Source organism: Methylomicrobium album BG8, assembly GCF_000214275.2.
Classification (GTDB): domain Bacteria; phylum Pseudomonadota; class Gammaproteobacteria; order Methylococcales; family Methylomonadaceae; genus Methylomicrobium; species Methylomicrobium agile.
This window is the reverse complement of sequence record NZ_CM001475.1, coordinates 2,884,888-2,940,419: the sequence shown is the minus strand read 5'-3', so window position 1 is coordinate 2,940,419 and position 55,532 is coordinate 2,884,888. Positions and strand designations below refer to the sequence as shown.

Genomic DNA, 55,532 nt, shown 5'->3' with positions numbered 1-55,532 from the left:
CTGCGCGCCGGCCGGCAACCGTTACCGTCTCACTTGCCCCGCATCGAACACCGGCACGAACCGGAATCCTGCACTTGCGGGCACTGCGGCCGGGAGTTGGTCAAGATCGGCGAAGATGTGACCGAGCAACTGGATGTCGAGCCGGCCAAGTTCTTCGTCCATCGCCATATCCGTCCGCAGTACGCCTGCCGGAGCTGCGAGACCGTCACGGCGGCGCCGATTCCGCCGGCGGTGATCGATGGCGGTCTGGCCGCGGTTGGCTTGTTGAGCTGGGTGATGATCAGCAAATTCCAGGATCATTTGCCGCTCTACCGCTTGGAACAAATCGCCGCCCGCGACGGCGTGACCTTATCCCGTTCCACCCTGGCCGACTGGGTCGGACGTCTCGGCGTCGCCTTGCAGCCTTTGTCCGACCGTTTGGCCTGGCAGCTGTTGCAACGCGATAGTTTACATGCGGATGAGACGCCGGTCCCCCAGCTGGATCCCGGCAACGGCAAAACGAAAAAGGCCTATTTGTGGGCCTACCGCAGCAACGACCTGCAGCCGGGCCCCAAGATCCTCGTCTTCGACTATCAAGCCGGCCGCAGCGGCCGGCATGCCGGGCAGTTTCTAGGCGATTGGCAAGGCCACCTCGTGGTCGACGACTATGCCGGCTATAAAGCCCTGTTTGCGGCGGCCCGTGCGCATCCCGAGGATCAACGCCTGATCGAACCGTGCATCGAACTGGCGTGTTGGGCGCATGCGCGCCGGAAGTTCTTCGACCTGTTACAGGCCAGTCAGAGCCCGATCGCCCAAGAAGCCTTGAACCGGATCGCGGTGCTCTATGCGATCGAAGCCGAAGGTCGTGACCTAACGCCCGCTGAGCGTCAAGCCTTGCGCGCCCAGAAAAGCCTGCCGGCACTGGCCGATCTACACGACTGGCTGCAACGCACCCGCATTCAAACCGCGCCCAACAGCGCCACGGCCAAAGCGATTGATTACAGCTTGAAACGTTGGATCGCTCTCAGCCGTTATGCCGAAACCGGTGATCTGCCGATTGATAACAACCCGATTGAAAACAGTATCCGACCGATCGCTTTGGGTAAAAAGAACTGGCTCTTTGCAGGATCAGAACGTGCCGGAAAACGAGCGGCCGTGATCCAAACGCTGCTCGGCACTGCCAAGCTCAACGGCCTCGATCCTTCGGCCTGGCTAAAAGATACCCTCGAAAAACTGCCTACCTGGCCTAACAGTCGTATCGACGAATTACTGCCTCTCCGCTCAATAGACTAAACCAGAGTGCCGACAGACTGGCTATGTGGTACGGCTGCTCGCTTACGTACGAAGATGACGAAGGTCAGAACTATCGCACCCCCGCTGAAGAGTTCCTTGTACACGCTCATAAGTGCCTAACGTAAAGGTAAGGGGCGCGCCGCTGAAGGAAGCTAAACGAAGCCATTGAACCCGATAAAAAGGAAGCCTTCAAAACCGCCAACGGACGGCGCGTCCCTTTGACCGTTGTGTTAGGCAATTACTATCTCCAAATTGTCAATCAAATGTAAGCGTCTAGCCGTCCCATCTGTTCAAGCAATACCGGACAGTTCATCCTTATTATTTTTGGTGAGGATGAATCATGGCATTATCGAAACGATGGCTCGATCATATCGAAGCCTGGCAAAGCAGTGGTTTAAAGCAGTCTGTTTATTGCCGGCAACACAGCCTTAACAGTCGTACCTTTGCCGCACGGCTATCGGATTACCGCAAGGGTCGAGGCGCCTCACCCTTGGCCTTAATCCCGGTCCGCGTTGAAAACGCCGCCCCCTCCATCGAGCGTCTGGTGTTGCAGTGTCGCCAAGGCCATCGCCTGGAATTGCCGGCTTCAACACCGGCGAGTTGGGTAGCGGAACTGTTACGATGCCTGGCTTGATCGCGAGTCCGGCGCAGATCTGGGTGGCGGTGGCGCCGGTTGACATGCGGCGCGGCCTGGATGGCTTAACCGCGATCGTCCAGCACAGCCTGGGGCATTCGCCGGGTGCCGGGTCGGCCTTCATCTTCCGCAACCGGGCCGGCAACCGCTTGCGTCTGTTGCTGTGGGACGGCAATGGCGTGTGGCTGTGCCAGCGCCGTTTGCATCGCGGCAGTTTTGTTTGGCCCAAGGCCTCTGATCCGGTCTTTGCGCTCAGTCCGGCCCAGTGGCAGTGGTTGGCCGCCGGTGTCGATTGGCAACGTCTCTCGGCAGAGCCATCAGCAGCATGGCGGGTGTAAAGTGCGGCTTTAAAAGCTGCTGCAACCCAGCAAAATCAAGGCATTCAGGGGGTTTCTGCGGTATAATGACAGCCATGAACCCCCTCGCCAAACTCGATCAGTTGCACTTGGAACCTTCGGCTAAAACCGAAGTGGCGGCGCTGCTTCAAGCGCTGATTGAACAGGCTGAGCGGGATGCCAAAGCCATTCAGAGCAAAGACATTAAAATCGCCGCGCTGACGCACGAGTTGGCCTATTACAAACGCATTCGTTTCAGCCCCAAGAGCGAAGCCTTGGCCCCCTTGCAGCGGGATGTGTTCGAGGAAACCTGGAACACGGATATTTCGGCGATTGAAGCCGAAGTTGAGCAACTGCAAGATGCCAGCCTTTGTGCAACGGTGGTTCGCCCCAAACGCCTGCGCGCCGGCCGGCAACCGTTACCGTCTCACTTGCCCCGCATCGAACACCGGCACGAACCGGAATCCTGCACTTGCGGGCACTGCGGCCGGGAGTTGGTCAAGATCGGCGAAGATGTGACCGAGCAACTGGATGTCGAGCCGGCCAAGTTCTTCGTCCATCGCCATATCCGTCCGCAGTACGCCTGCCGGAGCTGCGAGACCGTCACGGCGGCGCCGATTCCGCCGGCGGTGATCGATGGCGGTCTGGCCGCGGTTGGCTTGTTGAGCTGGGTGATGATCAGCAAATTCCAGGATCATTTGCCGCTCTACCGCTTGGAACAAATCGCCGCCCGCGACGGCGTGACCTTATCCCGTTCCACCCTGGCCGACTGGGTCGGACGTCTCGGCGTCGCCTTGCAGCCTTTGTCCGACCGTTTGGCCTGGCAGCTGTTGCAACGCGATAGTTTACATGCGGATGAGACGCCGGTCCCCCAGCTGGATCCCGGCAACGGCAAAACGAAAAAGGCCTATTTGTGGGCCTACCGCAGCAACGACCTGCAGCCGGGCCCCAAGATCCTCGTCTTCGACTATCAAGCCGGCCGCAGCGGCCGGCATGCCGGGCAGTTTCTAGGCGATTGGCAAGGCCACCTCGTGGTCGACGACTATGCCGGCTATAAAGCCCTGTTTGCGGCGGCCCGTGCGCATCCCGAGGATCAACGCCTGATCGAACCGTGCATCGAACTGGCGTGTTGGGCGCATGCGCGCCGGAAGTTCTTCGACCTGTTACAGGCCAGTCAGAGCCCGATCGCCCAAGAAGCCTTGAACCGGATCGCGGTGCTCTATGCGATCGAAGCCGAAGGTCGTGACCTAACGCCCGCTGAGCGTCAAGCCTTGCGCGCCCAGAAAAGCCTGCCGGCACTGGCCGATCTACACGACTGGCTGCAACGCACCCGCATTCAAACCGCGCCCAACAGCGCCACGGCCAAAGCGATTGATTACAGCTTGAAACGTTGGATCGCTCTCAGCCGTTATGCCGAAACCGGTGATCTGCCGATTGATAACAACCCGATTGAAAACAGTATCCGACCGATCGCTTTGGGTAAAAAGAACTGGCTCTTTGCAGGATCAGAACGTGCCGGAAAACGAGCGGCCGTGATCCAAACGCTGCTCGGCACTGCCAAGCTCAACGGCCTCGATCCTTCGGCCTGGCTAAAAGATACCCTCGAAAAACTGCCTACCTGGCCTAACAGTCGTATCGACGAATTACTGCCTCTCCGCTCAATAGACTAAACCAGAGTGCCGACAGACTGGCTATGTGGTACGGCTGCTCGCTTACAATCAAATCAGAAATAACAGCATTTTCACCAGTGCGCGATTCAAAGAAAATTTGGTTCTTATCACCGACGTTAATCTGAAACTCATCTGTCAAATTGGCTGGAGTTCTTTGTTTAATGGAGAGGGATTTAAAACGTCCGATATGAAATTTTCCACCAGAACACTCGGCAAATTCATTTTTAAGACGTTCAATCCAGCCGCTAGTATCAAAGTGATATTTAACAAGAAAAACCGTGGGAAACACCTGGTGTTCTTCGATAGGAAGAGTTGTGTGGGCTTGGCATTCCTCTCCGATCCGATAACTTATTTCAGAAGCGTTCAGTCTCTTTATGGACTCTTCTAGAGAATCCGCGGCCTTAAATGCAATACCACTGAAACCTCTGAATGCCGTACCTTCAATTCCAAATCTGACTCTAAAATTTATGAATTCGATATTGATATCACCAAAATTCACACCAATGCTGGTGTACTCATCTTTTTTCATTAAAGGCCATGCAAAAGGCAAACCTAGCCGTTCCGCTACATTATTAGCAACTTTCAAAGGGTCTCCGACTTCAATCATAAGATGATCTATTTCAAACATTCTGTATTTATCCTATTTACCTCGGTCAACGAGTGAGGCCTAACGCAGAGCTAACCGGACCGCAACAGCGCGAGGAAAACTATGAAAATTGAACAAAACTCGCCCGCTGTTGCGGGTCCGGTTGAGCGCCGGGTTAGGTGTGCTGCGCTATATGTGGAAACTGACGGTGTTTATTTCGGAGTGCCTGGCGTTGAGCCGTGGGACGAGCGGCTAGACGCCAGGCGCTACAGCGGGCCGCTGCCGGTGGTGGCGCATCCGCCCTGCCAGCGATGGGGCCGGTATTCGCACGGTGCGCCGAACAAGCCGAACCAGTACCGCATGGGCGAAGACGGAGGATGCTTTGCCGCGGCGCTTACGGCAGTGCGTAATTACGGAGGTGTGTTGGAGCACCCGGCGCACAGCAAAGCTTGGCGTTGGCACGGACTCGCCACGCCGCCGGGCTTCGGCGGATGGGTGAAGGCGGACGAGTTCGGAGGATGGACGTGCCACGTTGAGCAAGGGCATTACGGCCACATGAGCCGCAAGGCGACCTGGCTCTATGCGGTGGGAACCGCCCTGCCGGCGCTTATTTGGGGTCCGAGCGAACAGAGGTTACACCCGATTGCATTGGAGCGCTATGGATACGAAAAGGCTCGGCGGATTGGAATGATGGCGATGGTTGGCGGAAAGGACAAGACAAAGATTCGTAACGCGACTCCGCCCGAGTTCAGAGACTTGCTACTGCGAATTGCGGCCAGCGCTCACCAGACACCTAACGCAGAATTAACGCGCGCCCAGTTGGACGCTGAACGAAACCGCGATGCTTCCGGGCGTCGCGTTGAATGACGGGTTATACATGATAGTAGTACCGATTACTCTCCGTGAGGCTAATGATTTCGTGCAGAATTTCCACCGGCACAACGGGCGGACATCCAGGGACGGCGGGAAATTCGCTATTGGATGTAGCACGGGACATGAGCTTGTGGGCGTTGCGATTGTTGGAAACCCGCTATCAGCAACATTCATGGACGGGTTTACGGCGGAAGTGTTGCGAACCTGCACAAATGACAGAGCGCCCAAGGGCGCGGTCTCATTCTTGTATTCCCGGTGTTGGCGAATATGGGCCGCCATGGGAGGCCGAAGGCTTATCACCTATACGCTCGAAACCGAATCCGGGGCGAGCCTACGCGGTGCAGGCTGGAAAATTGTTGCCGAATGCCCTGCCGGGCAGATTGGTAAGAATTGGAACAAAGGAGCAAAAGCCAGGGAATGGCAACCGATTTATGGGCAGCAAAAGCTGCGATGGGAAATGAATGTATAACGCTGAACTAAGGCGCGCCGATGACGAACTCTAAACCGAGGAATAATGAAATTTACTAAAAAACGAACCTGTAATGGATGCAAGGCTTTTAGCTCAGGTATGTGCCAACTTGGCTATAAAATAGTGATAACCAGATTTTCTTTCGGAGTTGCTGTTTCGTTTGCACCTCATGAAAAATGCTACAAACCAATGACAAACAGCGATCTGTTAGTGGCAATGAAAATTGGCGTATAACGCAAAGGTAAGGGGCGCGCCGTGGACAAGCCTTAAACGAAGCCGCCGAACCCGATTCAAACACAAACCTGCAAAACCGCCCGCGGACGGCGCGTCCCTTTGACCGCCGGGTTAGACCGATTGTAAGACAACCCCAGGGCGAAGCCAAGGAAAAAACGAATGCCTGCGCAAGCAGAAAGTCCTTGTTATCTGGAAAGCCCCGCTACGGCTTGCGTCGCGCCATTGTTAAAGCTAATGGCCTAAAAGTGGCTTGTGCATGGGGGACCCGCCGAGACCTTAAAGACGCCGGCGTGACGCAAACGGATCAGGCCGAACGGATAAGAAATGCCGTGGTAAGCGGGACGACCTTTCCGTTCCCGGAAGGAGCAACTCAAGTCCTTTGATTTTGCCGCCGTCTAACCAAGTCCTTTGATTTTGCCGCCGTCTAACGCCTGAGTTAAGCCGGCCCGCCCGAGGAGAGCCGGTTTGGCGCCGAGACCGCGAAGCGGGCTCGGCTTGAACGAATTGTTATGCAGATACGCGACAGAGGAACGACATGATCTACGTGAACGAAATCGACCCGTACTGCGCGCAGTGGCTGCAAAACCTGATGGACGCTGGCGTGTTGCCGGCTGGCCACATTGACACCCGCTCAATCGAGGACGTGACGCCAAATGACCTTGCCGGATACACCCAACATCACTTTTTTGCAGGACTCGGGGGTTGGATTTACGCCCTTGACCTTGCCGGATGGCCGCGTGATAGACCCGTGTGGACTGGCTCTTGCCCTTGCCAGCCTTTCAGCGCGGCAGGTAAAGGCGCTGGGTTTGCGGACGAGCGGCATCTATGGCCCGCCTGGCAGCACCTCATCGCGCAGCGAAAGCCTGCAACGGTCTTTGGAGAGCAGGTTGAAGGCCCGGCTGCGCGTCGATGGCTCGACATCGTTTGCAGCGACTTGGAAGGTCTTGGTTACACCTTCGGGGCAGCGGTTATCCCTGCTGCGAGCGTCGGGTCTCCGCAACTCCGGCACAGGACATGGTTTGTGGCAGACGCCAACAACGCGGGACGGCAAAGGCCAGTCCGGCAAGGGCAATCGGGAGCGGCGTGGCAGGGGGGGGCGACTGCATGTGGCGAATCTCTGCGATCAGATCGTGGACATTGGCCGCCCGGACCTGGTGCGGTCCACCTCATTCCGGTGCGCACTGATGGGGTATCCAATGCGCTGGGAGGATGCAAGGCCTATGGCAACGCGATTGTCCCGCAAGTCGCGGCAGAGTTCGTCGCCGCCTTTATGAGTATTCACGACGTGCAGCGCGAATTGGCTGCTGCATAACGTGGAATTCAGCCGACGCTTGGAGCGTAGCGGAAAGCGGTCGGCTGGAATGATTGGTTAGCCTTCTTCACTTTTGTTCTTTGCGTGTTCTAGTGAAGCCCATGTCTGTGATTTTCCAGAGGAAAACGCACCTTGTGCTTTTTGTGTTATTCCCACGCTTTTTAATTCGGCTATAGCTTGCTGTTCAGTGCTACCTTCATGACGAAAAGTTATAGAGGTTGTATGTGTCCTTTGTTCAACAAGTATGCCGTCAGTGGCCAATGTGTTTGTGTCTTCGTGTTGATCGTGAGAAAAATATACCCCACTATCAAAAGTTGCTTCTTTTATACCCATTTGTCTGAGTACACAAATCATCTTTTGCGCTTGATCTGTTACTTTATTCAGGTCTAAGCCGCCAGTCTCAATATCTGAGAAGGGTACAACGGACTTATCGCTCATTCATATCTCCCATGTGTTGTGATTACGACTGATATTTGAACTAATCGACCAGAGCTGCTTTTCGCCCAAGTCCGGTGGAATTTAGGTTGGCCTTGCTAGCCGATTACTTCTTGAAAGTTACAGTCAGTGTTCCTGTTGCTATGTTTTTTGCAATTTCGTAATCAGGATTCCACGTCGCCAGATTGTGAATGCCAATTCCAATGGCGGATGCCCAACCTCCAATAACTGTTGGCGAAATCGGGATGGCCGCTGCGGCTACAGTTGCAGAACGGCCTTTTGTATACACCCGGCATGTCAGTCCTTTTGACTCAATCGTTTTTTCAAGGGTGTTTACTGCTTCGCCAAAGTTTAAGCGGGCTATGTCCTCAAGAACAAAAGACTTCCTTTCATCGATCAGGGTGCCTATCTTTTCGTCAGAAATCGATTTGACTGAATAAACTCCAATATCCATTTTTTGTTCCTCTGTTTAGGTGAGATAGTGCCATTGAATGACGGCTAACGTAAAGGTAAGGGGCGCGCCGCTCAAGGAAGCCAAGCGAAGCCACCGAACCTGATTTAACAGCAAACCTTCAAAACCGCATCAGGGCGGCGCGTCCCTTTGACCGTTTTGTTAGGCTAGGAAGCACCGCGCAGACTAAACAGCCACGGGACGATGTTACACCATAAGCCAACGACTTCCCACTGGCCGCTTGCCCGAAACGCGGATAAAAAATGCCCAATGTTGCCACGAACCTTGCGTTGCCACGGGAACCGCAGCTTACATGGCCCAGGCAACGCACGGAAACCACTTGCCCGAAGCGCCGGTAAAAAGTGCCAAACGTTGCCACGAACCTTACGTTGCCACGGGAACCGCTGCTTACGCGGCACACGTAACGCCCCGAAGAAGCCGTTTGCCCGAAGCGCCGGTAACAAGCGCCAAACGGCGCCACGAACCTTACGTTGCCACGGAAACCGCAGCTTACGCGGCCCAGGCAACGCCCCGAAGAAGCCGCTTGCCCGAAGCACAGGTAAAAAGCGCCAAACGGTGCCACGAACCTTACGCTGCTACGGAAACCGCAGTTTACACGGCCTACGCAACGCCCCGAAGAAGCCGCTTGCCCGAAGCGCCGAGCGCCAAACGGCGCCACGAACCTTACGTTGCCACGGAAACCGCAGTTTACACGGCCCACGCAGCGCCCCGAAGAAGCCGCTTGCCCGAAGCGCGGGTAAAAAGCGCCCAACGTTGCCACGGACATTACGCTACCACGTAGCACCGCGAAGCGACTGCCGAGCATTGCCACAGAGCACAGACAACGCAAGCGGATGACAACGCCACCCGAAAGCCCCAAAACAGGTACCCACCGGAGGCCGCAGCAAAAGCCCGCCACCGCCACCGCCACCGCGATGCTTTGGCTTACGCCGCCTAACGTGAAGCTCAGCGGCGTAGCGTTAGCGAAGTCCGCTGGAGCGCTGAGTTAGGCTGGTTGATGTTTTCGCCACTTCCAGCAAATACCGAAGTGCTTTGTTTACCGCTTCATCATTAGGAAAAGCTTCTGCAATATCAGGATCAAGAAGCACCACGTTCGTTTCTGCTTTGATCCGGTTTGCGTATTTACCGCGTACAATCTCACCGAAATCCGACCGCTTATATTCTGGCCGAAGCTCATCTGTCATTTCTGATTTAACCTTCTTCATAAATTTGCCTCTCAGCATTCGTTGCTAATCTTGCCGATATAATTCGAATTGCATCCCCTCTGTCGGTATGCGATACCGCAAGTAACCTTCCCTGAGAGGAAATACCAAATGTTACGAATCGCTCCTCACTATCCGAGTGGTCAGGGTCGTGGGCTGTAGCCGAAAATACATCGCGCAAAGCACTGGTTGCTTCTTCAAAGGTAACACCATGTTTTCGCCGGTTCGCAGTGGCTTTTTTCGGATCCCATTCAAAGTCCATTGCTAATCACTTCTCGAAATCCTAACATAAAACTACCCATGCACGACACGGAAAACTAAAAGCGCATTATAACCGCACTCCGGCCTAGCACGATGTAAGAATTATTGGCACCATTGTCGTTCGCAGGGAATGCCATCGTGGTTACCATCCATTTTAGTGCCTGGGCAGTTATTTATAAAAAACGTTGCTTCCTCGCATGAAGTCATTTGAGAGCAATGGGTTCTACCGTCACACGTGAACTGAACACTGTTTGATGAGAAATCAGATTCTGGGCGGGCAACATTTTCCGATGTATCAGAGAGCAGTTTTTGTTGGTGGGTTCGGTACTTTTGGTTGCCATACCAACCCAACCCTAAAATAATGAGTATTACGATAATTCTATTCATGCGCCGCCCTGGTCGTTATTTGCCTAACGTAAAGCTAAGGGGCGCGACGTTAGGAGCGTCCCTTTGAGCTCCATGTTGGACATCACTTCCAGTAATCGCCGCATTTGGCGAGGATCCCGTTCGGAGGTGAGGTCTTGCCTCTACTATTCCAAGGTGGCTGTAGGGTGTAAATCAGGTAGTTCTCGAGTTGCTCGGCGAATTGCTCGGCCGGAATAGCTGCAATTTCTTGGCTGTTGATTCCGACCGCAGTTGCTCGCTTCTGGACCAAGGAAACGAGCTGGCTGTAGCCAGCAAAATAGAGAGCGACGGGCTTGCAGCCGGCCAAAAGCTCTTCGGCAATGAACTCAATGGTCGCCTTCTTGGTGCCGCTCGTGGTTCCGTGAGACCAGTAATGCTGCCCAGTTCGCTTGTCCGGACGTATCCATCGATACAGAACTGTCTTCTCCAGAGCCTTTCCCACGTAGCGGATTTCCCCCGTTTGGCTGTACACGGCATACAGGTACGGACCTTTCACGTTCCGATTCGATAAAGGTTGTGTACTTGGGCCGGCGTCAGGGCGCGGTCCAAGGATAGGGAACTTTTTTCCTGCGACGGCTTCTCGAGCGCGCTCGAAGGAGCCAGGCAAGATGTCAGTGAACTGCCACGCAAGATTGAAGGAAAGGTCGGAATGGCTCGGATGTTTCATTGCCGTATCAGATTGTGGAGATAGGTTCGTGACGTCCAACGCTGGAATTGAGCGGCGGCGTAGCCGTCCGCCTCGAATGACTGGTTAGCGCCCGCTGCCAATTAGTTGGCAATTGCTAGATGAAAATTTGTTGGACGCTGCCAACTCCTGCTCTTTCTCGGAGTTGAAGTGATCGCCAACATTGTAGATGTTTTTAAGTGCGTTGTTTTGGGCAGACTCATAGATACGTCCAAGAATAAAATCTGGAGTTGGACCCTCCATTAGCCACATAACCCCAGCGGGAACGTTGTTTGATAGATCCGTGCGCTCGATTTTCCCGGATTTTAAGGCGGCAATGAAAGCCTTGCCCTGGCTATACCCGAACTCGAACAGTCGCTCTTGTTCTGCTGGTTTTTTTAGCTTAGACGCGAGCGCGGAGCACTCAAATGCGCTCCAAGTCGCTTTGCCCATCTGCGCATAGGCAGAGGAATCTTGGGCCAGTGACGTTGATGAGATCAGGAACGCCAGAGCAGCAGTCAAAACTTTCTGTATCACGAGTGCCTCCCTAGGGCGCTAACGCATAGCTAAGCCGACCGCTGAAGCGTAGCGGAAGCGGTCGGCTTGAGCGAAAAGTTAGGAGATTGGTGGCAGTACATCTTGAAATAGTATGTCAAGCAATTGGCTACCTCCAGCATCGCTCCAGTCCTGAGCCAGTTCAGCCATCAGAGTGTTTGTTGCGGTGAGAATCACGCCTTCGCGTTCCATGCGCCGCCGCGCCATATCCTCGGAAAGATCGTAAGGCGATCCCGAAGCGTCCATGACTGCTTGCACTTGGTAACCCTCCCGCCGCGCATTAATTGCCGGAAACACCAAACACACGTCAGTGGTCACGCCGGCCATGATGAGATTTCTACGGCCCGTCGTTTCGACGGCTTTTTTGAACTGCGGGTCATCCCAAGCATTGACAATGCCGGTACGTTGGATTCGGGCGGCAAACGCCTCGGGACAAATCTGTTCGAGTTCCGGAAGCAAAGCCCCCTGGACATTCTGTTCCTGCGAACTGGTAAGAACAACCGGGATATTCAAAGCCTTGGCCGCTTTAGCAAGAGCCAAAGTATTCCGCTTGGCTACTTCAAGCGGGATGTTCTTAATCAGTTTCATCGTTCCGACTTGATGGTCGATAAGCAACATCGCGCTGTCTGCTGGTGAAAATGTACCGGTCATTTGCGATTTCTCCTAAAATGGACAATTTTTAAAAATATCAACTTTGTTAAAAAAGCTTTAACCTAAACAATAACCCTACCACGTTTCGCCGAAGGGTCTGACTTCGACCTCGAAAGACCACGCCGAATGGGGTTGGGTACAAAGATGCTCTATTGTCGCTGCGATGTCGGCGGGATTCACAAAAAAATCGTCGTTTTTATCGGGCATTTTTTTTCGCGTAGCAGGAAGGTTGACAACGCCATCGACAATGACCAGAGAGACATGGATACCAAAAGGCCAAAGATGGCGTGCCATAGATTCTGCCAAAGCCCGTTGCGCGGCTTTTGCAGGCGAAAAGGCCGCGGTTCTTGCACCGCCACGCCGTGAGGCAGTTGCGCCTATAAAAACAATATTGCCAAAGCCGTTTTCTTTCATCGCAGGGATAACTTGCTGAGCGGCATACAGTGCGCCGAGCGCGTTAACTTTCCAGTTGGCCTCGAAAGAGGCAGCGGTAATTTCTTCGATTGTCCCCCACGAACCCGCACCTGCGTTGTATATTAGGCTGGTAACTACGCCTAACTGATTGTGTACCTGGGAGAACGCTGCCAACACATCTTGCTTATTGGTGACATCGCAGGCTACAGCAATGGCATCATTCAGTTCACCAGCCAATTTCGATGTGAACTCCAAGCTACGCGCTAGAAGTGCAACGCTATGTCCGGTTTCTGAAAACTTACGCGCGATAGCTGCTCCGTTTCCTTCTCCAACACCAATAACGACACAAACGGGTTTGTTCATTTTGGAAAGCCTCCTAAAATTTTTAACGTATTTAGATGCATCCTAACGCTGCAAATAACCGGACGCGAAAAGCGCGTAGCGGTTTTCGCGGTCCGAGTTAATTTGCCTTGTTATGAGTTCCATTCCAATTTGTAAAACGCATCATCTTCATCAAACTGTTTAAAACCCAATTTTTGGTAAAAGGGCTTGACTGGATTAGCTTTTATAACACTAAGTTTTAAAGGCAACGACTTCTTTCCAGCTGTATCTTGAAGGTATTCGATTACTCTTCTTCCTATGCCTTTCCGCTGGTACTCTGGTTTGATAATAATCATTTCCAACCAAAAGTGATCGTCATTCTGATTTAAGACGAACCCACCCAATTCCTTATGTCCAGCACTGATTATCTTCCACTTAGTAGGGTTTAAGTTCTCACAAAACCCTTTTCTTTGAAATGACTCGTCCCAGCCCCAAGTAGCCTCAATACATGGCTTCATTGTTTTACAGTAAAGATCATAAAGCCATTCCTGATCTCGCTGTTCACCGTTCCTAATCTGGTAACCTTTCATGGTTTCATGACTCATAACGCCAGCGTAAGCCGCAGGGCCGGAACGGCGTAGCCGTGGAGGGCCTGTCGGCTTGACGCACTCGTTAGAGCAAAATCAGACATGTGACTGTGGAGAGGGCTGTAGCAGCTCTATTTTCTTTCGCTCCTGTACAGGTTGATAAAGTTACCTGCCAGTATCAAGCCTGAGCCCAAGACCAGATACTCATCTACCTGCTCACCGTAAAGCGCGTAACCAATCAGCGCTATGAGTGGTAGGCGCAGAAAGTCCATCGGTACCACTACCGAGGCATCCGCCAAGGAAAGTGCCCGCACCATGCAGTAGTGCGCACTGAGCCCGGTAACACCGACCACCATAAGCCAAGGCCAGTGCGCTGCTGTAGGGGTAACCCAATCAAACACCGCCGGCCCCAAACCTAGAGGTAACTGAATCAACATCATATAAAAGAGAATGCACAGCGGTGTATCTCGCCCCGCCAACTTCTTGGTCAGAATATGAGACAGTCCATACGCAACGGCACCGGCCAGCATTACAAGCGCCGCCAGATGGACGACCGACCAGCCGGGACGAAGGATAACCAAAATACCGGCGATGCCTAGAACAACCGCCAGCCCCCGACTCGGGGAGATACGCTCACCCAGCAATAGTGCCGCGAATACCAGCGTCCAGAGCGGCACGGTGAACTCAATGGCAAACACCGCCGCCAACGGAATAAACGCAATGGCATAGAACCAACCGAACTGCCCAAAAAAGTGAACAAAGTTCCGCCCGAGATGTATTCTAACGTTCCGAAACGAGACCTGCGTCCAACCGATTCTAGTGAGTATGGCCGAGATAACAGCCAAGCCGATGAGGCTACGGATGGCAAGAAGTTGGAACGTACCAAAGTTGGCGGAAAGTTCGCGTACCGCAACGGCCATCGCGGAAAATGAGAGTAAAGCGCCAACCATCCAAGTGGCAGCAGCAACTACTGGGTGGCGCATAGGCGTAACTCCTCCATTCCGGCTCTAACGCCCGCAGCACGCGCGGCTTTGTAGTGAAGGCGAAGCCGCAACGGAAAAGACGTCGCTGTGACTGCGATTGTTAGGCACTATTTACCACCCGCCAAATCAATAAAAGTGCCTGTTGTATATGATGCTTCTTCGGAAAGCAGCCAAAGGATTGCATTTGCCACTTCGATTGGCTGTCCGCCTCTCTTCATCGGCAAAGATTCTTTTATACGATCCACCCGCCCCGGTTCACCACCATCAGCATGCATATCAGTATAAATAAATGCAGGTCGTACAGCGTTAACCCGAATTCCTTCTTCTGCAACCTCTCGGGACAAACCTATAGTGAGGGTGTCAATCGCGCCTTTTGATGCTGCATAATCAACATATTCTCCCGCAGAGCCAAGTCTTGATGCGGCCGATGATACATTTACGATTGCTCCACCATACCCGCCATGTTTTGTAGACATGCGTCTAACTGCCTCTCTCGCACACAGAAACGAACCGAACACGTTTGCCGCAAAAACCCGATGAAGGCGCACCTCATCAATATCTTCGACTCTTATTTGCTTCTCAAGAATACCGGCGTTATTAACTAGTGCTGATATTTGCCCGAGTTTCTCATCTACGGTCTTGAATAGATCTTTGACATCGGACTCCCGCGAAACATCTGCCGCTACTGCAATCGCCTTACCTCCAGCTGACTTGATCTGATCAACAACGGCGTCAGCCGCCGCCTTATTCTTGTAATAGTTAATGCAAACGACATATCCGCGGGCTGCCGCCAGAAGTGCAGTTTCCGCACCAATTCCGCGACTACCACCAGTAACAACTAATACTTTACTCATAAAGAAGCATTGCCTCCCGATTCAGATGCCTAACGCCGCAAATAACCGGTGCAAATGTAGCGCAGCGGAATTTGCATCCGAGTTAATTTGCCTTGTTAGGCTGTTTTGCCATAAAAATTGCGACTCGCTCCAACCCCGCGTCGCGATGAACTTCACCTTTGCGAAATTCATCGCTTTCAATCGTGGCCAGAAGGTTGCGCCGCTGAGGATATCGAACAAATATAAAGTGATCCCAGCGATCTGCCAGCATAGAATCCTTTCGACTACCAAAGAGAAAAAGAGGGTGTCCCCCATAAACTGGATATGCCCCTCTCCGCAGTAGTTCAAAACCAGCGATTTTGGAATATCGGTTATAGGCGTCTTTACCGCTGATTTTCTTGACGCTTTCGGTAGAATTTCTATAGTCGGCAACCGGTTTGTATTTGTTCAGATTGTAGACAAAAAGGGGGGCGTCAATATCTTGGGTTCTTGCTACCTCCATTTGCTTTTCGTCTGGCCAAACAGCGATATTTTCAGCGCTCCAATTCGCGGTAGGAGTACCTTTATCGGTAGTCCCTTTGAACAACCGAATAAACCATGAGATACATTTGACAAAATGAAAAATAATCGATGGTTCCGGCTTAATTGCCAAGATGGCATACTCAGAGCAAACCTGCTCCAGAGCATCACCGAAGGTGGACATGAAATCGATCCCCTCTTTTAATGAGGAAAATTCGTCGATCAAAATCTCATCAACCAACATCCCTTCTCGTGCAACAGGGTCAGCCTTGACACGATATAATCTTTTTCCACTAAAGCTATTTTCACTTTCGTTCAGCCATTTTTGGTAGTCGTTTGGATCTTTAATTTTCAGGTGGTAGACAAAAGCCACTCTACTTGACCCTGCCTTTTCTAAGGCTTTGCGGCATGATTCATTATCTAGCGAGGTGAAGATGTCCATTATTCTTTCCTGATGAGGCCTAACGTAAAGGTAAGGGGCGCGCCGCTGAAGGAAGCTAAACGAAGCCATTGAACCCGATAAAAAGGAAGCCTTCAAAACCGCCAACGGACGGCGCGTCCCTTTGACCGTTGTGTTAGGCAATTACTATCTCCAAATTGTCAATCAAATCAGAAATAACAGCATTTTCACCAGTGCGCGATTCAAAGAAAATTTGGTTCTTATCACCGACGTTAATCTGAAACTCATCTGTCAAATTGGCTGGAGTTCTTTGTTTAATGGAGAGGGATTTAAAACGTCCGATATGAAATTTTCCACCAGAACACTCGGCAAATTCATTTTTAAGACGTTCAATCCAGCCGCTAGTATCAAAGTGATATTTAACAAGAAAAACCGTGGGAAACACCTGGTGTTCTTCGATAGGAAGAGTTGTGTGGGCTTGGCATTCCTCTCCGATCCGATAACTTATTTCAGAAGCGTTCAGTCTCTTTATGGACTCTTCTAGAGAATCCGCGGCCTTAAATGCAATACCACTGAAACCTCTGAATGCCGTACCTTCAATTCCAAATCTGACTCTAAAATTTATGAATTCGATATTGATATCACCAAAATTCACACCAATGCTGGTGTACTCATCTTTTTTCATTAAAGGCCATGCAAAAGGCAAACCTAGCCGTTCCGCTACATTATTAGCAACTTTCAAAGGGTCTCCGACTTCAATCATAAGATGATCTATTTCAAACATTCTGTATTTATCCTATTTACCTCGGTCAACGAGTGAGGCCTAACTAAAATTAGGCATCCTAACAGACGTAAAATATTGCGTCACAAGTCCGCCTAAAAACTTGTAAAACCCTAAAACTGATTTATATTCATTGATATGCGAAAAATTATCACATCCTAAATAAAATGCAACACCCATCACAAAATATTTCTGGGCAGTCTCCTAAGTTGCTTGATCAGGTCAGGGATAAAATCCGCCTGAAGCATTACAGTATTCGTACGGAGCAGGCTTATACGGAGTGGATAAAACGCTTCATTCTGTATTTCGGCAAGAAACATCCTCGCGATATGGGTGCGCCCGAGGTGGAGCGGTTTTTGACGTATTTGGCGGTTGAGGGCCACGTGTCAGCTTCCACTCAGAACCAGGCGCGTTGCGCTTTGTTGTTTTTGTACAAGGAGGTGTTGAATATGGAACTGCCTTGGCTGGAAAATGTTGAACAGGCGAAGGCGCCCAAACGTTTGCCGGTGGTATTGACTCGGGACGAGATGCTGGCAATTTTGTCGCGATTGACCGGTACGCATTGGCTAATCGCCAGCCTTTTATATGGCACGGGTATGCGGATTATGGAATGCCTGCGCCTTCGGGTGCAGGATGTGGATATGCAGCGTAAGGAAATTTTGATCCGCGACGGCAAGGGAGCCAAAGACCGGGTTACGATGTTGCCAGTCTCATTGATTCAGCCGTTGCGGACGCATTTGGTCAAAGTGCGCGAATTGCATCGGAGCGACTTGGCGGTAGGTTATGGCGCGGTCTATTTGCCGCATGCGCTGGCGCGGAAATATCCGAACGCGGCAAAAGAATGGATTTGGCAGTATGTGTTTCCGGCCGCAAAATTGTCGACCGATCCCCGAAGCGGTGAAGTTCGCCGTCATCACATTCAGGAGCAGGCGATACAGCGGGCGGTAAAGCAGGCGGCGCGCGATGCGGACTTGACCAGGGCGGCCACGCCGCATACTTTCCGCCATTCGTTTGCAACGCATTTGCTGGAAGGCGGTTATGACATTCGTACGGTACAGGAATTACTCGGCCATGCGGATGTTTCGACGACAATGATTTACACGCATGTGCTGAACAGGGGCGGTAAGGGAGTAACGAGCCCTCTTGATAACCTCTAGGCTAAAACAACTCCATCGCCAGCATCAACGCGTCTTCCCGGCCTTCGGTGGCGGGATAATAGCCCTTGCGGATCCCGATCTCGTTGAACCCCATTTTTTTATAAAGACCCAGTGCCACGATGTTGCTCGGCCGGACTTCCAGGAATATCGTTTCAGCCTTGCCGCGGGCCGTTTCGATCAGGTGTTCGAGCATTTTTCGGCCGATGCCTTGCTTTTGCGAGCCGGGATCGACGCTGATGTTCAGAATGTGCGCCTCGCCCGCGCCGATCGAGAGAATGCAATAGCCTACGATCTTGTCCAAATCTTCGCAAACGAAGCATTGGTAATTGGCCCGGAAGCAGTCGATGAAAATGTCTTCGCCCCAGGGAAATTCGTAATTCTGGTTTTCGATTGCGAGCACGCCGGGCAGGTCGGCATGGGTCATCGTGCGCATTCTGAGCAGGTCGGTCGGGGAAACCGATTCCGGAAAGATACGGGCGTAGAAGTCCCGGTCGGCGTCGTAAATGACATAGTTTTTGATTTTGTCCAGAAGTCCGCGCATGGTTTACCTTTTATTGTTGTTCTCGATAGGTATTGAGTGCCAGTTGCAAATCGAGCCAAGCCTTTTTCTTTTCGTTCGGCGAGCGTAGCAGATAGGAAGGGTGATAGACTACAACAACCGGCGTCTGATTTAAAGTATGGACCCGGCTGCGCAGCCTGGAAACCGGGGCATCGGAGCTCAGCAGCGATTGCGCGGCGATACGGCCGACCGCCAGGATGATTTTCGGCTGGAGCAGCGCGATCTGGCGATCCAGGTAGGGACGGCAGGCGCCCGCTTCGTCCGGTTTGGGATCGCGGTTGTTGGGCGGGCGGCATTTTACGATATTGGCGATATAGACCTCGTTCCGGCCGAGTCCGATCGCGCGCAGCATTTCGGTCAGCAGTTGCCCTGCCGGGCCGACGAAAGGCAGGCCCTGTAAATCTTCCTGCTGGCCGGGGCCTTCGCCGATAATCAGCCAGTCGGCTTTCTTGTCGCCGCTGCCGAAGACGGTCTTTGTGCGGGTTTCGCAAAGGCGGCATTTCGGGCAGGTTGAGACCGTCTTTTCCAGCGTGTCCCAGTCCATTTCCGCGACATCGTCAGGGGCTGCGTAGTCGCTGCTGGCCGCGAGGCTGATTGAGGCAGGGGGAGGTAAGGGAGACGTCGGTGCCGCATAAGGCGGGTCTTCATTGTGTAGAGCGATGGCTTCAGGCGGCGTATTGCCGGCGCCGGCAGAAGGCGGGACGGATACAGGGCTGTTCGAGGCTTTAGGCTTCCAGACAGTAATGCCCATCGCTTCGAGATAAAGCAGGCGAATCGCGTCGTCCATCGTCAGACTCCGTAAAATCGAGGGAAAGGCAGGGCGCTGGACCCTGTCCTTTGCTCGATAAGACAGCCGCCGTGGTCAGACATTCCCTTTTTGCGGATGCTGGCGCAAATCGCTGCTCTGCAATTTATTCACCGCATTCACATAGGCTTTGGCCGAGGCGATCACGATGTCGGTATCTGCACCCAGGCCGTTCACGATCCGTCCGCCCTTTTCGAGGCGTACGGTCACTTCGCCCTGGGAGTCGGTGCCGTTCGTGATATTGTTGACCGAGTACAATTCCAGGCTGGCCTTCGACTGCACCAGGTTCTCGATCGCCTTCAGGCTGGCATCGACCGCGCCACCGCCTTCCGCTTCGCCGGTCACTTCCTGATTGTCGATCCGCAGGGTGACCCGTGCGACCGGGACTTCGCCGGTTTCGGAGCAGACTTTCAGCGAAATCAACTTGATGAATTCGTCCTCGGCCTCGAAGCTTGCTTCGGAGACCAGGGCTTGCAAGTCTTCGTCGAAAATGTCGTGTTTCTTGTCGGCGAGCTGCTTGAAGCGCATGAAGACGTCGTTCAGCTCTTCTTCCGAATCGAACACCAGGCCCAGTTCGGTCATCCGGCTCTTGAACGCATTGCGGCCCGAGTGTTTGCCCAGCACCATCCGGTTCGCGGTCCAGCCGACGTCCTCGGCGCGCATGATTTCGTAAGTCTCGCGGTTTTTCAGTACGCCGTCCTGGTGAATGCCGGATTCGTGCGCGAACGCGTTTGCGCCCACGATCGCCTTGTTCGGTTGTACCGGGAAACCGGTGATCGAAGAAACCAGCTTCGAGCAGGTCAGAATCTCGCGCGTGTCGATGCCGGTGTCGCAGGCGAAGACGTCCTGACGGGTGCGAACTGCCATCACGACTTCTTCGAGTGAAGCGTTGCCGGCGCGTTCGCCGAGGCCGTTGATAGTGCATTCGATCTGGCGCGCGCCATTCATCACGGCGGACAACGAGTTCGCGACCGCGAGGCCCAGGTCGTTATGGCAATGTACTGAAAAGATCGCCTTGTCCGAATTCGGAATGCGTTCGATCAGGTTTTTGATCGTCGCGCCGAACTGCTGCGGAATGCTGTAGCCGACCGTATCGGGAATGTTCAAGGTCCGCGCGCCCGCATCGATCACCGCTTCGAGGATCCGGCACAAAAAGTCTTCTTCCGAGCGGCCCGCGTCCTCGGGCGAAAATTCGATGTCGTCGGTATACTGGCGGGCGCGTTTGACGGCACGCACCGCGTATTCGATCACCTGGTCCGGCGTCATCTGCAATTTCTTCTGCATGTGCAGCGGCGAGGTCGCGATGAAGGTATGGATACGGGCATGGCTGGCGCCTTTGAGCGCTTCGCCTGCGCGGTCGATGTCTTTGTCCAGTGCGCGCGCCAGGCCGCAGACGGTGCTGTCCTTGATCACATTCGCGACCGCCTGGACCGATTCGAAATCGCCGGGGCTGGCGGCCGGAAAGCCGGCTTCGATCACGTCGACCCGGAGGCGCTCCAGCGCCCGGCCGATCCGGATTTTTTCGTCGCGGGTCATCGAAGCGCCGGGGCTTTGCTCACCGTCGCGCATCGTCGTGTCAAAAATGATTAACTTGTCTTTCATGAAAAACTCCCTGCATGGAGAATCATCCACGCATGCCTTGCTGCGGATTTAAAAAAACGGGTTTGTAATACGATTCTGTAAAGTCGAGATTATGTGCCCCTCAGGGCAGCAGTAGTCTCAGAGACAGCAGGGAAGTTGCCGGCAACAGCAAGGAAGCGGCCTGGTAAGCGGCCGGTATGGAATGGGCTATGAAAGGGTATCGTGTGGACATAGTTGAAATATACGCGAAAGAACGCCCATCCTCAAGCGGATTTTAGGATTTTCTTGCCTGCATCCGGCGGCGCCGGCGCAAGACCAGCGTCAACACCGGGCCTGACACTGCATAGATTACCGACAAAAAGAACAGCATCGATTGCGGCTGGGCCATTATGAACGCAATGCCGAGCATCGCGACGATCGCGAACACGAACGGCACCTTGCCTTTCAGGTCGATGCCCTTGAAGCTGAAATAGCGGAAATTGCTGACCATCAGCAGGCCGGTCGCCATCGTCAAAAACAGCGCGGGATATTTCAGATAGCTCACGCTGTATTGGTATTCGGTCGCAAACCAGATAAAGCCGGCTAGAATCGCGGCCGCGGCCGGGCTCGGCAGGCCTTGGAAATAGCGTTTGTCGGCCGTTTCGACCTGCGTATTGAAGCGGGCCAGGCGTAGGGCGCCGCCGGCCATGTGCACGAACGAGGCGAACAGACCGACTTTGCCGAGGCCCGAAAAAGCCCATAAATACATGACCAGCGCCGGCGCGACACCGAACGAGACCATATCCGATAAGCTGTCGTATTGCACCCCGAATTCGCTTTGCGTATTGGTCAGCCGGGCGACCCGCCCGTCGAGCCCGTCCAGCACCATCGCAATGAACATGGCAATGACGGCGGTTTCATAGCGCCCGTCGATCGCGGACGTGATCGCATAAAATCCCGAAAAAAGCGCGCCTGTCGTAAACAAATTGGGTAACAAATAGATACCGCGGCGGCGTATGGACGGCTTTTTGGCAGTCATGCTGTAATCAATCCTTTTTGTCTCGATAAAATTCCGCAAATTATACAATGAGCGGGCAAGCCTTACCTAGCCTAATGGGGTTCTTTCTTTTGCAGCGTAGTGCCGGCAGGTTTGAAGGTGTGCAGGTCGACCGTGCGCTCGTCCCGGTCGATGGCGCAGCCCCAGGATAGGGCCTCATCCTGGGTATAGCGTTTGCCGAGACGCCAGGCGATTTCGGCGCGGGCCAGTTCGACGCCGAGGTAAAAAGCATGGCCGCCGTCGGTTTCGACGCCGAGTTTCGGGAAAAGCTCGAACGGGTCAGCCGCGGTGTTGATGCCGTCCCGGTTGAAAATATGCACGCCTTGGAGGCTGATCTGGATCCGGTAGCTCGGGTCCTTGATTTGTGACGCGAGTTCGCTGATCTCTGCGAAAGAATAGGGGAAAGGCGAGGGTTCGTGCAGCGCCATCAGGCCCGGATCGATGTGCTTCGGTAGCATGTTGTGTTCCTTGGCCGCGTGCATGATGCGCCGGGCCAGATCGGCTTCCTTGATCGCGCGGCAGGCGTGTCGGCTGACTTCGGTTGCCAAAATCTGGTTGATGTTCAGTTCGGAGCAAATACCGAGCAGCAGCGCGTTCATCCCGGCGGTGTCGGCATGGGTCAGTTCGGTGAGGTTGCCGACGCCCATCATGATTTCGACGCCGGGGTGGCGCTTTCTGACTTCGTGATAGCGCACGACCGATTCGGTGAAGCCGAAATGCAGCGGGTCGAGGATCGGGTCGACAATGAAGGCGCGGTTCCTGGCCTGCATGGCGGCGATGCTGCGGTCGAGCGAGGCCAGGTCTTCATGCTTTTCCGGAATCAGGATCGGCGTCGATTCGACCTCGTCGGCGATCCACAGCGTGCTTTCGTGCAGGCTGAGCATGAAGTCGGCGCCGGCTTTTCCGCCTTTGAGCAGGTCGTCTGCGTTCAGCGAATCGATGCTGACCTGGAAGCCTTCCTGCTTCAGCGCGCGGATCATTGCTTCCATTTGCGGGAACGGCGTGCTCGGCAGGCAGCCGATGTCGATCACGTCGGCGCCGTTTCTCTGGTAATAGCGCGCGCGTTCGATGGCCGCTTCGATGCTCAGGTTCGGCGCATCGACGATCTCGGCGAAAATCTTGACCCGGTAGCGGCTGAGATCCGGCTTGTGCGCGGCCTGACCGAAATATTGCGGCAGGTCCTTCAGCTCGTCCGGCCCCCGTTCGATCGGCAGGCCTTTGTTCGCCGACAATTTTTCGAGATCGCCCCGGCAGCGGCCGGGCACGATGATCCGGTCGGCCCCGAAGGTGTCGGTCAGCCGGCGCCCGATCATGTCCGCGGTCATCAGCGCGGCGACCTTGACGCCAAGCTGGTGCACCGTATAGCGGAATTTGGGCTGCATCTTTTCGAGGATTGCACGCAGCTGTTTTTCCGCCAGTTTGCCGGTCAGAAACAGGATGTGTTCGCTCATGCGACGGCCTTCAGGCGTGCTTCGACCTTGACGATCAGGTCTTCGACCGTATCGACGACGGTGGTGTATTCGAATGTGCGCAGTTTCGCCGTGCCTTCGAGATCGATCTTGCGCGGATAGACCATCACCTTGCCGCCGGGTGCGGTGGTTTCCATTTCGGGGGCGGTATCGCAGGGGAAAACGATGCTCGGCACTTTGCATTTGCCGGCCTGTGCATACAGGTTGGTGACCAGGCTGTCGGAGATGCCCAGTACGCATTTGGCGACCGTGTTCGAGGTAGCGGGCGCCATCACGAAGGTATGGTAATAGCCTTTGTAGAACAGCCCGACCGGCGGCGCCGAGGCGGCCTTGTCGCGGTAAACCGGCATAAGTTCGCGGATGTTTTTCAGGTCGTAGCCGTACATGCGGAGCACCTCTTCGCCGGCCTGGCTGATGTATAAATCGACGTGGTCGAGCCTCAACAGAAAGTCCAGGCACTCTTTGATATAGTGCCCGGAGCCGGTAATGGCCCAGGCTAAGCGCGGTTTATCCATCAATTATTTATTTGGGCTGTATAAGGTCTGGGTATTATACTCGAAGGTTTGGCCGCAGTTCGTACAGAGGGGGGTGGATTTTGTTGGGGTCTTTCGAAAAACCGCTGATCATGGGAATCTTGAACGTGACGCCGGACAGTTTTTCCGACGGCGGAAAATATGCCACGGTCGACGCGGCGATGCTGCAGGCCGAGCGGATGTCGGCCGACGGCGCGGATATCGTCGATATCGGCGGCGAATCGACCCGGCCGGGAGCCGATCCGGTGCCGGTCGCGGAACAAATCCGTCGGGTCGTACCGGTGATCGAGGCGGTCAGAGGCCGATTGCCCGGTTTGTCGATCAGTATCGATACGACGTCGTCCGAAGTCGCCGAGGCGGCCTTGCAGGCGGGAGCCGATATGATCAACGACGTTTCGGGCGGCACCGGCGACCCCGGCATCCTGACGCTGGCGGCGCGCCGGGATGCGCAGATCGTGCTGATGCACAGCCAGGGAACGCCGAAAACGATGCAGGACAATCCGTATTATGACGATGTGGTCGGCGAAGTCAGGTCGATTTTGCAGGGGCGCGTCGAGGCGGCTTTGCAGGCCGGTATCAAAAGGGAGCGGATTATCCTCGATCCTGGCATCGGTTTCGGTAAGCGCAAACGGGATAATCTCGATCTGTTGGCGCATCTGGATGCGTTCGTCGAACTCGGCTATCCGGTACTGCTGGGGACGAGCCGCAAGCGTTTCATGGGCTCGTTGTGCAATGTTCGGGAGCCAGCCGAGCTGGTGACCGCGACCGCAGTCACAACCGCGCTGGGTGTGATGGCAGGCGTCAAGCTGTTCCGCGTGCATGACGTGAAGGAAAACCGGCAGGCGGCGGACGTTGCCTGGGCGATCAGGCAAAGCAGGGCACGTCGATGAAGCCGGCATAATGAAAAAGGCTCCCTTAGGGAGCCTTTTTTAGATCAGTTTTCCAGCAGTTTGGATTCTTCCGGCAGCGCAACGCCCAGATAATTGTTCAAACTCGCCTCGGCGGCCAGAATCCGGTAAGCCGCGAAAAGCTCCTCGTATTTGGAATCGATGTAGTTGCTTTGGGCAATGAACATTTCGTTCGTAGTATCGAGCAAGTCCAGCAAGGTGCGTTGGCCGATATTGAACTGGTTTTGGTAGGCTTCTCTCGCCTTGATGCTGTTTTCCCAGTATTGCTTGTTCAATTCCAACTGGCTTTGGCGCGTTACGTAGGCCACCCAGGATTCGCGCATGTTCTGTACGACCTCGCGATAAGTGTTGTCCCGGATGTCCTTGGCCTGGGAGATTTGATGCGCCGTTTCCCGCCTGCGGGCCAGGTCCTTGCCGCCGTTCAGGATGTTGTAGCGGACGCGGACCATGGCAGTGACGTCTTCGTTCTTGCCGGGAATGCCGTCGAGGTTGTTGTTGAAAGTGGCGCCGGATTCGAAATCGACGCGCGGCATGAACGGCGCGGCGGCGGTTTCGTGTTGATAATGCGCTTCCTCGATGTCGGCATTGGCCGATTTCAACTGTGGGTGGCTCGCAACGGCCACTTCGACGGCTTCATCGATGTTTTTGGGGAGCTTGCCGTCAGGACCGGCAGGCGTTTCAAGCTTGCCGGGCAAAGCGCCGACGACTTTCAAATAGCGGGTTTTGGCGTCGGTCAAATTCCCTTCCGCGCTACGCAGATTGCTTTCGGCTCTCGAAACCCGGGCGGTCGACTGGTTGATATCGGCTCTTTTGCCGACCCCTTGCTGGCTGCGCATCGTGATTTGATCGTTGGTGCTGAGGTGGGCTTCGAAGTTTTCTTTGGCGACCTGTAACTGTTCTTCCGCGCGCAAAACGTCCAGATAGGCCTGCACCGCTTCCAGCGCACGGTATTCCGATTGACTATATACCAGGAAGGCGCGCGCGTTGGTGGCGGCTTTGGTCCGGCTGACTTCATTCGGCGTCGCCAGACCGTCGAACAGCATTTGCCGGAGCTGAATCGAGGATTCGGCCCGGTCGTAAACCACGGTGCCGAGCTTGTTGCTGCCGACGGGTTTTACCGTCTGGTTGATCGAAGTGACCGCTCGGTTACGCGTTGTCGGGTTGTTCGAAGCCGTAGCCGCCTTGCAGGTCGATGGTCGGAAAAAACGAAGCGCGGGCCTGGGCGATTTGTTCTTCCGCCGCCAGCCTGGCATCTTTGAAGCTTTGCAAATCAGGGTTTTCCTTAATTGTTTTTCGTACTGCTTCCTGTAAGGTTTCCGCCGTTACATTTGCGGACATTAAGCCAGCCAATATGGCAGTGCCGATATTCAACCTCATAAGAGATGCCTCAATTTATTAATAAAATCAATCTGTTAAAATGTATAATTAATATTTATACTTGAAGTTCAATTAATCTTAATATAATTTTACTTTAAGGGTCAATTATTATCTTTTAATAATAAGGCGAGCTGTAGCCTATCCTCAACCTCAAGCTTTTGAAATATCGAAGTCAAGTGCGCTTTGACCGTGCGTTCGGAAATATTCAGCATGGAGGCGATCGACTTGTTGCTCAGTCCTTCGCCCAGCATTTTGACGACATCTGTTTCCCGCTGCGTCAGAAGGTCCAGATTCTTTTTTTTATTGCGGTAACGGGTATTGGCCTGATTTCCACGTGAACTCAATGTAGCCAGCATGCCGATGACTTTGGAAATCAGTTGCCGGGGAATCCAGATGTCACCTTTTATGACACTGCTGACGGCTTTCGGCAACACTTCCGCGACGGCGTCGCGTTCGCAATAGCCGTAGCAGCCGGCGATCAGTAAATCGATTTGCTTCTCTGCGGGCCAGTTTTTGCCGATAACCAGGATTTTTAAGCCTATACGGATGAGAGGGGTAAGAGCGGAGGATTCACCGGCGAGTAGTTCGCCGTCCACAATCGCCATTTCGGCCTGTTCTTTCTGCACGAAATCTACTGACGGCAGGTGATCACTGGCGATTAACACGCCGTATTCGGCCGCAAGGTGCGCAGTCCATTGATCCGCCGTGTGCCGATTAGCTGCCGAGATTAAAATGTTCACCACTTGCCGATGATCCTTGAGTCGGTATTTCGGTATTAAAGAGGGAAAGTCCAAACGAAGACTGCCTTTTATCGTTCCCTCATTGCATGCTGTTTAGCCTTCAGAATCGGCTTCATCAAGTAGTCCAACACCGTCTTTTTGCCGGTTAGAATATCGACATCCGCATTCATCCCGGTAATGATGTGCAGCTTTTCGCCGTTTTTTTCCAGATAATTCTTACCGGTCCTCAGGCGGATCAAGTAATAGCTTTTTTTGTCCTCCTCGTTAATGATCGTATCCGCGCTGATATGCTCCAGTTTGGCCTTCAGGCCGCCGTAAATGGAGAAATCGTAAGCCGTCAGCTTGACCATCGCATCCTGGCCGGGGTGCAAAAAAGCGATATCCGCCGGCCGGATCTGCGCTTCGACCAGCAGGGTGTCGTCGATCGGGACGATTTCGATCAGATCCATGCCGGGTTGGATCACTCCGCCGATCGTGCTGATCTTGAGCTGCTTGATCGTGCCGTTGACCGGCGAGAGGATGCGCGTCCGCGTTACCCTGTCTTCCAGCGCGAGCGTCGACGCTTTCGTTCTGTCGAGCTCGGCTTTGGTTTCGTTCAGTTCTTTTAATGCTTCGGTTCGGAAGCGGATTTTCATTTCGGCCAGCTTGCTTTTATTCTCGCTCAGATAGGCCTGAATTCTCGGAATCGACAGCTTTGCGGAATCCAATTCGCCAAGAAGGTCGTTGGCGCTGCGCCGCAGCCGGAGCATCTCGACTTCGGACAAAGCGCCGTTGGCGACCAAAGGTTCGGACATTTGGACTTCTTTCTGCAGCAGTTGATAACTACGGGAAAGCTGCTCCTGCTTCGATTTCAATTCGACCAGTTCCTGCTCTTTTTGACGCACCTGTTGCGACAGTACGCTGGTGGACGCCTCCAGCTCCGACAGACGGGAACGGTAAAGCTGTTCGGCATGGTCGGCAAGCTCGGGGGCATTGTCGACCACTTCCTGCGGAATGGCCAGCGGCTGATCCGTAGTCTCGGCGGTCAAGCGGGCATTATTGGCCAGCAGTTCATAGTATTTGAGCTTGGTTTCATTAAACGAAGAAGCGAACCTGACATCGTCCAGTTGCAATAACTCCTGGCCCTTGACGACCTGATCGCCTTCCTTGACCAGAATTTTCGACAGAATGCCGCCTTCCAGATTTTGCACGATCTGGATATGGCTGGAAGGAATGATCTTGCCGGAACCGCGGGTCACTTCGTCCAGCGTCGCAAAACCGGCCCAGAGCAGTGCAATCACGATGAAAGCGAAACTCAGCAGCAGTATCAGATGCGAATGGATGGGAACGCCATAGAGGTTGACCGCATTAATGTCGGAAACAAAATCCTTGTCTTCGGACAATTGCTGTTGTTCGGCATTGAATTCGGTGATTTTTTTCAGGAGATTCATGGCGTAATGGCTGAGTCGTGGAATGGCCGGATACTTTACTTAACGATATGACGGAAGCCTTAAAGCTCATGAAGCGACTTTGATTTGTCCCTGCTTCAGCGCTTCGAGCACTTGTTCTTTCGGACCGTCGGCGACGATGCGGCCGCCGTCCATCACAATCAGCCGGTCGACCAGGGTCAGCAGGGAAGCGCGGTGGGTCACCAGTATCAGCGTGCGATGATGGAGTTGTCCGGCGAAACGTTGCTTGAAGGCTTCTTCGGAACTGTTGTCCATCGCATTGGTCGGTTCATCCATGATGTAGACGGGGGGAGCCAGCAGCAAGGCCCTGGCGACCGCAACGCTTTGGCGCTGCCCACCCGACAGGCCGGCGCCGCGCTCGCCGACCGGCATGTCGAAGCCGGCCGGATGCCGGTTCGTGAATTGGGTTATGCCGGCAATTTCGGCGGCGGTCAGTACCGCGTTATCGTCTGCGTAGCGGGAGCCGAGCGTGATATTGTCCTTCACGCTGCCGAACAACAGCGTAATGTCCTGTGGCACATAGCCGATCTGCCGGCGCAGTTCGGCGGGGTCGATCTGCCGCATGTCGGTTCCGTCGATCAGAATGGCGCCTTCTTGCGCTTCATAGAAGGACATCATCAGTTTTTCGATCGTGCTTTTGCCGGAGCCGATTCGGCCGATGATCGCGACGCGCTCGCCGGCGTTGATCTTGAAGGAAACATTGTCCAGCGCCTTGACTGGCTGTCCGGGATAGCTGAACGAGACGTTTTTGAATTCGACCGAGCCTCTGAACGACGACCGGTGCAGGAATTGTTTGCCCGCTTCCCGCTCGATCGGCAGCGACATCAGATGGTTTAAAGAGTCCAGAGAAGCGCGCGCCTGATGGTAGCGGGTCAACAGCGCGGCAATCTGCGAGATCGGCGCCAGAGCCCGGCCGGTCAGCAGCGTACAGGCGATCAGGGCGCCCGTGGTCAGTTCGCCTTCGGCGATTTGGTAGACCCCGGCGATGACGATCAAAACCGATGCCAGTTGTTGTAAAAATGCCGTCAGATTGACTGCCAACGAAGAATAAAGACGCGATTTCAGGCCCAGTCTGGAAATTTGTCCGATCGTTTGTTCCCATTGCCGCTGCATCTGGCCTTCGGCACCGGTACTTTTTAAAACTTCGAGGCTGGAAACCGCTTCGATCAAGGTCGCGCTTTTTTGCGCCGAGAACTTGAACAGTTCGGAAATGGTTCTTTTCAAAGGCTGCTGGACGCTGATCGCGCCGAGAATCGCCAACGGCAGGATCAGTAGCGGTATCAGCGCCAGTTTGCCGCCGATGACGGCAATGATGCCAAGGAATAAAAACAGGAAGGGCAGGTCGATCAGCGCGGTCAATGTGGCTGAAGTCAGGAAATCCCGGAACGATTCGAACTCGTGCAGATTGTTCGCAAAGGTGCCCACCGAGGCCGGTTTGGCTTCCATCCGGATGCCGAGCACTTTTTCGAAGATTGTCGCGGACAGGATGATATCCGAACGTTTGCCGGCGGCGTCGATGAAATAACCGCGCAGCGCCTTCATGATCAGGTCGAACGTAAACACGATGCCGACGCCGATCGCCAATACCCACAGTGTTTCCACCGCATGGTTCGGCACGACGCGGTCGTAGACATTCATTACAAAGAGCGGCGAAGCCAGTGCAAATAGGTTGATCAGCAGCGAGGCGATCATGACTTCGCTGTAGATCGGCCAGGACTTATAGATGACATCCCAAAACCAGTGTTTGATTTTCGGCGTTATCGAGTCGGCGGTACGGTCGTCGAATTGGTGGGCGAGTTGTATGAAGATGGCGCTGCCGCTGTACTCGGCGGCCAGTTCGTCTTCCGCGAGCGTTTTTTCCCCGCTGCCGGTTTCGGGCAGAAGGACAGTACAGCGGCCGTTTTCCTTTCTGAGCAGAATGCAGGTTTTTTCGTCGTTCAGCAATAAGACGGCCGGCAGGACCAGATTCGAGATCTTTTGTAGCGGGCGTTTGACATAGCCGGCGGAAAGTCCCGCCCGCTCGGCGGCCCGGATGAATAACGGCAGCGTCAGCTTGTTGTCGACCAGCGGCAGGCCGGCCGTCAAGGCATCGGCGGACTGGGGCGTATGCAGAAGTTTACACATCGACAGCAGCGAAAGCAACAACGGATCGTCGAATCGGGCGCTCGGCTGCGGCGAAGGGCGTGCTGGGGCAATAAAAGCAGGAGCTATGACTTTTTCCATGGCGGAGGTCTCTTTAATTCGGCGCTATTGCACATTCTGTATAACTTATTAGAATAGCATATTAATAATTTTTTAAGGAAATCTCATGCCTTACATCAGCCGTAACGGCGCGGGCGAAATCATTGGCTTGCATCATTCGCCGCCAGAAGCTGAGGCCGAGTGGCTGGACGGTGATGATGCGCAGATTCAGCAGTTTTTATTATCCTGCGCGCCTACCGAACAAACCCGGCGTTCGCTGTCGGATAGTGATTCTGATATGATCCGGGTGATAGAGGATTTGATCGAACTGCTGATTGCCAAAAACGTGTTTACTTTTACCGAATTGCCGGAAGCGGTACAGCGTAAGCTCGGTTCCCGAAGGCGGCTGCGCGAGGATTTGGGTATGTTGGCCAACCTGGTCGACAAGGACGATAGAATTTTTTAGGCGCCGCAGCGCGCTTCAGACCGAATGAGCAAAAAAGAGAAAACCGCCTTCGTCTGCACGGAGTGCGGCGCCGACTTTCCGCGCTGGGGCGGCCAATGCACCGGTTGCGGCGCCTGGAATACGATCAAGGAAGTGCGCCTCGGCGCTACGGCGGAGCGTCATAAACGCCGGGACGGCTATGCGGGCGGCAAGTCCGAAGTGCAATGGCTGTCCGATGTCGTTTGGGCGCGCGAAGAAAGAATTCAGACCGGCATGTCGGAATTCGACCGCGTTCTCGGCGGCGGCCTGGTCAAAGGCAGCGTGGTTCTGATCGGCGGCGCGCCGGGGGCGGGCAAGAGTACGATTTTGCTGCAAATCATCGCCCATATCGCGCAGCAGGGCATTAAGGTTCTGTATGTTTCCGGTGAAGAATCGCTGCGTCAGATTGCCGACCGGGCGCATCGGCTCAAGCTGCCCTCCGACAAGATCTTGATGCTTGCCGAAACCTCGGTACAGCGGATTGCCGATGTCATGGACGAGGTCGAACCGCAGGTCGCGGTGGTCGATTCGATCCAGGTCGTTTACACCGAGCAGGCCGAATCGGCGCCCGGCTCCGTTTCGCAGGTGCGTGAATCGGCAAGTTATCTGACCCAGTATGCCAAAAAGAATAACGTCGCGCTGTTTCTGGTCGGCCATGTGACCAAGGATCAGTCGCTGGCGGGGCCGATGACCTTGAGCCATATCGTCGATAGCCAGGTGATTCTGGCCGCTACCGATGACGCCCGGTTTCGCGTGATGAGGGCGGACAAAAACCGCTTCGGCAGCGTCGGGGAACTCGGCTTTTTCGCCATGGACAGCGCGGGCCTGAAGGAAGTCAGGAATCCTTCGGCGATGTTTCTGAACCGGCCGGAAAAGCCCTCTTCGGGCAGCGTGGTGACCGTGCTGTGGGAAGGGACGAGGCCTTTGCTGGTCGAAATTCAGGCGCTGGTGACCGAATGCCAGTACGGCAATCCCCGTCGCCTTGCGGTCGGCTTCGATCAAAACCGGCTGGCGATGCTGCTCGCCGTATTGGCCCGTCATGGGGGGGTCTTTACCGCGAACGACGAAATTTACGCGAATGTGGTCGGCGGCATCAAGGTGACCGAAACCAGTTCGGATCTGGCGATCATCATCGGGATCGTTTCGAGTTTGCGCGATAAAATCATCCCGCATGACGTGTTTTTTTTCGGAGAGGTAGGGTTGAGCGGCGAGATCAGGCCGGTCGCGAACGGTTACGCCCGGCTCAACGACGCTGCCAAGCACGGTTTTAAAAAGGCGGTCATACCGAAAGCGAATGCGCCCAAAAAGCCGATCGACGAGCTGACTGTCTATCCGGTCGCCACACTGGCGGAGGTACTGGATATCGCCTCGGAACTGTAGAGCCTCGGTAAAGCCCGTTCTCAGCTCAGAAAAAACTGCAGGGACTTGTCGTTGATGCCCAGAATGTCGTTATTGCTCAACTTGACGATCCGGTTTGCGATCGGTTCGCCGTTGACGGTCAGCGAACCTTTGTTTTCCAGCGTGGAGACGAAATAGCCTTCTTTTTTCCGGGTGACTACGACAATGCCTTGGCCCGGGCGGCCCAACTGTACCATCGTTTTTTTGATCGGAATGATTTTGCCGATATTTTCTCCATCCATGATCTGAAAATTGCCGTTGGGCAGTTTGGGCTCTAGGCCGAAAAGAAGAGGCACCGACGGATCGTTTTCGATGGTTTCGTCAAACGGTTCCGGTCCGCCGACCGAACTTGCGTTATTGAACAGAACGTGATGTTTGCCCAGGGCAATCATATCGTTTTCGTTGAGAATGGCTTCTTTGGTCTTTCCCCCGTTCACGGTAATCGGAAATTCATCCTGTAACGCCCTAATCGTTGCAACTCCTTTACTGAATGCAATTACCGCATGAACCGGCGCGATCGCAAGACTGTTTATAATGATTTCGTTGGTCTCGTCGCGGCCGATTCGTACCTTTCCTTCATCGAGCGCGAAGGATTCGATTTCTTTATCTTTGAAATAAACAGTCAGTTTTGGCATTTTATTCAGCGGATCGATAAAAATAACTGTCTTAAATTATAGACAGTATTTTTTTTGATATTCAAGCAACTGATGCTGCAGAATCAGCGTAAACGCACGATGTGTTCGCAGTGCCCCATTCCGGCAAGGACAGAAACTGCCGGGATGGGGGTTATCTGTGCCAGGCGCGATGGTTCTGGCGGTAACCGCAAAATTGCAGAACGAGCGGGCCCCGGCTTGTCGGGGAAGCGTCCGGAAATGATCCGTGGAAGGAAAGGCGGCGGATATTTATGGGGTTGATTTAGGGGCCGGTTTTTCCATCGTTTTTTGATGACGTTGCTTTTTTTCCATCCGCTTTGTCATCATCTGCTCGTGGTGCGTTTTCATCAGTTCAAGCTGCTCGTTTTTCAGTTGTTCTTTTTTCTTTGGATCGGTTTCGGACAGAATCCGATTGGAGAGATCGTGCATCTTCAGCATCTGTTCCTGATTCATCCGCAGATGCCGCTCCAGCTCCTCTTTCGACTTAGGTCCTTTCATTCCCATGCCTTTTTGCATGCTCATCGGTTCATCGGGAGTGTCCGTGCTGCCGGCATGGCTGGGCAGGCTGAAAGCGAGCGAGAGGAAAAAGGTAGCGACGGTTATTTTCAGTGGCTTCATGGCGATTTCCTTATTAGGGGTTGTGGGGAAATTCGAAAAATACGATTAAAAAGATTCCGGAGGCGCCGGAAAAGTTCCGCCTCCAGAAAATCGGGCGGGCAGAGTTTAAGCCCGGAGAAATCGGTTTGGTCATTTCTTCGCGCGGTCCGTAGTTTGCTCGGGTATAATTCCGCGCATCAAAACCCGTTTTATTTTTTGTGATGAGTTATTACACGCACCATGTATTCTTTTGCACCAATCGGCGCGATGACGGCAGAAGCAGCTGCGGCGATCATGATCCTCAGACCCTGCGCGATTACGCGAAAGAGCAGATCAAGAAACTGAGATTGAGCGGCCCCGGCAAGTGCCGGATCAATAACGCGGGCTGTATGGATCGTTGCAACAAGGGGCCGGTGATGGTGGTGTATCCCGAAGCCGTCTGGTATACCTTTAAAAACCGGGAGGATATCGACGAGATCATTCAGGAGCATCTGATCGGCGGCAGGGTCGTCGAGCGGCTGAAAATTTAGCCTGTCGGACGGACGGTCATCGGTCGGGTTTTTTGAACTTTACGGCCTTGTTCAAAGGGCTCAGGCTGATTTCGTCGATCACGATATCCGCGCGCGAATTCAACACATACGAAACCGTTTCGGCGACGTCTTCCGGCAGAATGTAATTGCTGGCGTGGTCGCCGGGTTCGAAAGACAGCTCGTCGAAAAATTCGGTCTTGACCATGCCGGGATTGATCAGCGCAACGCGCAGGCCGCTTTTGCCGCATTCCTCGCGCAAGGCCTGGGCGAATCCGCGCACCGCAAACTTGCCGGCGCAATAAACCGCGCCCTGGCGGGAGCCTTTCAATGCCGCTTCCGAGCCGATAAAGATCAGATCGCTGCGGGCCTTGCGCTTTAACTGCGGCAGCAGAGCGCGGGCCAGAAAGGCCTGGCCGGTAAAATTGACCGCCATCAAGGTTTCGATCTGCGCATAGGAAAATTGTTCGAGCGCCCCGAAACGTCCGATGCCGGCACTGAATACGACAGCGTCGAGTTCAGGGAAGCGTTGGGCAATGCCGGCGATTTGGGTGGGCAGGGCGGCCAGATCGGCGAGGTCCAGTTCGAGTGCATGGAAGCCTTCCCGTCCGTGGTTGAATTTACGAATATCCCGTGATACGCCGATCACCTCGTGCCCTTCCGCCAATAATCGCCGGGCAACGGCCCGGCCGATGCCGGAGCTGGCGCCGGTCACCAGAATGGCGCGCTTCACGCTGCGCATGGAAAAAACCGTTCGGAGGCGATGTAATGCGACAGCAGGTCGACGCAATACGCCAGCATGTCTTTTTCGAGCGGACCTTCATAGCCGATCATGCCTTCCTTCAACTGCATCGGACCCGCAAACAGTTTTTCATCGGGGTAGAGCTTTTGGGCTTTTTTGAAATACTGCTCGGGCAGGCGAAAAGCGCCGAGGCTGACCGAATGCAAGCGCTTCGGGTCGACATGCGCAAAAACCTGGCCGAAGAATTGCCGGTATCGGTCCTGGTAGTCCGGTTGAAAAATAAGCGGATCGAAGCGCAGGCCGACCGGCCAACCCTGTTCCTGCAGCTTTCTGACCGCATCGAGCCGTTTTTGCAGGGAAGGAGCTTTGTGTTCGAGTTTTTCGCTGATTTGCTCGGGGTTCAGGCTGAACGCCACGATGCAGCGCGGTAAGGGCGCCTGCGCCAGCAAGGGTCTGATCTGGGCGCTTTTGGTGCGCAGTTCGAGCCAGGCATTCGGGATTTCGGAGAAAAACGGCAGAAAATGCGCGGCGAAGCCGGTTACCGGTTCCAGCGCCAGACTGTCGCAGTCGTAGCCGGAAAAGAAATGCACCGCTTCGTCCGGATGCGCTTCGGCGATGCGGCGGATATCCTGCTGAAAGTCTTCGTAATTGACAAACAGCACATAATGCGCGGAAGGGTACATGCCCTGCAGGAAACAGTAGCGGCAATCGTACAGGCAATTCAGCATGTGCGAGAAATAATAATTGCGGTGTGCGCCGATCCCGTAGCCTGCCGGCGCCGGCAAGGCGAAGTTCCTGAATTTTTCGGCCAGGATCAGCGCAGGCCGCCGTTTTTGCAGCCGGAAATTCTGCGCTTTCGGATTGAACACCTCGCCGTAGCGCCCGCAGGGAATTCGGCGTGCCTCGGGAAAGCGGGCGACGATTTCCTGTACGCGCGGATGGTCAGCCAGGTTTTCTTCGATGTAAATCGTTTCGATCATGGGGGATCAGGAAAGCGGCAAAAGATGGTCCTACATTGTACAAAATTCCGGGTTTCATGCCGGAATTAAGTTAAGTTGCTATTGCAGGCCGTCTAATTCTGCCGTAAATTAACCGGAAAAAGTGAGGTAATATCATGAGTTTGGCTTTAAAAGATACGGTGTCGCATTGCTACGGCGATTATTTGACTTGGCATGACGATTCGCGTTACGAATTGATTGACGGAGCGGCTTATTTGATGGCCCCGGCGCCTGACGTGGCGCATCAGGATGTTGCGGGGGAAATTTACTTTCAAATCCGGCAAGCTTTAAAGGGCAAATCCTGCCGAGCTTTTATTGCGCCAATTGATGTGCGCTTACCTAAATATGCTGAATCGGACGACCAGATTGACACTGTCGTACAGCCCGATGTGTTGGTTGTCTGCGATTCCGACAAAATAGACCGCAGGGGAATACGGGGCGCTCCCGACTGGGTCGTGGAAGTGTTGTCGCCGTCAACCGCCGGCCACGACCAGATCAAAAAACGCCGGCTCTACGAACGGCACGGGGTTCGCGAATATTGGCTGGTACACCCGGTCGATCGCGTGCTGACGGTTTACCGTTTGCAGGGAGATGAATACGGCAAGCCGGAAATCTATGAATTGAAAGGCGAAACCGTGGTCGGCATTTTGCCGGAGATGGTCATCCGGTGGGACGAACTGGCCGCGCGTTTGCCAACCGACTATTAGCTTACAGACCTGCCAGGTTTTGAAAACCCGGCAGGTCTGATTCGGGTTTATTTATCGTATAATGGCCGCATTTTACCGGCTGTTTTGATGTCCCTCAGCGAAACCCTCAAGCAACTCTCCCGCCAGTTACCGCAGTGCCTAAACCAGGACCGGCACGGTTTTAAGCGCCAGCTCGACCGCTTGCGCAACGAATATCAGAAAGGCAAGAATCCGATCGCGCAAGTGGCTGCGCTGCAAGCGAAGATCGGGCAATCGGCCGAAAGACGCCGGCAGCGTTTGGCGAGCGTACCGGTCTTGAATTTTCCCGATCTGCCGGTCACCGGCAAAAAGGACGAAATTGCCGAACTGATCCGTAACAATCAGGTCGTGATCGTCTGCGGCGAGACCGGCTCGGGCAAGACCACGCAGCTGCCGAAAATCTGCCTGTCGATCGGGCTTGGTTCGGGCGGTTTCATCGGTCATACCCAGCCGCGCCGGATCGCCGCGCGCACGGTCGCGGACCGGATCGCGGAAGAACTCGGCGAGCCGCTCGGCAAGTCGGTCGGCTTCAAAGTCCGTTTCACCGACAAGACCCATGCCGATTCGCTGGTCAAACTGATGACCGACGGGATTCTGCTTGCCGAGACGCAGAACGATCCTTATCTGAACCAGTACGATACGATCATCATCGACGAGGCGCACGAGCGCAGCCTGAACATCGATTTCCTGCTCGGCTACATGAAATGGCTGTTGCCGAAGCGGCCCGACCTAAAACTGATCATTACTTCCGCGACGATCGACCCGGAACGCTTTTCCCGGCATTTCTTCGATGCCCCGATCATCGAGGTTTCGGGCCGCACTTATCCGGTCGAGATCCGCTATCGGCCGGTCGAGGAAACCGAACAGGACGAAGAGGGCAAGAAAACCGCGAACGACGAGACCAGCGACAACCTGCAGCAGGCGATTCTGGAGGCGGTCGACGAGCTGGTCCGCGACGTGCGCGGCGACATCCTGATCTTCATGAGCGGCGAGCGCGAAATCAAGGAAACGACCGAATCGCTGAAAAAGCACCATCCGAGCAAATATGAAATCCTGCCGTTATATGCGAAGCTGAGCACGAGCGAGCAGGAGCGGGTGTTCAAGCCGAAAGGCGGCAAGATCCGGATCGTACTGGCGACCAACGTCGCCGAAACCTCGCTGACCGTGCCCGGCATCCGCGCTGTGATCGATACCGGCCATGCGCGGATCAGCCGCTACAGCCATCGCAGCAAGATCCAGCGTCTGCCGATCGAACGGATTTCGCAGTCGAGCGCGAACCAAAGGGCAGGGCGCTGCGGCCGGGTCGCCGAAGGCATCTGCATCCGGCTGTATTCGGCCGAAGATTATCAGGCGCGGCCCGAGTTTACCGAACCGGAAATTCTGCGCACGAACCTCTCGGCCGTCATCCTGCAAATGACTGCGCTGAACCTGGGCGACATCGAAGATTTTCCGTTCATCGAGCCGCCCGAAGACAAGATGATTCGGGACGGCAAGACCGTCTTGCAGGAAGTCAACGCGCTGGACAAGCAGGGCAAACTGACCGAGATCGGCAAGCAACTGGTCAAGTTTCCGACCGACCCGCGCCTGGCCCGGATGCTGATCGCGGCCGAAAAGCAGCACGCGCTGCATGAAGTCGCGATCATCGTTTCGGCGCTGAGCATTCAGGATCCGCGCGAGAAACCGGCCGACAAGCTGGCCCAGGCCGAGGCGAAACAGGCGCGCTTTCGCCACGAGGATTCGGATTTTCTGACCCTGTTGAACCTCTGGAACGACTTCGAGGAACAGAAGAAGCATCTGTCGAACAACAAACTGCGCAAATACTGCAGCGACCATTTTTTATCCTACATCCGGATGCGCGAATGGGTCGACATCCACGCGCAGATCATGCAGGTGATCAAGGGCGATTTGAACCTGAAGATCAATACGGTGCCGGCCAGCTATGCGGAAATCCACCGTGCGCTGTTGCCGGGCCTGCTCTCGAATATCGGTTTCCGGCACGAGCAATACGAATATCTTGGCGCGCGCGGCTTGAAGTTCTTCATCTTTCCGGGCTCCGGCCAGTACAAGGCGCGGCCGAAATGGATCATGGCGGCCGAGCAGGTCGAGACCAGCAAGATCTACGCGAGGACCGTCGCGAAGGTGGAGCCGGAATGGATCGAAGAATGCGCGGAGTATTTGGTCAAGCGCAATTATTACGATCCGCACTGGGAAAAGAAAGCGGCACGTTCTGCGGTGCACGAACGCACCTTGCTGTTCGGCCTGACGCTGCAGGCCGGGCGCAAGGTGCCTTACGAACACGTCGACCCGAAGGCGGCGCGCGAGATCTTCATCCGCTCGGCGCTGGTCGATCATGATTATCACAGCAACGCGCCGTTCTATCTCGCGAACCGGACACTGTTGGAAGAAGTCGGCTATATCCAGCACAAAGGACGCCGTGTCGATCTGATCGAGGACGAGGAATGGCTATACCGGTTTTACGACGAGAAGATCCCGGCCGAGGTCGTGAACGGGGTTACCTTCGATCAGTGGCGCAAGAAAGTCGAGCGCGACAATCCGAAATGCCTGTTTCTGACCCGGGAAGACCTGACCCGCGAGCAGGATCATGCGGTGAACGAGTGGGATTATCCGGACAGCAAAAAAGTCGGCAATTTGACGATCAGGCTGCAATACCGCTTCGAGCCCGGCCACGACGAGGACGGCGTGACCGCGATCATCCCGGTGCATCAGTTGAACCAGGTTTCGCAGACGCCGTTCGACTGGCTGGTGCCGGGGCTGCTCGAAGAGAAATGCGTCGCGCTGGTCAAGTCGCTACCGAAGCCGATCCGGAAGCATTTCGTGCCGGTGCCGGAAACGGTCAAAAAATGCCTCGAAATCGAGCCGGATTTCAAGGGTTCTTTATACGAATGGCTCGGCAACCGGTTGCGCAAGCTGACCGGGGAGGCGATTCCGCTGAACGCCTGGAATCCGGAGTCCTTACCCGAGCATTTAAAGATGAATTTCCGGGTCGTCGACGACCGGGGCAAGCTGCTCGATTACGGTCGCGATCTGAAAAAACTCCAGGCTAAACATGGGGTTGTGGCTGGCGACAGCTTCGACCAGCTGGCCGCCGACGAATTGAATTATACCGGCTGCATTCAGTGGGCGTTCGGCGATCTGCCGGATACGCGCCAGTTCATGCAGCGCGGCCAGTCGTTCATCGGCTACCCCGCGATCGTCGACGAAGGCGATGCGGTCGGCGTGCGGCTGTTCGACACCGAACGCAAGGCCGCGCAGCAGCATCAGGCCGGTCTGATGCGCTTGTACCAATTGCAGTTGCGTAAGGAATGCACCTATATCCAGAAAAACGCGCCGCAATCGGCCGCTGCCGAACTGGCTTATCAACGCCTGCCGAAACATCCGATCATCCAATATCAGCGGTCCGGTTCGTATAAGGAGGATTTGCTGTTCTGCATTTTGAGCCATGTGTTTATCGAGGGCCGGACGATTCGAAACAAGGAAGCGTTCGAACGCAATCTACAAGCGGCGAAGCCGAATCTGATCGCTGCGGCGAACGACATCGGCAAGATCGTTCCGGATATCATGCTGCAATACGCCGACATCAAAGCCCGCACAGGCAAGCTGAACCCTAACGATTCATTGGCCAAAGATGTAAATCAACAGCTCGACCTATTGATCTACGCCGGCTTTATCCGGCACACCCCGTACGACCAGCTCAAGGCGATCCCGCGTTATTTGAAAGCGGTCCTGTACCGGCTGGACAAGTTTGTGAACGATCCGCAAAAAAATCAGGAAATCCAGCGTTATGCCATCCGCTTTTGGCAGGATGTCGAGAAGAAGTCAAAAAAAGAGACCGTCATCCCCGAACAGGATCCGTTCCGTTGGGCGCTGGAAGAATTCAGGGTGTCGCTGTATGCGCAGCAACTGAAGACCGCATTTCCGGTGTCCGCGAAACGGCTCGAAAAAGCCTGGGATGAACGCGGCTGATCCGGGATTCGAACATTCTCGCACGATATTTTGACTCAATAACATTTATGCACAGGATGAAATCAATGGCTTACAGGATGTCAAGCTGTACGGTGAAAAATCTTTGATGCATCCGTAAGTCATTGATTTTTTATTGTATCAGTGGATTGATTCGTTTTTGTACAAACTAACCAAAATCCAATAAAAACGGCACTTTTGGAAGCCCGAAAACAATCTATCCACAAAGTTATCCACAGGTTTTGTGAATAAATATTTTCGATGCTTTTTCGCGTGAAGGAAATATTGGATCCGCGTCAAGCGTCGAGAGCCAAGAAGGAACGGAACGGTTTCCGAAGCACGCGGAACGGAGCGGGCCGCTTCTGTCTCTGTGCGGCTTACGCAATCGCGGCGGGACGCTGAGGGCGAAACCGGTAAATTCCCGGATCGGAAAACCCGTCTGCCGTTGACAACCGGTTTCTTAACGAGGGCGTTTATGCACAGAAGAAATCAATGACTTACATCATGCCGGACAAGGCCGACAAAAAACCCAGTAGATGATCCAAGTCATTGATTTATTATTGCTTCAGTGGATTGATTCGTTTTTATACAAACTGACCGAGGGGTAATAAAAACGGTACTTTGGAGAGCCCGAAAACAATGTATCCACAAAGTTATCCACAAACTTTGTGAATAAAATGGCGATGTATCATTTCAGGCTCAGAGCCGGCCGGTTTCGAAGTGGACGACTTTCCTCAAAAAAGGGAATGACCTTGAGGAATGGGCACATCCTGACCCCTCTCCCGTATTGATCGTTTTGCTAGGGTTTTCCCCAATCAAGTTTATCCCCGCCGCTAGGCATGAAACTTAGCCAGCCATTTCAGCAGGGTTTCCGGCTGATGTCCGCGTTTCCACACTCCCGCGGCGTATTTATTCGCTTCGGCGAGGGTCGGATAGATATGAATCGTACCGAGAATCTTGTTCAGACCGATACGGTGCTTCATCGCGAGAATGAATTCGGCGATCAGGTCGCCGGCATGTTCCCCTGCGATCGTAACCCCGAGGATTTTATCCTTTCCGGGAACGGTCAGGACTTTTACAAAACCTTGTCCTTTGCCGTCCGCGATTGCCCGGCCCAGCTCGGCCAGATCGTAGAGGCTGGTTTCATAAGGGATGCCTTGTTCCTTTGCCTCCTGTTCGTTCAGCCCGACCGATTGCGAGAACGATGATCGCAAGCAGGCGGATTTGTAAGCTCGTCATCGTGTTATTCCTGCAGCGTGTTAAAAGTCGAATAACCGGAAGAATCCTGACAACGTTTACTGTACAATGCACGCATGTCAAACCTGTTTTCCTTATTGATACTGTTTTTCTCCGGCCGTCCTCCAACGGAAACCGCCCTGTCCCACATCCGAAATCAAGCGCGTCTCCGCTGGCGAGAGGGCGATGCCGCTTTGTACTGTTTAAATATCGATGGGGACTGAAATCATTAAGTTCATCCAGTGGGCCGTTCATTGCCGGATGCTGGCCTTCGGAGCTGTCCCGCATTCTCAAGGCGTCATTTCGGTTAGTTTATGAATTTACTGACCCGGATCGCTTTCATCGAAGAAGTCGGACGGATTGCCGAAACCAATCGGGACCGATATACGCTCCTGTATGCGGAGATCAACCATACTCTGCAGCTTGCCAGCCTGACGCAGGGCACCGCGGCGGCGGAAGAGCTTTTTTCCCGGATACAGTCGCTGATCATCGGTAAAGTGGCGTCGATCGCGAGTGCCCGTATCGGCAAACTGGATCGCAACCGCTTCGGCATCCTGCTCAAATTGCCGGTGCAGGAAAGCATGCAATTCGCCGAACAGCTGGCCCATCTGATCGACCAGCAATGTATTATTGTGGCGGACATCGCCTATTATCCGAAGCTGATTATCGGTGTAACCTCGTTGTCGCCCGAATATAAAACGCCCGAACGCATTCTGGCCGCGGTGGACGAAGCGCTGTTTCAAGCCAAGCGGGCCGGCAACAGCGTCGTCAAGCTGATCGAATACGACGATCCGGTGCTGCACGAATATTACGACCTGTTGAAATTGCTGCCGGAGCTCAGGGAAGGGCTGACCAACCATGCCTTCGTGTTGTTCGCGCAGCCGATATCGCCGATCAACGGCGCGGACGCCGAAAAAAAAGCCGAGGTCCTGCTGCGGTATAAAAGCGACCAGGGCGACAGCCTGACGCAACGGCGCCTGCTCAGGGCCGCCGAGCTGTTCCACATCAGCCGCGAAGTGGACCTTTACGTCGTGCAGCAACTGTGCCGTTACCTGGCCGAAAATCCCCAGCATGCCGTCTATTCACTGAACATTTCCGGCAGCACGATCCGCTATCCCGGCTTCATCGGGAAAGTCGAACAGAACTTCAGGTATTACGGCATCGATTCGAGAAAGATCTGCTTCGAGATCACCGAAACGGTCGCCGACCACGACTATCAGAATGCCTGCGAGTTCATGCGGCAGTTGAAGAAGAATCTGGGCTGTTTGCTGTCGCTGGACGATATCGGCATCGGATCGAGCAACCTCGCCAATCTGTCCAAATTCAACGTCGACTTTTTCAAGATCGACGGCTTGTTCATGCAGAATATTCTCAAATGCCCTTATTCCGAACTGGTCGTCAGCTTTATCTGCTCGGCGGCGAAATTATTCGAGCGGGAAACGATTGCCGAATATGTCGAAAATGCCGAGCAGTTGGAGAAATTGAAGGTTTTGGGTGTCGATTATGCGCAGGGCTATTATGTCGGCAAGCCTTCGTTACTGTTCGATCCGGCTTGAAGAAAGTTGGTTTTTTGCCCGGCATTCGGTAGAGTGTTCAGTCTTCAATTCAAAACCATCATTATGACTTTATTCCATTCTTTGACTTTTATGGTTCACGGCGGCGCCGACCACGGCGGCGGCATCGCGGCAGCCGTGGCGGGCCTTTTGGACTTTCTCGAAAAACTGGCCGGCATGGAGCCGCCGGAAATATTTGCGGAAGTTTTTCCGGGTATCGCCTCGATGCAGAACATCCACCCGCTGCTGGTGCATTTCCCGATCGCGTTTTTATCGGCTTTTTTCTTGCTGGATCTGGCGGGCAGTTTGTTTCGAAAGCCGTCCTGGCGTGCGGTTGCGAGTTGGCTGTTATACCTGGGCGCTGTTTCCGCGATTTTTACCGCGGCGGCCGGCTTTATCGCCGCCAATTCGGTGGCGCACGGGGGCGATGTGCACGGCATCATGGAGAGACACGAGCATTTCATGCTGACCGTTCTGATCCTGTCGCTGCTGCTTTCCGCATGGCGCGCCCTGCAGGGCGTCGCGATCGAGGGCGCGGCCAATACCTTGTTTCTGATACTGGCCGCGATCATGTGCGGCGTGCTGGTGCTGGGCGCCGATTTGGGCGGTTTGATGGTGTACCGTTACGGGGTGGCGGTATCCGCGGTGCCGGTTACCGAAGAGGCGCTGATGCACAGTCACTCGGGCGAGGAGGCGGCGCACGAACATGATCATGGGCCGGCTTTCGATCCCGATCCTGATTCAGGACACGCGCACGAATCCTTGCCTGCGTCCGAGCCAGCCCATGACGATCAGCATGACCATGACCATGACCATGACCATGACCATGACCATGACCATGACCATGACCATGACCATGACCATGACCATGACCATACTCACGATCATCCGGCTGCAAGCGAATAATCAAAGACCGTAATGTTTCCGCTTGCGCCAGAATGTCGCCCGGCTCATGCCGGCGAGCCGGGCCGCTTCGGTAACGCGGCCGTGGCTTTGCCGCAGCGCTTCGCCGATCGCCAGTTTCTCCTGCTCCGGGCTGCGCAGCGGTAAGGATTTCATCGCCGCGTCCGGCACGGCCGTTTTCGGTTCGGTAAATTCGGGAGGGAGTTCGGTTGGTCGTAGCGTCGTGCCGCGCCCGACCGCGAACGCGTATTCGATCACGTTGTGCAACTCCCGAACATTGCCCGGCCAGTGATAGTCGAGCAAAAGGCGCATCGCCTGCGGGTCGATCTTCTCGATTTTTCTGAACTTGCCGGCATTATGCAGAGCGATGAAATGCCGGATCAGCAGACTGATATCTTCGCGCCGCTCCCGGAGCGGCGGAATGAAGATCGGCACGACGCGCAGCCGGTACATCAAATCTTCGCGAAAATGCCCGCTCCTGACTTCTTCCCTGAGCGAGCGGTGGGTCGCGGCCACGATCCGCACATCCGCGCCGATCAGGCGGTCGCCGCCGACCGGCATGAAATTTCTTTCCTGAATCACCCGCAGCAGTTTGGCCTGCAGTTCCAGCGGCAGTTCGGCCACCTCATCCAGAAACAGCGTGCCGCCTTCCGCGCGCTGAAATACGCCTTTATGGTCCTTGATCGCGCCGGTAAATGCGCCGCGCACATGGCCGAACAGTTCGCTTTCGAGCAGATTCGCGGACAGCGCCGCGCAGTTGACGGCCAGAAACGGCGCGTTTCGGCGCGCGCTGAGGTTATGAATCGCCCTGGCGACCAGTTCCTTTCCGGAGCCGCTCTCGCCCCGGACCAACACCGTCGCCTCGGTTTCGGCCGCGTTGCGGATGATCTGGAACACATTGCGCATCGCCGGCGAACGGCTGATGATGCCTTGAAAGTTTCGCTCACGCTCGGCCGTATTCCTCGATTCGCCGACCGGATTTTCCTGTCCGGCGTCCGATGTCAACAGTGCGATACCGCCGGCCACGGCCCCATCCCGGCCGTAAAGCAGCCGGGCGGACCGGTGCAATGTCACCATGCCGCCGGCGTGGACGGTATCTTCCGCCTCCGCATGGATCCGGAATTCCGGTGGACAGGTATTTCCCGGATCGAGGCCGGTCAACTGCGCGGCGCCGGGGCTCCAGTGCAGCAGATGCTGATCCCGGTCGACGAGATAAAAGGCGATAGGGCGGCATAGCTGGAGAAATTCGAGCAGGGCGGAACGGCTGTCGAGCCGTCCAAGCCAGGCCGACGGCAGGTTCAAGGTGTCAGGCATCGATCGGAACGGGGATAATCGCAAGCGTTGGGAACGCCGATATTAGCCGAGCCGGACAGGCAAATCAATCATGGGCATTTCGCGGAGAAAGGCGGATTCAATGCGCCTGCGGGAGCGAAGGATGGAGCAGAGGGCTTCTGGAGTATAATTGCCTTTTTGCAACGAGTTCAAGCGCAAGTGATCGATCGAATCAATTCCCTGTTGCCTCAGACCCAATGCGGCAAATGCGGCTACCGGGGCTGTTTGCCCTATGCGGAGGCCATTGCGGCGGGCGAAGCCGATATCAACCGTTGCCCGCCCGGCGGCGCAGAAGGCATTCGGGCGCTGGCGGATTTGTTGGGTGTTGCACCGAAGCCGCTCGATTCCGCCTGCGGCGAACATAAACCCAGGACCGTTGCGATGATTGTCGAAGAAGACTGCATCGGCTGCGTGAAATGTCTGGCGGTTTGCCCGGTCGATGCGATTCTCGGCGCCGCCAAGCAGATGCATACGGTGATCGCTACCGAATGCACCGGCTGCGAACTCTGTATTGCGCCGTGCCCAGTCGATTGCATCGAGATGCGGGAAACCCCACCCGAAAGCCCGGCGCTTGCCAAACGATTGAAGCCGTTACGCGCGGAACTGGCTAGAAGCCGCTATGAATTGCGTGGCCTGCGCATCGCCCGCGAGGAAGCGGAAAAGGCGGCGCGGGCGCGCGAGAAGAAAGCAGCTCTGCTGAGCAAAGTACAGTCTGCGGCTAAGCCGCCAGGAGTTCTATAAAATGCTTTCCGTAAGACCTGCCAGGTTTTTAAAACCTGGCAGGTCTGATCCCCTGCCGAATTATTTCCGTCAAATTACTCGGTTTTCGTTTTATTTCGGTTCCGCACGCTCCGTTCCGAGGCGTGCGCCCGAATGATCCGTAAACAATCCGCAACACCCCGACTCACCGCTTCGGCAACCCGAGCCCGGCCGGCCTTACCGGTGACGCGGATTTCGTCTTCCGGATTTACCGCCACACCGGCCTCGATCAGCACGGCCGGCTGCCGCGCGGTACGCAGCACCGCCAACCCATCGTAATAATGAATGCCGCGGCTCCGGTCCGCGAACGGCCGGTTTTCGCCTTCAATCGGGGCCGCATGATAAAGGGACGGCTTAAAACCGGCCGCCAGCAGGCGGTCGCCGATCTCCTTTGCGCAGGCAAGGCTCTCGCCGATTTTCGGGTTAAGGCGTGAGACGAACAGCGCGTAGCCGCTGTAGCGGTCGGCCCGTTCCAGCCATGCAGGCTGGACCGAATCGTGATGCAGCGAGATGAAAAAGGCGTCGTGCCTCGCCAGATCGGTCCGTTCGGTCAATACCTCCATCGCGCCGTCCGCGCCGATCAAGCGATAGCTGACATTCATTTGCTCCAGCCGGCCCGCTACTTCTTCCGCAAGCTGCCGGTTCAGTTCCCACTCGGGTATGCCGCTGGCGCTGATCACGCCGGAATTGCGCCGGGAGTGTCCGACGTCGAGCGCCACATCCACAGCGTAGGCAGGGAAGGTTAGGAGGGAACACAGTAATAACAGGTATTGGATGGGCATCTATAGGAAGTTTATCAAAGGCCGGCATTCATGCCATTAAGTTAAGATGAGAAAGTCGTCATTCAGGCAGGGAATGCCAGAAGCCAAGAACGGCAAGCTTTAATACATCCTTCAGTTGTAGGGTACGCTGTGCGTACCTTTTCACCCTCCAATGGTACGCGCACAGCGTACCCTACAACGATTCGTGCCCTTGGGGGCAACCCGAGCTGGCAAAGGGGTATCACGAGCGCTCGGTAGGGAAACGAGAGGGGGAAGTGATGATCGGTCCAATCCTTAACGGTATTGGGACCGACATTGGGCCGGCCGTGAGACGGTGTCAGAGGAAAATCGATTTGCCGCTGATCATCAATTCGATCTCTTCGACGATCTCCTCCTGCCGCAATCGGTTCCGCTGCCGGATCAGCCCGCCGCTGCCCTCTTCGAGATGGTGCAGGGCATTCTCCATCTGCATCAGGCGCATGTGATTCTCCACCCGGATCGAGCGCAATAAAATCGCCAGGATCTGGTGGAACAGGTAGTGCTCGGCGATACCCGCGGCGGTTTCTTCCGGGGAGGCGTAAACATGCGGTGGAAACCCTGAAATGCCGGGTTGCGCTTCGATCAGCGGCAGCAGGCGCTGGCTTAAGGCGCCGCGGTCGTCGCGAAAACAGGCGACCAATCCCGCTCTTCCTGGGTGTTTTAGCCTTGACTCGGTAATGGCCGGCAAGATTTCTTCGATCGTGGCCGCGGCATCGAGTCCGCCGTTTGCGCCCGATACGCGCAGGTCGTTGGTGCTTTCCGGAAGCAAATCGTGCAGCCGTTCGCCGATCAGGATCGCCGGCGTCCGTTCTCCGGTTTGTTCCTGCCAAAGCCGCAGTACGTCCTCGTTGAAACTGCCGCAGAATCCGCGTACCGAGCCGAACAGCAGCCAGATATCGTAGTCCGGTTTTTCGGGCGGAGGCAGCGCGAACGCGACATCATTCAGCGCGTCGCGCAGGTTCTGCACGAGCAGTTGCTGGTTCTCTTCGCGTTTGCCGATCCTGCGCAATTCGGCCAGCGCAAAGCTGCGCATCGCGCCGAGAATGCCGGTCAAATCGTCATACAGGGCCAGACGGGTTTCGATCTCACGCCGCTGGCTCATACGTCTCACTCAACCAGTGCTTCAACCTGTCCAGCCACTGCGATTTGGAAGATTCCAGCTTCAGACCCGAGCCCGGCAATTGCTCGAAGACCTGCTGCAGCCCGGCGGCGGCCTGTTCGGGAGACAGCACGTTCAGCAAGCCCTCGCCGTACGCCCGCAGCCAGGCCAGATGCGCCTGTTCGGACAGCGGTTCGAGCGGGTTCTGTTTCAGAATTTCGCGCAGCAGCCGTCCTTGGCGGAGCTTTTCTTCAACCCCGGCTTCAAGGCGCGCGCCGAAGCGGGCGAACAGTTCGAGTTCCAGAAATTGCAGATAATCGAGCCGAATCCGCGCGGAAGCGGCCTTGATAGCTGGATGCTGCGCCTTGCCGCCGATCCGCGACACCGAGCGGCCGATGTCGATCGCGGGCAGGATGCCCGAGGCGAACAGTTTGCTGTCGAAATAAATCTGGCCGTCGGTGATCGAGATCAGATTGGTCGGAATATAGGCCGACAGTTCCCCTTGCCGGGTCTCGATGATCGGCAGCGCGGTCATGCTGCCGCCGCCGGCAGGCAGGCCCAGCACGGTCGAGCGTTCGAGCAGGCGCGAGTGCAGGTAGAAAATATCGCCGGGGTAGGCTTCGCGTCCGGGCGGGCGCTGCAGGAGCAGCGATAGTTCGCGGTATGATTGCGCATGGCGGGTCAGATCGTCGTAGACGACCAGCGTATCGCGGCCGAGGCGCATCCAGTGTTCGGCGATCGCGCAGCCGGCGAACGGGGCCAGGTAGCGGAAGCCGGGCAGGGCGTTCGCTTCGGCGACGACCACCACGGTATAGTCGAGCGCGCAGGTCTGGCGCAGGGTTTCGATCGTGCCGGCGACCGAAGCGCGCGTCTGGCCGATCAGCACGATCACGCACAGAACATCGCGGCCGCGCTGGTTGATCACCGCGTCGAGCGCGAGCGTGCTTTTGCCGGTGCCGTCGTCGCCGATGATCAGCTGGCGCTGGCCTTTGCCGATCGGAATCAGCGCATCGACGATCTTGCTGCCGGTGTAGAGCGGCTCTTTCACGAAATCGCGCTCGATGATCGGCGGCGCGGCGGCTTCCAGAGGATGAAATTCGCGGAAGCCGGGATCGGGCAGACCGTCCAGCGCATTTCCCAACGGATCGACGACACGGCCCAGCAAGACTTCTCCGACCCCAATTTCCAGTTTGCGGCCGGTATGCTGAACGGACATGCCAGCTTTGATGCCTTGCGATTGCGCCAGCAGGATCGCTCCCAGCATATCCTTGCTGAGCTGGAATACCAGGCCGGTGCTGCCGTCGTCAAAGCTGATCAGTTCGTCCATCCGCGCCGTGGGAAGGCCGCGGATCAGGGCAATTCCGTCCCCTATCCCGACGACATAACCCCTTTCGCTGAGCCGGAGACCGAACCGGTAGTTCGACGGGGCGAAAGCGCCGCGGCTATTTGGCATGATTGGCTTGGCGCTTGAAAAACGCCAATTCGTCTGCAAGATTGGCATGCATCTGACACTCGCCGACGATGGCCCGGAGGCCGGCTATCAACGAGGGATCCTCGGAGAAGGCGGAATCCAGATTCAAATCCTGACCTGCCGCACCCGACAAGGCTTTGCGGATCGCGGCTTGAAGGTCTTGATCGAGAGGATGGGCCGACACGACGGCGGCAAGCGAATCGGCCGACAGCGACGCTGCCGCCTTGCGGAGTGCGGATCGATCGGCCTCGTTCAGCGCGGCGACGTCCTCGAGGAAAATGCCGGCGATGTTGTGCGTCAATTGTGGCGACGCCATCCTGTTGAGCATGGCCGCCGCCTGCCCGTACGCCTGGTCTACCGCGGAGCGGGCGAGTACCGACTCGCGCGAGGCCAGCAGTTTCTCATTGCGGGCATGCAGCTTTTCCTCTTCGGCGGCAAGCGCTTTCTTGATGTTGTCCATTTCCCGGGTTCTTGCAAGGGCCAGTTCCTCGCTCAACTGGCGGCGATTGTTCTCGCATTCCCGTTGCCAGTCGGCCAGTCGGGACTCGTATTGGAGGCGCAGCGTTTCGGCTTCTTCGCACAGCTTTTGCGCATGCTCGGCGGCTTCACGGAGCGTTTGCTGGCGGGCGGCGAGCAGATCCAGGACCGGGCGATAAAGAAAACGCTTGAGAATCCAGACCAGAACCAGGAAATTGAGGATTTCGAGGATGAATGTTGTCCAGTCGAGTTGCATGGTGTCGGAGTCCCGGCCGGTTATTTCAGGAAGTATTCGAGTAACGGGTTGCGGAATAAAATGATCAGCGCGATGACGAGGCAGTAAATGGCCAACGATTCGATCATCGCCAGGCCGATGAATAGGGTCCGGGTGATCGTTTTTTCCGCTTCGGGCTGCCGTGCCAGGGCTTCCAGCGCGCTGGCGATCGCCCGGCCCATCGCGATCGCGGGCATCATTGTCCCGAGCGCGATGGCGATGCCTGCAACGGCGGTCGAGACGGTGCTGAATAAATGCAGATCATTCATGATTTTCCTCTGAAGAATTTGAAAGCGTTTCGTTGGTGTCGGCTTCCAGGGCGCCGGCAATGTAAATTAGCGCCAGCATGCCGAAAATATAGGCCTGGACGACCGCCTCGACGACGTGCAGCATCAACAGCGGCACAGGCACCAGGAAGCCGGCGATCAGCAGCACGAGCAGGGCGGCCATTTCCAGGCTCATCATGTTGCCGAACAGGCGGACTGCCAGTGCCAGGGTGCGGCTGATTTCGCTGATGACATGGAAGGGCAGCAAAATGATGCTGGGCTCGGCATAATGCCGGAAGTGGTTTTTGAAACCGCGGCCGCGAATGCCGAACCAGTGGCTTGCCACGAACACCAGCACGGCGAGCGCCGAGGTCGCGGACAAATCGCGGGTCGGCGAATGCAGGCCCGGAATCAATCCGATGAGATTGGCGATCAGCACAAACAGCCATAAAGTGGCGACGAACGGCAGCACCCGGCGCACCGAACCGGGCGGCAATAATTCTTTCAGGGCTTCTTCGATCGCGATCAGCACGGTTTCGGCCGCCGTCTGCAGGCGATTGGGTTCGGTTTTCAACTGCCAGCGCACCGCCAGCGCCAGCAGGGTGAACAGCAGCATGATGCCCCAGGTGGTGACGACCGTATTGCTGATGCCGATGGGGCCGATCTGGGCGACGATTTCTACCCCGAGTTCCGAGCCGTTCATGTTTTGTCCCTTAAGAATCTGAACACATTATAGCCGCCGACGGCAATGCCCAACAGGATCAGGTTGAGGGTCCAGTGCTCCGAGTAGCCTGCAATCAATTCGTCCAGCCAGAGGCCGAGGTAGGCGCCTCCCACGATCGGAACGACGAACAAGAATCCCAACGTTCCACCGTATAGAAAAATGCCGAGCAGGGTCGTCGGCTTATGCCCTTTGTTCTTCAAGCGTTTGATGTCGCGTTGTGTCTGTTCGAGCAGTTTGCGGCGAAACGGCATGGTTATAACCCTACGCTTCTCTGGCCGCTCAATTCGACCAGCCGTTTGATCAGCGAGTGTTCGATCTTGGCCAAGGCGGCTTTGGCCGTGTACACTTCGGAGTCGGTTTGCTGCATGGCGGCTTCCAGGCTGTCGCAGATGGCGTCTTCGCTGTCGCCCAGGAAATAGCGCACCGTGGTGATCGTCAACTGATTGTCCGCAAAACGCAAAACTCCGCCCGGCATCGCCAGAAAACGCCAGACGCCGCGGTTATCGGCAAACCGGGCCAATCCGTAGCGCAACAGCGCCACCGTATGGATATGATCCGCCAAAAGTCCGAAGCTTCCTTCGGCGTCGGCGCCGATAAACTGGCTCACCGTATCGAAACGGGTCGTCCCGGCGGTATCGATCAAGGCCAGGCTGAACGTCTTCATGAAGTTATTGCTCCTCTCATATAGCAGTCGGCTTCGCTCAGCTGGTCGTATTTTCCCTCGATGAATCCTTCGCAGTCGCCGATCGTCCGTTCGAGCGGCACATGAACGCCCGGGATGCCGGTATGGTCGGCGACGGTGTTGAAAGGCTGCGTCAGATAGCGCTGCAGGCGCCGGGCGCGCTCGACGATCTGCCGGTCTTCCTTGGACAATTCCTCGATCCCGAGCATGGCGATGATGTCTTCCAGTTCGCGATAGCGCGCCAAATGTTCTCGCACCGCGCGGGCGACCTGATAATGGCGGTCGCCGAGAATGCGCCGGTCCATCATGCGGCTGGCGGAACTCAACGGGTCGACCGCGGGATAGATGCCTTTGGCGGCCTGTTGGCGTGACAGAATGACGATACTGTCCAGGTGGCCCAGGATGGTCGCGACGGCAGGATCGGTCATGTCGTCGGCCGGCACATACACCGCCTGTACCGAGGTGATCGAGCCCGATTTGGTCGAGACGATCCTTTCTTCGAGTGAGGCGACTTCGGTTAACAGGGTCGGCTGATAACCGACCGTGGCCGGCATGCGGCCCAGCAGTCCCGAGATTTCGCTGCCGGCCTGCACGAAACGGAAGATGTTGTCCATCAGGAACAGGACTTCCGCTTGCAGGGTGTCGCGCAGGTATTCGGCATAGGCGAGGGCGGTATAGCCGACATGGAAGCGCACGCCGGGCGACTCGTCCATTTGCCCGAAGACCAGCAGCGCCCGAGGCAATACGCCCGCTTCGCCCATTTCCTTCCAAAGCTCGTGGCCTTCGCGCATCCGTTCGCCGACCCCGGCATAGACCGAGACGCCCTGCATCGCGCTGCTGACCGCGTGCATGAACTCCATCATCAAGACGGTCTTGCCGACGCCTGCGCCGCCGAACAGGCCGGTCTTGCCGCCGCGCACGAACGGGCATAAGAGGTCGATCACCTTGATGCCGGTTTCCAGGATCCGGCTGGCCGGCAATGTCTCCGAAAGCAAGGGCGGCGGTGAAAGAATATTCCGGTAGGTTTCCGACGGCAGGGGCGGGCCGCCGTCCAGCGCTTCGCCGAACACGTTCAGCATGCGCCCGAGGCAGGCTGGGTCGACCGGCACATGCAGCGGGACGCCGCGGTCGTACACCGGCATGCCCCGGTAAATGCCGGAAACCGGATGCAGGGCGATCGCGCGGACCAATTCGGGGTTGATGTGCTGGTAGACCACCAGCACGTAGCGGCCTTCGCCGTTCACCACATCCAGCGCCTGGCCGATCGGCGGCAGATAGTCGCAGCAAACGTCGACCACCGGTCCGTGGGCCGCTTCGATACGGCCGACTGTTTTTTCGCTTGGCGGTAACATGTACTCCCGCTTGGAAATCAATTTCCCGCCGATTCTAACATAGTCCGAAGGTTTCAACAGGGGGACGGCGGCATGTTGGCAGGGCAATCGCGCTGTGTCTTGTTTTCCGAAGATCCGCGTTGCGGTGCAACGGTCCAAACGCCGGACGGGATAAATATCCCGTCCGGCGTTTGAAGAGGTCCCCCAAAGGCCGGTTTGCAAGTGATCTCGAACAGTTCAAACCGACTGCATCGCGTTGCTAAAACGTACGGGCGGGTTTAAAAAAACGTCCGGCGGAAGTCCGAAGGTTTCAACAGGGGCGGGGCATGCGGGCCTCGACGCCTACCCGTTACATGCGGCAGGCGGCCGGTTCGATTCGGTATGGGGCAGGCCGGGCCGCCGCTTTCGAGCCTCGCGTCTGTCGTTAAACGCAAGGGGCATTCGGCCCCATGAAGGCCGCTTACAGGATCACCTAGAAATTGGACAACAAAAGCCCGGCTCTGGCATGATGGGTGTTCGATCGCTTTGCAAGGCAAGGCAGAGAATCAATCAAATAAGGAATAAGCCATGAACAATCTTCCCCCATGCCCGGCATGCGGCTCCGAATTCACCTACGAAGACAACGGTGTCTTCATTTGTCCCGAGTGCGCGCATGAATGGTCGATCGGCGCCGCGTCCGAAGACGTCGGCGACGTCCGTGTGATCAAGGATGCGCACGGCAACGTGCTGCAGGACGGCGATTCCGTGACCGTGATCAAGGACCTCAAAGTCAAAGGTTCGTCCCTGGTCGTCAAAGTCGGGACCAAGGTCAAGAACATCCGCCTCGTCGAGGGCGATCACGACATCGACTGCAAAATCGACGGCATCGGCGCGATGAAGCTGAAATCCGAATTCGTCAAGAAGAGCTGACTCCGGTTGATTTAGGCGCGTGATTCGCCTATAGTCATCGGCTGCTCTTACGGTTCCCTGTTCGTTGGGGGCCGCATGCGGCTCCACCACTTTAATTTTAAAAGACTGCGGACGGGATTAGCCGCGGCTAATAAGAGTAGTCTCTCGCTGAAGCACAAGCCTCGATGGAAGAATTATTTTTGGATTGGCTGAAAGAATATGGCTATGTCATCCTGTTCTTGTGGTCGATATTGGAAGGCGAAACCGGCCTGATCATGGCCGGCGTCATGTCGCATACCGGCGATATGTCCTATTTGTTCGCGGTCTTCGTGGCCGGGCTCGGAGGATTTGCCGGAGATCAGCTTTATTTTTATATCGGCCGCTTCAACAAGGGGCTGATCCAGCGCAAACTGCACAAACAGCGGCGCAAATTCGCGATCGCGCATTTACTGCTGAGAAAATACGGCTGGCCGATCATTTTTATCCAGCGTTACCTGTACGGACTGCGTACCGTCATCCCGATGTCGATCGGCATCACCAAATATTCGGCAAGGCGCTTTGCGTTCATCAACCTGCTGAGTGCCTGGGCATGGGCGGCGATCACGATCACGCCGGCATATGTCTTCGGCGAGGAAATCCTCAGGCTCGTCGTTTTCGCCAAAGAACACTGGTATTATGCCTTGCCGCTGGCGGCCGGTTTTCTTTTCGCCATTACGACTTATTTCCATAAACTGGAGCAGCGCCTGTTGGAGAGGCGGCGGAATCGGATTCCGAAGTAAAGAGGCTGGTGTCTGCCGAAATGCCGGACTTTTCCGGCGAAGATCGGTTTTTGGAAAACGTCTTCCTCTTTTCTGTCTCTTAGGCTCGGGAATTGCCCCGTCCATTGTTGCGCCAATAATTAACGAACACAATTACTGTATCTACTGTATCCGAGACTCCCGGTATATCGTTTATGATGGAATTAGTTTGG

At 55.4% G+C, this 55,532-nt stretch carries 60 protein-coding genes and 1 pseudogene (2 of these 61 only partly in view); 20 read left to right on the top strand and 41 right to left on the bottom strand.

The features are described from left to right. The 4 genes from tnpC (METAL_RS12595) to tnpC (METAL_RS12585) form a co-directional block, all read left to right on the top strand. Positions 1–1,272, top strand: partial view of an IS66 family transposase gene (gene tnpC, locus METAL_RS12595; protein WP_005371083.1) — the 3' portion only. Its footprint begins 321 nt before the window's first position; 1,272 of the gene's 1,593 nt are visible here — the last part of the coding sequence; its start codon lies off the left edge, out of view; it ends in the stop codon at positions 1,270–1,272. A gap of 340 nt (positions 1,273–1,612) precedes the next feature. Beyond that, positions 1,613–1,906: an IS66 family insertion sequence element accessory protein TnpA gene (gene tnpA / locus METAL_RS20950; RefSeq protein ID WP_005371078.1), complete on the top strand. Its 294-nt coding sequence runs from the start codon at positions 1,613–1,615 to the stop codon at positions 1,904–1,906. Continuing rightward, entirely contained in the window at positions 1,894–2,244 is a 351-nt protein-coding gene (gene tnpB / locus METAL_RS12590) for an IS66 family insertion sequence element accessory protein TnpB (RefSeq protein WP_005371080.1), read from the top strand. Before tnpA ends, tnpB begins: the two co-directional genes overlap by 13 nt. 74 nt (positions 2,245–2,318) lie before the next feature. Further along, a complete protein-coding gene (gene tnpC, locus METAL_RS12585; RefSeq protein ID WP_005371083.1) occupies positions 2,319–3,911 on the top strand; it encodes an IS66 family transposase in 1,593 nt (530 codons plus the stop codon). Here the strand turns inward: tnpC (METAL_RS12585) and METAL_RS12580 are convergent. After that, positions 3,865–4,539 carry a hypothetical protein gene (locus METAL_RS12580; RefSeq protein WP_005372879.1) on the bottom strand — a complete coding sequence of 225 codons (675 nt, stop codon included), beginning with the start codon at positions 4,537–4,539 and terminating at the stop codon, positions 3,865–3,867. The two genes, tnpC (METAL_RS12585) and METAL_RS12580, sit on opposite strands and share 47 nt — an antisense overlap. 81 nt (positions 4,540–4,620) lie before the next feature. Between METAL_RS12580 and METAL_RS12575 the strand changes: the two genes are divergently transcribed. The 3 genes from METAL_RS12575 (at position 4,621) to METAL_RS12565 (ending at position 7,385) form a co-directional block, all read left to right on the top strand. Next, a complete protein-coding gene (locus METAL_RS12575) occupies positions 4,621–5,364 on the top strand; it encodes a hypothetical protein (RefSeq protein WP_005372878.1) in 744 nt (247 codons plus the stop codon). Next, positions 5,339–5,839 (top strand): XF1762 family protein, encoded by a 501-nt coding sequence (locus METAL_RS22150; RefSeq protein ID WP_005372875.1) that lies wholly within the window; start codon positions 5,339–5,341, stop codon positions 5,837–5,839. Before METAL_RS12575 ends, METAL_RS22150 begins: the two co-directional genes overlap by 26 nt. 769 nt (positions 5,840–6,608) lie before the next feature. Next, a complete protein-coding gene (locus tag METAL_RS12565) occupies positions 6,609–7,385 on the top strand; it encodes a DNA cytosine methyltransferase (RefSeq protein WP_005372874.1) in 777 nt (258 codons plus the stop codon). 57 nt (positions 7,386–7,442) lie between these two features. On the opposite strand, the gene METAL_RS20945 is transcribed toward METAL_RS12565, so the two are convergent. From METAL_RS20945 to METAL_RS12510, 14 genes are all read right to left on the bottom strand, one after another. Further along, on the bottom strand, positions 7,443–7,823 hold the full coding sequence (locus METAL_RS20945) for a hypothetical protein (RefSeq protein WP_213069383.1): 381 nt from the start codon (positions 7,821–7,823) through the stop codon (positions 7,443–7,445). A gap of 103 nt (positions 7,824–7,926) precedes the next feature. Beyond that, positions 7,927–8,274: a hypothetical protein gene (locus tag METAL_RS12560; RefSeq protein ID WP_005372871.1), complete on the bottom strand. Its 348-nt coding sequence runs from the start codon at positions 8,272–8,274 to the stop codon at positions 7,927–7,929. 977 nt (positions 8,275–9,251) lie between these two features. Next, a complete protein-coding gene (locus METAL_RS12555) occupies positions 9,252–9,497 on the bottom strand; it encodes a hypothetical protein (protein ID WP_031431952.1) in 246 nt (81 codons plus the stop codon). After that, positions 9,484–9,756 carry a BrnT family toxin gene (locus METAL_RS20940; protein ID WP_005372867.1) on the bottom strand — a complete coding sequence of 91 codons (273 nt, stop codon included), beginning with the start codon at positions 9,754–9,756 and terminating at the stop codon, positions 9,484–9,486. Before METAL_RS20940 ends, METAL_RS12555 begins: the two co-directional genes overlap by 14 nt. Before the next feature lie 101 nt (positions 9,757–9,857). Then, positions 9,858–9,962, bottom strand: a complete 105-nt coding sequence (locus METAL_RS21610) for an excalibur calcium-binding domain-containing protein (protein ID WP_245549529.1) — start codon at positions 9,960–9,962, stop codon at positions 9,858–9,860. 262 nt (positions 9,963–10,224) lie between these two features. Next, on the bottom strand, positions 10,225–10,827 hold the full coding sequence (locus METAL_RS12550; protein WP_005372865.1) for a hypothetical protein: 603 nt from the start codon (positions 10,825–10,827) through the stop codon (positions 10,225–10,227). 84 nt (positions 10,828–10,911) lie between these two features. After that, complete coding sequence (locus METAL_RS12545; RefSeq protein WP_040578350.1) at positions 10,912–11,361, bottom strand: hypothetical protein; 450 nt, start codon at positions 11,359–11,361, stop codon at positions 10,912–10,914. Positions 11,362–11,439: 78 nt separating this feature from the next. Continuing rightward, positions 11,440–12,030 (bottom strand): isochorismatase family protein, encoded by a 591-nt coding sequence (locus tag METAL_RS12540; RefSeq protein ID WP_005372864.1) that lies wholly within the window; start codon positions 12,028–12,030, stop codon positions 11,440–11,442. A 75-nt stretch (positions 12,031–12,105) separates the two neighbouring features. Further along, a complete protein-coding gene (locus METAL_RS12535; RefSeq protein ID WP_005372863.1) occupies positions 12,106–12,807 on the bottom strand; it encodes an SDR family NAD(P)-dependent oxidoreductase in 702 nt (233 codons plus the stop codon). A 110-nt stretch (positions 12,808–12,917) separates the two neighbouring features. Then, positions 12,918–13,370 (bottom strand): GNAT family N-acetyltransferase, encoded by a 453-nt coding sequence (locus METAL_RS12530; protein WP_040578349.1) that lies wholly within the window; start codon positions 13,368–13,370, stop codon positions 12,918–12,920. Positions 13,371–13,483: 113 nt separating this feature from the next. After that, positions 13,484–14,335 (bottom strand): DMT family transporter, encoded by an 852-nt coding sequence (locus tag METAL_RS12525; RefSeq protein ID WP_005372861.1) that lies wholly within the window; start codon positions 14,333–14,335, stop codon positions 13,484–13,486. A gap of 107 nt (positions 14,336–14,442) precedes the next feature. After that, the gene (locus METAL_RS12520; protein WP_005372860.1) at positions 14,443–15,189 is read right to left on the bottom strand and encodes an SDR family oxidoreductase; all 747 of its coding nucleotides are present in this window, start codon (positions 15,187–15,189) and stop codon (positions 14,443–14,445) included. A gap of 82 nt (positions 15,190–15,271) precedes the next feature. Next, a complete protein-coding gene (locus METAL_RS12515; RefSeq protein WP_040578544.1) occupies positions 15,272–16,129 on the bottom strand; it encodes a hypothetical protein in 858 nt (285 codons plus the stop codon). A gap of 133 nt (positions 16,130–16,262) precedes the next feature. Further along, positions 16,263–16,871 carry a hypothetical protein gene (locus tag METAL_RS12510; protein WP_005372857.1) on the bottom strand — a complete coding sequence of 203 codons (609 nt, stop codon included), beginning with the start codon at positions 16,869–16,871 and terminating at the stop codon, positions 16,263–16,265. A gap of 206 nt (positions 16,872–17,077) precedes the next feature. Here METAL_RS12510 and METAL_RS12505 point away from each other — a divergent pair, with 206 nt between their 5' ends. Then, positions 17,078–18,025, top strand: a complete 948-nt coding sequence (locus METAL_RS12505; RefSeq protein WP_425357656.1) for an integron integrase — start codon at positions 17,078–17,080, stop codon at positions 18,023–18,025. Between the two features lies 1 nt (position 18,026). On the opposite strand, the gene rimI is transcribed toward METAL_RS12505, so the two are convergent. From rimI to METAL_RS12475, 6 genes are all read right to left on the bottom strand, one after another. Next, a complete protein-coding gene (gene rimI / locus METAL_RS12500; protein WP_005372855.1) occupies positions 18,027–18,566 on the bottom strand; it encodes a ribosomal protein S18-alanine N-acetyltransferase in 540 nt (179 codons plus the stop codon). Between the two features lie 10 nt (positions 18,567–18,576). Next, positions 18,577–19,371 carry a uracil-DNA glycosylase gene (locus METAL_RS12495; RefSeq protein WP_005372854.1) on the bottom strand — a complete coding sequence of 265 codons (795 nt, stop codon included), beginning with the start codon at positions 19,369–19,371 and terminating at the stop codon, positions 18,577–18,579. A 75-nt stretch (positions 19,372–19,446) separates the two neighbouring features. Then, on the bottom strand, positions 19,447–20,991 hold the full coding sequence (locus METAL_RS12490) for a 2-isopropylmalate synthase (protein ID WP_005372853.1): 1,545 nt from the start codon (positions 20,989–20,991) through the stop codon (positions 19,447–19,449). Positions 20,992–21,244: 253 nt separating this feature from the next. Continuing rightward, the gene (gene pssA, locus METAL_RS12485; RefSeq protein WP_005372852.1) at positions 21,245–21,988 is read right to left on the bottom strand and encodes a CDP-diacylglycerol--serine O-phosphatidyltransferase; all 744 of its coding nucleotides are present in this window, start codon (positions 21,986–21,988) and stop codon (positions 21,245–21,247) included. Positions 21,989–22,059: 71 nt separating this feature from the next. Then, positions 22,060–23,457, bottom strand: a complete 1,398-nt coding sequence (locus METAL_RS12480) for a DUF6513 domain-containing protein (protein ID WP_005372851.1) — start codon at positions 23,455–23,457, stop codon at positions 22,060–22,062. After that, entirely contained in the window at positions 23,454–23,990 is a 537-nt protein-coding gene (locus tag METAL_RS12475) for a flavoprotein (protein WP_005372850.1), read from the bottom strand. Before METAL_RS12475 ends, METAL_RS12480 begins: the two co-directional genes overlap by 4 nt. Positions 23,991–24,100: 110 nt before the next feature. Here METAL_RS12475 and folP point away from each other — a divergent pair, with 110 nt between their 5' ends. Beyond that, the gene (gene folP, locus METAL_RS12470; RefSeq protein WP_040578543.1) at positions 24,101–24,898 is read left to right on the top strand and encodes a dihydropteroate synthase; all 798 of its coding nucleotides are present in this window, start codon (positions 24,101–24,103) and stop codon (positions 24,896–24,898) included. Positions 24,899–24,942: 44 nt separating this feature from the next. Here the strand turns inward: folP and METAL_RS12465 are convergent, their stop codons facing one another. From METAL_RS12465 to METAL_RS12450, 5 genes are all read right to left on the bottom strand, one after another. Further along, positions 24,943–26,001 (bottom strand): TolC family outer membrane protein, encoded by a 1,059-nt coding sequence (locus METAL_RS12465; RefSeq protein WP_051040378.1) that lies wholly within the window; start codon positions 25,999–26,001, stop codon positions 24,943–24,945. A 61-nt stretch (positions 26,002–26,062) separates the two neighbouring features. Continuing rightward, positions 26,063–26,185: a TolC family protein gene (locus METAL_RS21860; RefSeq protein ID WP_281023964.1), complete on the bottom strand. Its 123-nt coding sequence runs from the start codon at positions 26,183–26,185 to the stop codon at positions 26,063–26,065. Between the two features lie 209 nt (positions 26,186–26,394). Further along, the gene (locus tag METAL_RS12460; protein WP_245549362.1) at positions 26,395–27,033 is read right to left on the bottom strand and encodes a response regulator transcription factor; all 639 of its coding nucleotides are present in this window, start codon (positions 27,031–27,033) and stop codon (positions 26,395–26,397) included. Between the two features lie 68 nt (positions 27,034–27,101). After that, positions 27,102–28,463, bottom strand: a complete 1,362-nt coding sequence (locus tag METAL_RS12455) for an HlyD family type I secretion periplasmic adaptor subunit (protein ID WP_005372847.1) — start codon at positions 28,461–28,463, stop codon at positions 27,102–27,104. A gap of 66 nt (positions 28,464–28,529) precedes the next feature. Next, positions 28,530–30,704 (bottom strand): type I secretion system permease/ATPase, encoded by a 2,175-nt coding sequence (locus METAL_RS12450; protein WP_005372846.1) that lies wholly within the window; start codon positions 30,702–30,704, stop codon positions 28,530–28,532. Positions 30,705–30,789: 85 nt separating this feature from the next. Here METAL_RS12450 and METAL_RS12445 point away from each other — a divergent pair, with 85 nt between their 5' ends. Continuing rightward, a complete protein-coding gene (locus METAL_RS12445; protein ID WP_005372845.1) occupies positions 30,790–31,128 on the top strand; it encodes a hypothetical protein in 339 nt (112 codons plus the stop codon). 24 nt (positions 31,129–31,152) lie between these two features. Continuing rightward, the gene (radA, locus tag METAL_RS12440; RefSeq protein ID WP_005372844.1) at positions 31,153–32,526 is read left to right on the top strand and encodes a DNA repair protein RadA; all 1,374 of its coding nucleotides are present in this window, start codon (positions 31,153–31,155) and stop codon (positions 32,524–32,526) included. Between the two features lie 20 nt (positions 32,527–32,546). Here radA and METAL_RS12435 read toward each other — a convergent pair whose 3' ends face one another. Together METAL_RS12435 and METAL_RS12430 are read right to left on the bottom strand one after the other, a co-directional pair. Continuing rightward, positions 32,547–33,179, bottom strand: coding sequence for an FHA domain-containing protein (locus METAL_RS12435; protein WP_005372843.1), 633 nt, complete (start codon positions 33,177–33,179; stop codon positions 32,547–32,549). Positions 33,180–33,446: 267 nt separating this feature from the next. After that, positions 33,447–33,815: a hypothetical protein gene (locus METAL_RS12430; protein WP_005372842.1), complete on the bottom strand. Its 369-nt coding sequence runs from the start codon at positions 33,813–33,815 to the stop codon at positions 33,447–33,449. Positions 33,816–34,015: 200 nt separating this feature from the next. Here METAL_RS12430 and METAL_RS12425 point away from each other — a divergent pair, with 200 nt between their 5' ends. Continuing rightward, positions 34,016–34,324 (top strand): (2Fe-2S) ferredoxin domain-containing protein, encoded by a 309-nt coding sequence (locus METAL_RS12425; protein ID WP_005372841.1) that lies wholly within the window; start codon positions 34,016–34,018, stop codon positions 34,322–34,324. A gap of 16 nt (positions 34,325–34,340) precedes the next feature. On the opposite strand, the gene METAL_RS12420 is transcribed toward METAL_RS12425, so the two are convergent. After that, entirely contained in the window at positions 34,341–35,063 is a 723-nt protein-coding gene (locus METAL_RS12420; protein WP_005372840.1) for an SDR family oxidoreductase, read from the bottom strand. Next, positions 35,051–36,043, bottom strand: a complete 993-nt coding sequence (locus METAL_RS12415) for an SPL family radical SAM protein (protein ID WP_005372839.1) — start codon at positions 36,041–36,043, stop codon at positions 35,051–35,053. The genes METAL_RS12420 and METAL_RS12415 overlap by 13 nt, the downstream gene beginning before the upstream one ends. A 134-nt stretch (positions 36,044–36,177) precedes the next feature. On the opposite strand from METAL_RS12415, the gene METAL_RS12410 reads away from it, so the two are divergent. Together METAL_RS12410 and hrpA are read left to right on the top strand one after the other, a co-directional pair. Further along, positions 36,178–36,768: a Uma2 family endonuclease gene (locus tag METAL_RS12410; protein ID WP_005372838.1), complete on the top strand. Its 591-nt coding sequence runs from the start codon at positions 36,178–36,180 to the stop codon at positions 36,766–36,768. Between the two features lie 87 nt (positions 36,769–36,855). Continuing rightward, positions 36,856–40,770 carry an ATP-dependent RNA helicase HrpA gene (gene hrpA / locus METAL_RS12405; RefSeq protein ID WP_005372837.1) on the top strand — a complete coding sequence of 1,305 codons (3,915 nt, stop codon included), beginning with the start codon at positions 36,856–36,858 and terminating at the stop codon, positions 40,768–40,770. Between the two features lie 830 nt (positions 40,771–41,600). Here hrpA and METAL_RS12400 read toward each other — a convergent pair. Further along, positions 41,601–41,957 (bottom strand): annotated as a pseudogene (locus METAL_RS12400) (pyridine nucleotide-disulfide oxidoreductase); the annotation flags it as partial. Between the two features lie 360 nt (positions 41,958–42,317). Here METAL_RS12400 and METAL_RS12395 point away from each other — a divergent pair. Together METAL_RS12395 and METAL_RS12390 are read left to right on the top strand one after the other, a co-directional pair. After that, positions 42,318–43,559 (top strand): EAL domain-containing protein, encoded by a 1,242-nt coding sequence (locus tag METAL_RS12395; RefSeq protein WP_005372836.1) that lies wholly within the window; start codon positions 42,318–42,320, stop codon positions 43,557–43,559. Between the two features lie 63 nt (positions 43,560–43,622). Further along, positions 43,623–44,462, top strand: a complete 840-nt coding sequence (locus METAL_RS12390) for a DUF2231 domain-containing protein (RefSeq protein WP_213069382.1) — start codon at positions 43,623–43,625, stop codon at positions 44,460–44,462. Here METAL_RS12390 and METAL_RS12385 read toward each other — a convergent pair whose 3' ends face one another. Next, the gene (locus tag METAL_RS12385; RefSeq protein ID WP_005372834.1) at positions 44,463–45,773 is read right to left on the bottom strand and encodes a sigma-54 interaction domain-containing protein; all 1,311 of its coding nucleotides are present in this window, start codon (positions 45,771–45,773) and stop codon (positions 44,463–44,465) included. 156 nt (positions 45,774–45,929) lie between these two features. Here METAL_RS12385 and METAL_RS12380 point away from each other — a divergent pair, with 156 nt between their 5' ends. After that, positions 45,930–46,532 (top strand): RnfABCDGE type electron transport complex subunit B, encoded by a 603-nt coding sequence (locus METAL_RS12380; protein WP_245549361.1) that lies wholly within the window; start codon positions 45,930–45,932, stop codon positions 46,530–46,532. A 74-nt stretch (positions 46,533–46,606) separates the two neighbouring features. On the opposite strand, the gene METAL_RS12375 is transcribed toward METAL_RS12380, so the two are convergent. The 9 genes from METAL_RS12375 to atpD form a co-directional block, all read right to left on the bottom strand. Further along, entirely contained in the window at positions 46,607–47,269 is a 663-nt protein-coding gene (locus METAL_RS12375; protein ID WP_245549360.1) for an N-acetylmuramoyl-L-alanine amidase family protein, read from the bottom strand. Between the two features lie 379 nt (positions 47,270–47,648). Continuing rightward, positions 47,649–48,452, bottom strand: a complete 804-nt coding sequence (locus tag METAL_RS12370; RefSeq protein ID WP_005372830.1) for a F0F1 ATP synthase subunit gamma — start codon at positions 48,450–48,452, stop codon at positions 47,649–47,651. Beyond that, positions 48,436–49,902: a F0F1 ATP synthase subunit alpha gene (locus METAL_RS12365; protein ID WP_005372828.1), complete on the bottom strand. Its 1,467-nt coding sequence runs from the start codon at positions 49,900–49,902 to the stop codon at positions 48,436–48,438. Before METAL_RS12365 ends, METAL_RS12370 begins: the two co-directional genes overlap by 17 nt. Next, positions 49,892–50,653, bottom strand: coding sequence for a F0F1 ATP synthase subunit delta (locus METAL_RS12360; RefSeq protein WP_005372827.1), 762 nt, complete (start codon positions 50,651–50,653; stop codon positions 49,892–49,894). Before METAL_RS12360 ends, METAL_RS12365 begins: the two co-directional genes overlap by 11 nt. 20 nt (positions 50,654–50,673) lie before the next feature. Next, positions 50,674–50,940: a F0F1 ATP synthase subunit C gene (locus METAL_RS12355; protein ID WP_005372824.1), complete on the bottom strand. Its 267-nt coding sequence runs from the start codon at positions 50,938–50,940 to the stop codon at positions 50,674–50,676. Then, the gene (locus tag METAL_RS12350; RefSeq protein ID WP_005372822.1) at positions 50,933–51,640 is read right to left on the bottom strand and encodes a F0F1 ATP synthase subunit A; all 708 of its coding nucleotides are present in this window, start codon (positions 51,638–51,640) and stop codon (positions 50,933–50,935) included. Before METAL_RS12350 ends, METAL_RS12355 begins: the two co-directional genes overlap by 8 nt. Beyond that, positions 51,637–51,912, bottom strand: coding sequence for an AtpZ/AtpI family protein (locus METAL_RS12345; protein WP_005372820.1), 276 nt, complete (start codon positions 51,910–51,912; stop codon positions 51,637–51,639). Before METAL_RS12345 ends, METAL_RS12350 begins: the two co-directional genes overlap by 4 nt. A 2-nt stretch (positions 51,913–51,914) precedes the next feature. Further along, positions 51,915–52,325, bottom strand: a complete 411-nt coding sequence (locus METAL_RS12340; RefSeq protein WP_005372818.1) for a F0F1 ATP synthase subunit delta/epsilon — start codon at positions 52,323–52,325, stop codon at positions 51,915–51,917. Next, complete coding sequence (gene atpD / locus METAL_RS12335) at positions 52,322–53,695, bottom strand: F0F1 ATP synthase subunit beta (RefSeq protein WP_005372816.1); 1,374 nt, start codon at positions 53,693–53,695, stop codon at positions 52,322–52,324. Before atpD ends, METAL_RS12340 begins: the two co-directional genes overlap by 4 nt. 546 nt (positions 53,696–54,241) lie before the next feature. On the opposite strand from atpD, the gene METAL_RS12330 reads away from it, so the two are divergent. From METAL_RS12330 to METAL_RS12320, 3 genes are all read left to right on the top strand, one after another. Continuing rightward, positions 54,242–54,583 (top strand): zinc ribbon domain-containing protein YjdM, encoded by a 342-nt coding sequence (locus METAL_RS12330; protein WP_005372814.1) that lies wholly within the window; start codon positions 54,242–54,244, stop codon positions 54,581–54,583. Between the two features lie 164 nt (positions 54,584–54,747). Further along, on the top strand, positions 54,748–55,341 hold the full coding sequence (locus tag METAL_RS12325; RefSeq protein ID WP_005372811.1) for a DedA family protein: 594 nt from the start codon (positions 54,748–54,750) through the stop codon (positions 55,339–55,341). A 173-nt stretch (positions 55,342–55,514) separates the two neighbouring features. Further along, positions 55,515–55,532 carry the beginning of a cation:proton antiporter domain-containing protein gene (locus METAL_RS12320; RefSeq protein ID WP_005372809.1) on the top strand. It continues 1,530 nt past the right edge of the window, so 18 of the gene's 1,548 nt are visible here — the first part of the coding sequence; it begins with the start codon at positions 55,515–55,517; the stop codon falls past the right edge of the window.

Bases quoted from the DNA above. Each gene is read 5' to 3' on its own strand.
- tnpA (WP_005371078.1), top strand. From the start codon at position 1,613: ATGGCATTATCGAAACGATGGCTCGATCATATCGAAGCCTGGCAAAGC.
- tnpB (WP_005371080.1), top strand. From the start codon at position 1,894: ATGCCTGGCTTGATCGCGAGTCCGGCGCAGATCTGGGTGGCGGTGGCG.
- tnpC (WP_005371083.1), top strand. From the start codon at position 2,319: ATGAACCCCCTCGCCAAACTCGATCAGTTGCACTTGGAACCTTCGGCT.
- METAL_RS12580 (WP_005372879.1), bottom strand. From the start codon at position 4,539: ATGTTTGAAATAGATCATCTTATGATTGAAGTCGGAGACCCTTTGAAA.
- METAL_RS12575 (WP_005372878.1), top strand. From the start codon at position 4,621: ATGAAAATTGAACAAAACTCGCCCGCTGTTGCGGGTCCGGTTGAGCGC.
- METAL_RS22150 (WP_005372875.1), top strand. From the start codon at position 5,339: ATGCTTCCGGGCGTCGCGTTGAATGACGGGTTATACATGATAGTAGTA.
- METAL_RS12565 (WP_005372874.1), top strand. From the start codon at position 6,609: ATGATCTACGTGAACGAAATCGACCCGTACTGCGCGCAGTGGCTGCAA.
- METAL_RS20945 (WP_213069383.1), bottom strand. From the start codon at position 7,823: ATGAGCGATAAGTCCGTTGTACCCTTCTCAGATATTGAGACTGGCGGC.
- METAL_RS12560 (WP_005372871.1), bottom strand. From the start codon at position 8,274: ATGGATATTGGAGTTTATTCAGTCAAATCGATTTCTGACGAAAAGATA.
- METAL_RS12555 (WP_031431952.1), bottom strand. From the start codon at position 9,497: ATGAAGAAGGTTAAATCAGAAATGACAGATGAGCTTCGGCCAGAATAT.
- METAL_RS20940 (WP_005372867.1), bottom strand. From the start codon at position 9,756: ATGGACTTTGAATGGGATCCGAAAAAAGCCACTGCGAACCGGCGAAAA.
- METAL_RS21610 (WP_245549529.1), bottom strand. From the start codon at position 9,962: ATGACTTCATGCGAGGAAGCAACGTTTTTTATAAATAACTGCCCAGGC.
- METAL_RS12550 (WP_005372865.1), bottom strand. From the start codon at position 10,827: ATGAAACATCCGAGCCATTCCGACCTTTCCTTCAATCTTGCGTGGCAG.
- METAL_RS12540 (WP_005372864.1), bottom strand. From the start codon at position 12,030: ATGACCGGTACATTTTCACCAGCAGACAGCGCGATGTTGCTTATCGAC.
- METAL_RS12535 (WP_005372863.1), bottom strand. From the start codon at position 12,807: ATGAACAAACCCGTTTGTGTCGTTATTGGTGTTGGAGAAGGAAACGGA.
- METAL_RS12530 (WP_040578349.1), bottom strand. From the start codon at position 13,370: ATGAGTCATGAAACCATGAAAGGTTACCAGATTAGGAACGGTGAACAG.
- METAL_RS12525 (WP_005372861.1), bottom strand. From the start codon at position 14,335: ATGCGCCACCCAGTAGTTGCTGCTGCCACTTGGATGGTTGGCGCTTTA.
- METAL_RS12520 (WP_005372860.1), bottom strand. From the start codon at position 15,189: ATGAGTAAAGTATTAGTTGTTACTGGTGGTAGTCGCGGAATTGGTGCG.
- METAL_RS12515 (WP_040578544.1), bottom strand. From the start codon at position 16,129: ATGGACATCTTCACCTCGCTAGATAATGAATCATGCCGCAAAGCCTTA.
- METAL_RS12510 (WP_005372857.1), bottom strand. From the start codon at position 16,871: ATGTTTGAAATAGATCATCTTATGATTGAAGTCGGAGACCCTTTGAAA.
- rimI (WP_005372855.1), bottom strand. From the start codon at position 18,566: ATGCGCGGACTTCTGGACAAAATCAAAAACTATGTCATTTACGACGCC.
- METAL_RS12495 (WP_005372854.1), bottom strand. From the start codon at position 19,371: ATGGACGACGCGATTCGCCTGCTTTATCTCGAAGCGATGGGCATTACT.
- METAL_RS12490 (WP_005372853.1), bottom strand. From the start codon at position 20,991: ATGAAAGACAAGTTAATCATTTTTGACACGACGATGCGCGACGGTGAG.
- pssA (WP_005372852.1), bottom strand. From the start codon at position 21,988: ATGACTGCCAAAAAGCCGTCCATACGCCGCCGCGGTATCTATTTGTTA.
- METAL_RS12480 (WP_005372851.1), bottom strand. From the start codon at position 23,457: ATGAGCGAACACATCCTGTTTCTGACCGGCAAACTGGCGGAAAAACAG.
- METAL_RS12475 (WP_005372850.1), bottom strand. From the start codon at position 23,990: ATGGATAAACCGCGCTTAGCCTGGGCCATTACCGGCTCCGGGCACTAT.
- folP (WP_040578543.1), top strand. From the start codon at position 24,101: ATGGGAATCTTGAACGTGACGCCGGACAGTTTTTCCGACGGCGGAAAA.
- METAL_RS12455 (WP_005372847.1), bottom strand. From the start codon at position 28,463: ATGAATCTCCTGAAAAAAATCACCGAATTCAATGCCGAACAACAGCAA.
- METAL_RS12450 (WP_005372846.1), bottom strand. From the start codon at position 30,704: ATGGAAAAAGTCATAGCTCCTGCTTTTATTGCCCCAGCACGCCCTTCG.
- METAL_RS12445 (WP_005372845.1), top strand. From the start codon at position 30,790: ATGCCTTACATCAGCCGTAACGGCGCGGGCGAAATCATTGGCTTGCAT.
- radA (WP_005372844.1), top strand. From the start codon at position 31,153: ATGAGCAAAAAAGAGAAAACCGCCTTCGTCTGCACGGAGTGCGGCGCC.
- METAL_RS12435 (WP_005372843.1), bottom strand. From the start codon at position 33,179: ATGCCAAAACTGACTGTTTATTTCAAAGATAAAGAAATCGAATCCTTC.
- METAL_RS12430 (WP_005372842.1), bottom strand. From the start codon at position 33,815: ATGAAGCCACTGAAAATAACCGTCGCTACCTTTTTCCTCTCGCTCGCT.
- METAL_RS12425 (WP_005372841.1), top strand. From the start codon at position 34,016: ATGAGTTATTACACGCACCATGTATTCTTTTGCACCAATCGGCGCGAT.
- METAL_RS12420 (WP_005372840.1), bottom strand. From the start codon at position 35,063: ATGCGCAGCGTGAAGCGCGCCATTCTGGTGACCGGCGCCAGCTCCGGC.
- METAL_RS12415 (WP_005372839.1), bottom strand. From the start codon at position 36,043: ATGATCGAAACGATTTACATCGAAGAAAACCTGGCTGACCATCCGCGC.
- METAL_RS12410 (WP_005372838.1), top strand. From the start codon at position 36,178: ATGAGTTTGGCTTTAAAAGATACGGTGTCGCATTGCTACGGCGATTAT.
- hrpA (WP_005372837.1), top strand. From the start codon at position 36,856: ATGTCCCTCAGCGAAACCCTCAAGCAACTCTCCCGCCAGTTACCGCAG.
- METAL_RS12395 (WP_005372836.1), top strand. From the start codon at position 42,318: ATGAATTTACTGACCCGGATCGCTTTCATCGAAGAAGTCGGACGGATT.
- METAL_RS12390 (WP_213069382.1), top strand. From the start codon at position 43,623: ATGACTTTATTCCATTCTTTGACTTTTATGGTTCACGGCGGCGCCGAC.
- METAL_RS12385 (WP_005372834.1), bottom strand. From the start codon at position 45,773: ATGCCTGACACCTTGAACCTGCCGTCGGCCTGGCTTGGACGGCTCGAC.
- METAL_RS12370 (WP_005372830.1), bottom strand. From the start codon at position 48,452: ATGAGCCAGCGGCGTGAGATCGAAACCCGTCTGGCCCTGTATGACGAT.
- METAL_RS12365 (WP_005372828.1), bottom strand. From the start codon at position 49,902: ATGCCAAATAGCCGCGGCGCTTTCGCCCCGTCGAACTACCGGTTCGGT.
- METAL_RS12360 (WP_005372827.1), bottom strand. From the start codon at position 50,653: ATGCAACTCGACTGGACAACATTCATCCTCGAAATCCTCAATTTCCTG.
- METAL_RS12355 (WP_005372824.1), bottom strand. From the start codon at position 50,940: ATGAATGATCTGCATTTATTCAGCACCGTCTCGACCGCCGTTGCAGGC.
- METAL_RS12350 (WP_005372822.1), bottom strand. From the start codon at position 51,640: ATGAACGGCTCGGAACTCGGGGTAGAAATCGTCGCCCAGATCGGCCCC.
- METAL_RS12345 (WP_005372820.1), bottom strand. From the start codon at position 51,912: ATGCCGTTTCGCCGCAAACTGCTCGAACAGACACAACGCGACATCAAA.
- METAL_RS12340 (WP_005372818.1), bottom strand. From the start codon at position 52,325: ATGAAGACGTTCAGCCTGGCCTTGATCGATACCGCCGGGACGACCCGT.
- atpD (WP_005372816.1), bottom strand. From the start codon at position 53,695: ATGTTACCGCCAAGCGAAAAAACAGTCGGCCGTATCGAAGCGGCCCAC.
- METAL_RS12330 (WP_005372814.1), top strand. From the start codon at position 54,242: ATGAACAATCTTCCCCCATGCCCGGCATGCGGCTCCGAATTCACCTAC.
- METAL_RS12325 (WP_005372811.1), top strand. From the start codon at position 54,748: ATGGAAGAATTATTTTTGGATTGGCTGAAAGAATATGGCTATGTCATC.